This is a genomic window from Micromonospora ureilytica (genome assembly GCF_015751765.1).
GTDB classification, from domain to species: Bacteria; Actinomycetota; Actinomycetes; order Mycobacteriales; family Micromonosporaceae; genus Micromonospora; species Micromonospora ureilytica.
Map to the genome: position 1 here is coordinate 5,665,950 of NZ_JADOTX010000001.1, position 57,671 is coordinate 5,723,620.

General features: G+C 68.7%; 45 protein-coding genes and 3 tRNA genes (2 of these 48 cut by a window edge). 28 read left to right on the forward strand and 20 right to left on the reverse strand.

What is annotated here, in order from left to right:
• A protein-coding gene (locus IW248_RS25930; protein WP_196929032.1) for a ricin-type beta-trefoil lectin domain protein crosses the window boundary here: on the reverse strand, positions 1-1,541 show its 5' portion. The gene continues 61 nt to the left of window position 1, outside the view; 1,541 of the gene's 1,602 nt are visible here — the first part of the coding sequence; it begins with the start codon at positions 1,539-1,541; its stop codon lies beyond the left edge, outside the window.
• Positions 1,542-1,731: 190 nt separating this feature from the next.
• Positions 1,732-3,933 (reverse strand): glycosyltransferase family 39 protein, encoded by a 2,202-nt coding sequence (locus IW248_RS25935; RefSeq protein WP_196929033.1) that lies wholly within the window; start codon positions 3,931-3,933, stop codon positions 1,732-1,734.
• A gap of 123 nt (positions 3,934-4,056) precedes the next feature.
• Between IW248_RS25935 and IW248_RS25940 the strand changes: the two genes are divergently transcribed.
• The gene (locus tag IW248_RS25940) at positions 4,057-4,764 is read left to right on the forward strand and encodes a glycosyltransferase family 2 protein (RefSeq protein ID WP_124822471.1); all 708 of its coding nucleotides are present in this window, start codon (positions 4,057-4,059) and stop codon (positions 4,762-4,764) included.
• Here IW248_RS25940 and IW248_RS25945 read toward each other — a convergent pair.
• Both IW248_RS25945 and IW248_RS25950 read right to left on the reverse strand, forming a co-directional pair.
• A complete protein-coding gene (locus tag IW248_RS25945) occupies positions 4,750-5,643 on the reverse strand; it encodes a transketolase family protein (RefSeq protein ID WP_196929034.1) in 894 nt (297 codons plus the stop codon). The two genes, IW248_RS25940 and IW248_RS25945, sit on opposite strands and share 15 nt — an antisense overlap.
• 5 nt (positions 5,644-5,648) lie before the next feature.
• Positions 5,649-6,344 carry a thiamine pyrophosphate-binding protein gene (locus IW248_RS25950; RefSeq protein WP_124822469.1) on the reverse strand — a complete coding sequence of 232 codons (696 nt, stop codon included), beginning with the start codon at positions 6,342-6,344 and terminating at the stop codon, positions 5,649-5,651.
• Between the two features lie 47 nt (positions 6,345-6,391).
• Between IW248_RS25950 and soxR the strand changes: the two genes are divergently transcribed.
• On the forward strand, positions 6,392-6,865 hold the full coding sequence (gene soxR, locus IW248_RS25955; protein WP_124822468.1) for a redox-sensitive transcriptional activator SoxR: 474 nt from the start codon (positions 6,392-6,394) through the stop codon (positions 6,863-6,865).
• A 21-nt stretch (positions 6,866-6,886) separates the two neighbouring features.
• Here the strand turns inward: soxR and IW248_RS25960 are convergent, their stop codons facing one another.
• The gene (locus tag IW248_RS25960) at positions 6,887-7,885 is read right to left on the reverse strand and encodes an NAD(P)H-quinone oxidoreductase (protein ID WP_196929035.1); all 999 of its coding nucleotides are present in this window, start codon (positions 7,883-7,885) and stop codon (positions 6,887-6,889) included.
• A gap of 161 nt (positions 7,886-8,046) precedes the next feature.
• Between IW248_RS25960 and IW248_RS25965 the strand changes: the two genes are divergently transcribed.
• A tRNA-Ser gene (locus IW248_RS25965) sits at positions 8,047-8,133 on the forward strand.
• A 682-nt stretch (positions 8,134-8,815) separates the two neighbouring features.
• On the opposite strand, the gene IW248_RS25970 is transcribed toward IW248_RS25965, so the two are convergent.
• Together IW248_RS25970 and IW248_RS25975 are read right to left on the reverse strand one after the other, a co-directional pair.
• Positions 8,816-9,937, reverse strand: coding sequence for a hypothetical protein (locus IW248_RS25970; RefSeq protein WP_196929036.1), 1,122 nt, complete (start codon positions 9,935-9,937; stop codon positions 8,816-8,818).
• A gap of 606 nt (positions 9,938-10,543) precedes the next feature.
• A complete protein-coding gene (locus IW248_RS25975; RefSeq protein ID WP_196929037.1) occupies positions 10,544-11,326 on the reverse strand; it encodes a hypothetical protein in 783 nt (260 codons plus the stop codon).
• 458 nt (positions 11,327-11,784) lie between these two features.
• Here IW248_RS25975 and IW248_RS25980 point away from each other — a divergent pair, with 458 nt between their 5' ends.
• Both IW248_RS25980 and IW248_RS25985 read left to right on the forward strand, forming a co-directional pair.
• Positions 11,785-12,996 carry a helix-turn-helix domain-containing protein gene (locus IW248_RS25980; RefSeq protein WP_196929038.1) on the forward strand — a complete coding sequence of 404 codons (1,212 nt, stop codon included), beginning with the start codon at positions 11,785-11,787 and terminating at the stop codon, positions 12,994-12,996.
• Between the two features lie 393 nt (positions 12,997-13,389).
• Entirely contained in the window at positions 13,390-13,629 is a 240-nt protein-coding gene (locus tag IW248_RS25985) for a hypothetical protein (protein WP_196929039.1), read from the forward strand.
• A 9-nt stretch (positions 13,630-13,638) separates the two neighbouring features.
• Here the strand turns inward: IW248_RS25985 and IW248_RS25990 are convergent, their stop codons facing one another.
• Both IW248_RS25990 and IW248_RS25995 read right to left on the reverse strand, forming a co-directional pair.
• Positions 13,639-14,841, reverse strand: coding sequence for a low temperature requirement protein A (locus IW248_RS25990; protein WP_196929040.1), 1,203 nt, complete (start codon positions 14,839-14,841; stop codon positions 13,639-13,641).
• Positions 14,842-14,892: 51 nt separating this feature from the next.
• Positions 14,893-15,048, reverse strand: a complete 156-nt coding sequence (locus IW248_RS25995) for a hypothetical protein (RefSeq protein WP_196929041.1) — start codon at positions 15,046-15,048, stop codon at positions 14,893-14,895.
• A gap of 143 nt (positions 15,049-15,191) precedes the next feature.
• Here IW248_RS25995 and IW248_RS26000 point away from each other — a divergent pair, with 143 nt between their 5' ends.
• Positions 15,192-15,734, forward strand: a complete 543-nt coding sequence (locus tag IW248_RS26000) for a YbhB/YbcL family Raf kinase inhibitor-like protein (protein WP_196929042.1) — start codon at positions 15,192-15,194, stop codon at positions 15,732-15,734.
• 60 nt (positions 15,735-15,794) lie between these two features.
• Here IW248_RS26000 and IW248_RS26005 read toward each other — a convergent pair whose 3' ends face one another.
• Positions 15,795-16,505, reverse strand: coding sequence for a class I SAM-dependent methyltransferase (locus IW248_RS26005; RefSeq protein ID WP_196929043.1), 711 nt, complete (start codon positions 16,503-16,505; stop codon positions 15,795-15,797).
• A gap of 213 nt (positions 16,506-16,718) precedes the next feature.
• Here IW248_RS26005 and IW248_RS26010 point away from each other — a divergent pair, with 213 nt between their 5' ends.
• A complete protein-coding gene (locus tag IW248_RS26010) occupies positions 16,719-18,554 on the forward strand; it encodes a DUF6311 domain-containing protein (protein WP_196929044.1) in 1,836 nt (611 codons plus the stop codon).
• Between the two features lie 25 nt (positions 18,555-18,579).
• On the opposite strand, the gene IW248_RS26015 is transcribed toward IW248_RS26010, so the two are convergent.
• Positions 18,580-19,356 (reverse strand): IucA/IucC family C-terminal-domain containing protein, encoded by a 777-nt coding sequence (locus IW248_RS26015; RefSeq protein ID WP_124822460.1) that lies wholly within the window; start codon positions 19,354-19,356, stop codon positions 18,580-18,582.
• A gap of 343 nt (positions 19,357-19,699) precedes the next feature.
• On the opposite strand from IW248_RS26015, the gene IW248_RS26020 reads away from it, so the two are divergent.
• On the forward strand, positions 19,700-21,229 hold the full coding sequence (locus tag IW248_RS26020) for a peptide deformylase (RefSeq protein ID WP_196929045.1): 1,530 nt from the start codon (positions 19,700-19,702) through the stop codon (positions 21,227-21,229).
• Between the two features lie 68 nt (positions 21,230-21,297).
• Here IW248_RS26020 and IW248_RS26025 read toward each other — a convergent pair whose 3' ends face one another.
• On the reverse strand, positions 21,298-22,413 hold the full coding sequence (locus tag IW248_RS26025) for a globin domain-containing protein (RefSeq protein WP_196929046.1): 1,116 nt from the start codon (positions 22,411-22,413) through the stop codon (positions 21,298-21,300).
• A gap of 144 nt (positions 22,414-22,557) precedes the next feature.
• Here IW248_RS26025 and IW248_RS26030 point away from each other — a divergent pair, with 144 nt between their 5' ends.
• Positions 22,558-23,328: a CPBP family intramembrane glutamic endopeptidase gene (locus IW248_RS26030; RefSeq protein WP_196929047.1), complete on the forward strand. Its 771-nt coding sequence runs from the start codon at positions 22,558-22,560 to the stop codon at positions 23,326-23,328.
• 67 nt (positions 23,329-23,395) lie between these two features.
• On the opposite strand, the gene IW248_RS33260 is transcribed toward IW248_RS26030, so the two are convergent.
• A complete protein-coding gene (locus tag IW248_RS33260; RefSeq protein WP_231396444.1) occupies positions 23,396-23,593 on the reverse strand; it encodes a hypothetical protein in 198 nt (65 codons plus the stop codon).
• A gap of 468 nt (positions 23,594-24,061) precedes the next feature.
• On the opposite strand from IW248_RS33260, the gene IW248_RS26040 reads away from it, so the two are divergent.
• Positions 24,062-24,409 carry a hypothetical protein gene (locus IW248_RS26040; protein WP_196929048.1) on the forward strand — a complete coding sequence of 116 codons (348 nt, stop codon included), beginning with the start codon at positions 24,062-24,064 and terminating at the stop codon, positions 24,407-24,409.
• Positions 24,410-24,519: 110 nt separating this feature from the next.
• On the opposite strand, the gene IW248_RS26045 is transcribed toward IW248_RS26040, so the two are convergent.
• Positions 24,520-25,782 (reverse strand): hypothetical protein, encoded by a 1,263-nt coding sequence (locus tag IW248_RS26045; RefSeq protein ID WP_231396445.1) that lies wholly within the window; start codon positions 25,780-25,782, stop codon positions 24,520-24,522.
• 263 nt (positions 25,783-26,045) lie between these two features.
• On the opposite strand from IW248_RS26045, the gene IW248_RS26050 reads away from it, so the two are divergent.
• Positions 26,046-26,136, forward strand: a tRNA-Ser gene (locus IW248_RS26050).
• Between the two features lie 35 nt (positions 26,137-26,171).
• Positions 26,172-26,244, forward strand: a tRNA-Arg gene (locus tag IW248_RS26055).
• Positions 26,245-26,577: 333 nt separating this feature from the next.
• On the opposite strand, the gene IW248_RS33915 is transcribed toward IW248_RS26055, so the two are convergent.
• Positions 26,578-26,859, reverse strand: coding sequence for a helix-turn-helix domain-containing protein (locus tag IW248_RS33915; protein WP_196929049.1), 282 nt, complete (start codon positions 26,857-26,859; stop codon positions 26,578-26,580).
• 98 nt (positions 26,860-26,957) lie between these two features.
• On the opposite strand from IW248_RS33915, the gene IW248_RS26065 reads away from it, so the two are divergent.
• From IW248_RS26065 to IW248_RS26085, 5 genes are all read left to right on the forward strand, one after another.
• Positions 26,958-27,926, forward strand: a complete 969-nt coding sequence (locus IW248_RS26065) for an AAA family ATPase (RefSeq protein WP_196929050.1) — start codon at positions 26,958-26,960, stop codon at positions 27,924-27,926.
• 13 nt (positions 27,927-27,939) lie between these two features.
• Positions 27,940-30,450, forward strand: a complete 2,511-nt coding sequence (locus IW248_RS26070; RefSeq protein ID WP_196929052.1) for a S8 family peptidase — start codon at positions 27,940-27,942, stop codon at positions 30,448-30,450.
• Positions 30,451-31,475: 1,025 nt separating this feature from the next.
• Positions 31,476-33,578: a heavy metal translocating P-type ATPase gene (locus IW248_RS26075; RefSeq protein WP_196929053.1), complete on the forward strand. Its 2,103-nt coding sequence runs from the start codon at positions 31,476-31,478 to the stop codon at positions 33,576-33,578.
• Positions 33,579-33,829: 251 nt separating this feature from the next.
• Positions 33,830-34,762, forward strand: coding sequence for a GNAT family N-acetyltransferase (locus IW248_RS33785; RefSeq protein WP_307788237.1), 933 nt, complete (start codon positions 33,830-33,832; stop codon positions 34,760-34,762).
• A gap of 304 nt (positions 34,763-35,066) precedes the next feature.
• Complete coding sequence (locus IW248_RS26085; RefSeq protein ID WP_196929054.1) at positions 35,067-35,600, forward strand: hypothetical protein; 534 nt, start codon at positions 35,067-35,069, stop codon at positions 35,598-35,600.
• Between the two features lie 30 nt (positions 35,601-35,630).
• Here IW248_RS26085 and IW248_RS26090 read toward each other — a convergent pair whose 3' ends face one another.
• Complete coding sequence (locus IW248_RS26090) at positions 35,631-36,416, reverse strand: glucose 1-dehydrogenase (protein WP_196929055.1); 786 nt, start codon at positions 36,414-36,416, stop codon at positions 35,631-35,633.
• A gap of 121 nt (positions 36,417-36,537) precedes the next feature.
• Here IW248_RS26090 and IW248_RS26095 point away from each other — a divergent pair, with 121 nt between their 5' ends.
• Both IW248_RS26095 and IW248_RS26100 read left to right on the forward strand, forming a co-directional pair.
• On the forward strand, positions 36,538-37,158 hold the full coding sequence (locus tag IW248_RS26095; protein ID WP_196929056.1) for a TetR/AcrR family transcriptional regulator: 621 nt from the start codon (positions 36,538-36,540) through the stop codon (positions 37,156-37,158).
• An 84-nt stretch (positions 37,159-37,242) separates the two neighbouring features.
• The gene (locus tag IW248_RS26100; protein ID WP_196929057.1) at positions 37,243-37,980 is read left to right on the forward strand and encodes a maleylpyruvate isomerase family mycothiol-dependent enzyme; all 738 of its coding nucleotides are present in this window, start codon (positions 37,243-37,245) and stop codon (positions 37,978-37,980) included.
• A gap of 144 nt (positions 37,981-38,124) precedes the next feature.
• Here the strand turns inward: IW248_RS26100 and IW248_RS26105 are convergent, their stop codons facing one another.
• Positions 38,125-39,654 carry a hypothetical protein gene (locus tag IW248_RS26105; protein WP_196929058.1) on the reverse strand — a complete coding sequence of 510 codons (1,530 nt, stop codon included), beginning with the start codon at positions 39,652-39,654 and terminating at the stop codon, positions 38,125-38,127.
• A 358-nt stretch (positions 39,655-40,012) separates the two neighbouring features.
• Here IW248_RS26105 and IW248_RS26110 point away from each other — a divergent pair, with 358 nt between their 5' ends.
• The 3 genes from IW248_RS26110 (at position 40,013) to IW248_RS26120 (ending at position 44,999) form a co-directional block, all read left to right on the forward strand.
• Positions 40,013-41,125, forward strand: coding sequence for a ricin-type beta-trefoil lectin domain protein (locus IW248_RS26110; RefSeq protein ID WP_196929059.1), 1,113 nt, complete (start codon positions 40,013-40,015; stop codon positions 41,123-41,125).
• A gap of 222 nt (positions 41,126-41,347) precedes the next feature.
• Entirely contained in the window at positions 41,348-42,967 is a 1,620-nt protein-coding gene (locus IW248_RS26115) for a serine/threonine protein kinase (RefSeq protein ID WP_196929060.1), read from the forward strand.
• A 496-nt stretch (positions 42,968-43,463) separates the two neighbouring features.
• Entirely contained in the window at positions 43,464-44,999 is a 1,536-nt protein-coding gene (locus IW248_RS26120; protein WP_196929061.1) for a non-reducing end alpha-L-arabinofuranosidase family hydrolase, read from the forward strand.
• Between the two features lie 96 nt (positions 45,000-45,095).
• Here IW248_RS26120 and IW248_RS26125 read toward each other — a convergent pair whose 3' ends face one another.
• Positions 45,096-45,695, reverse strand: coding sequence for a class I SAM-dependent methyltransferase (locus IW248_RS26125; protein ID WP_307788239.1), 600 nt, complete (start codon positions 45,693-45,695; stop codon positions 45,096-45,098).
• A 145-nt stretch (positions 45,696-45,840) separates the two neighbouring features.
• Complete coding sequence (locus tag IW248_RS26130; protein ID WP_196929063.1) at positions 45,841-49,071, reverse strand: S8 family peptidase; 3,231 nt, start codon at positions 49,069-49,071, stop codon at positions 45,841-45,843.
• Positions 49,072-49,252: 181 nt separating this feature from the next.
• Here IW248_RS26130 and IW248_RS26135 point away from each other — a divergent pair, with 181 nt between their 5' ends.
• From IW248_RS26135 to IW248_RS33270, 3 genes are all read left to right on the forward strand, one after another.
• Entirely contained in the window at positions 49,253-49,753 is a 501-nt protein-coding gene (locus IW248_RS26135; RefSeq protein ID WP_124822440.1) for a sigma-70 family RNA polymerase sigma factor, read from the forward strand.
• Positions 49,746-50,441, forward strand: a complete 696-nt coding sequence (locus IW248_RS26140) for a hypothetical protein (protein WP_196929064.1) — start codon at positions 49,746-49,748, stop codon at positions 50,439-50,441. The genes IW248_RS26135 and IW248_RS26140 overlap by 8 nt, the downstream gene beginning before the upstream one ends.
• 240 nt (positions 50,442-50,681) lie before the next feature.
• Positions 50,682-52,376, forward strand: a complete 1,695-nt coding sequence (locus tag IW248_RS33270; RefSeq protein WP_307788241.1) for a glucuronyl esterase domain-containing protein — start codon at positions 50,682-50,684, stop codon at positions 52,374-52,376.
• Positions 52,377-52,434: 58 nt separating this feature from the next.
• Here IW248_RS33270 and IW248_RS26150 read toward each other — a convergent pair whose 3' ends face one another.
• Entirely contained in the window at positions 52,435-53,097 is a 663-nt protein-coding gene (locus tag IW248_RS26150) for a type 1 periplasmic-binding domain-containing protein (protein WP_196929065.1), read from the reverse strand.
• Positions 53,098-53,437: 340 nt separating this feature from the next.
• Between IW248_RS26150 and IW248_RS26155 the strand changes: the two genes are divergently transcribed.
• The 3 genes from IW248_RS26155 to IW248_RS26165 form a co-directional block, all read left to right on the forward strand.
• A complete protein-coding gene (locus tag IW248_RS26155; protein WP_307788242.1) occupies positions 53,438-54,496 on the forward strand; it encodes a HupE/UreJ family protein in 1,059 nt (352 codons plus the stop codon).
• Between the two features lie 144 nt (positions 54,497-54,640).
• A complete protein-coding gene (locus tag IW248_RS26160) occupies positions 54,641-56,614 on the forward strand; it encodes a purple acid phosphatase family protein (RefSeq protein WP_196929067.1) in 1,974 nt (657 codons plus the stop codon).
• Between the two features lie 89 nt (positions 56,615-56,703).
• A protein-coding gene (locus IW248_RS26165; RefSeq protein ID WP_196929068.1) for a COG1361 family protein crosses the window boundary here: on the forward strand, positions 56,704-57,671 show its 5' portion. It continues 112 nt past the right edge of the window; 968 of the gene's 1,080 nt are visible here — the first part of the coding sequence; it begins with the start codon at positions 56,704-56,706; its stop codon lies off the right edge, out of view.

The window sequence follows — 57,671 nt, forward strand, 5'->3', positions numbered from 1 at the left end:
CGAGCCTCGAACGACCACTGCTGCCGGGTGCTGCTGGAGCAGTTCGCCAACCGCAGGCGAGAGCTGCCCAGCAACGGGTTGTCGAACGCCACGCAGAGGTTGTTGGCGCTCGCCGGCCTGATCTGGTTACCCGCGAAGACGAACTGCTGCGCGCCGGTGCCGTTGCAGTCGTAGATGTTGACAGCGGTGCCGGCGGTCATCGAGCTGTTGGCGACGTCCAGGCACCGGTCGTGGGACAGCTCCGAGTGCAGCGACCGCCGAGCCGAGTCGTACCAGAAGCCCTGGTTGCGCCCACCGTGGCAGGAGTACGGCTGCTGCGCGGTGCCGTTGCGGGAGTCGTACCCCTTGCCGTCGACGCAGGTGCCGGTGGCGAGGTTGCGCAGTTGCTTGAACTCCAGCAGCCCCGGGTAGAGCACGCCACCGCCGGTGCTGGCCGGGTCGACGCAGCTGGCCCGCGTCTGCCCGGAGTTCCAGAACTGGGTGATGCACTGGGCGAACATGCCGTGCCCACGGGCGTTGGGGTGGAACGACTGGCGGGCGGCGTTCTCGTTCCAGATGCCGACCTCGATGTAGAGGCCGCGGACCGAGGTGTTGTCGGTGCACACCTCGTGGCCGTGGAAGAGGCGGCTGGCGTCCAGGTAGCGGGTGCCGGTGTTCGCCGCAGCCGACCGCAGCGCCGACTCGAACATCGGCACCGCCTTGTTCCGGGCGAAGGCCGCGTCGGCCAGGTAGAGCAGACAACCGCCGGAGTACCAGCCGGGGAAGTTGGGGTTGTCCTCCACGTCGGGGCTGCCGGGGCTCGGGTACGACATCAGCACCAACTCGTAGTCCGACAGCAGGTAGCCGGCGTTGGTCATGGTCTGCCGGATGTCGGTGAGCGCCGACTCCACTGCCTGCCGGCTGCCGTCGGTCCGGATCGTCCACTGGTCGGTGTAGGTGGGGTAGCAGGCGCCCTGGAAGGTGACCCGGCGGATGGCGCAGTCGGTGGCGACCGGACCGAACTGGATGGTGCCGTCACCGTTCGCTCCGACCACCACCCAGATCAGCTTCACGTGCGTGTTGCGCGCCTTGATGCCCAGGTAGTCGCCCTGGTTCAGCTCGTTGTGCTGGGTCGGGCCGCCGGCGATCAGGTTCCAGGGGGTGGCGCCGGAGCAGGCGATGTTGTACTGCGCGTCCGACGTGATGCCGGTGCGGAACACCGCCTGGTCGTACGAGCGGTCGCACCAGTTGCCGTCCTGGTGGGTGCCGGGGACGTAGTTGCCGACCCCCTCACCGGAGATCTCGCTGTCACCCATGGTGATCAACGCGGTGCGACGCTGTTCGATCGGGCGGATCGTCGGGCTGCCGTAGAGGGCTGTCGCCTCGGCGGCACGGACGGCTTCGAGGTTGGCGGGGAGCGGTTGGACTGTGGGTCGGTCGGCGGCGCTGGCGGGGGTGGCTGGTCCGGCGAGCATCGGTAGGACGAGAGCGGCAACGGCGACGACGACGGTGGTGGCCCGTCGTCGGGTCGCGCGTTCGGGCCTGGCGGGGATTGCAGGCATCGACGCACTCCTTTCGGCTCAATCGCGGGACGTCGATTGAGTTACCAGACGGTAACGTGCGGATCAACAGATGTGAATGCGCCTCAGGTCCTTACGCGCGGGCTGCAGAACCGCCCGGATCGGACTATCCGGGCCTGCGGTTCGCTGAACCGGCGGCGATGGGCCGCCGGCCCGGCGGCGGCGTTCTGGCTCAGCGGCCCGGCGGCAGGGCGTAGCCGACGTAGCCGCGGAACTCCAGCCGCCAGCCGGCCGGGACGAGTTTGGCGCAGGCCGCCCTGGTGCCGGTGCAGACGATCGCGTCGACCGAGGAGGGGTCGGCCGGCGGTCGTTCCGGCAGCACCGACTGCAACGCCACCAGGTCGGGTGAGCCGCCGTCGGGCTGCCGCAGCAGCAGCCACCACGGGTACTCCCAGTTGTCGTTCTGCTGCACCAGCCCGATCCGTCGCGCACCGCTGTCCTGGACCGCGGTCGCCGCCCAGCGGAACTCGTCGGCCCACTGCGGGCGGCGCAGGAACCGGGTGTCCCAGTCCGAGGTGGTGAAGACCGAGCCGGAGCCGACCAGCCGGCGCGGGAAGCCGTACGACAGCGCGAGCACTCCGGCCAGCGCCGAGGCGGCCAGCACGGTGACGGCCAGCACTGTGGCAACCGAACGACGCCCACCCGCGCGGTTGCGCAGGAGTGCGTCCAGCCAGAGGCCGGCGAGGGGCACGGCGAGCACCACGGCGTAGAGCAGCAGCCGGTTGCCCCACGGCTGCCACTTGATCATCGCGGTGTGCAGCAGCACGGCGGTCAGCACCACCACGGCGTACGCCCGCAGTGATCCGGCCCGCTCGGGGGCGATCCGCCGTGGTCGGGCGAGCGCGATCACCGCCCCGATCACCGCCAACGCCCCGGCCAGCGGAAACGCCACCCGGTCCTCGTCCGGATACCAGGCCGGCTCCGGGAAGAGTTCGCGGCCGAAGGTGATCGCGCGGTCCTGCGGGTCGACTCCGATCGCCTCGGCGCCGCTGATGATCACGTCGGCCCCGGCCCGACGCAGGGGCGCCAGCGGTGTGTCGAACGCGGTGTGCCCGATCCGCAGCGCGTTGACCACTATCGACGCCGGGTCGTGCCGCTCCATCGGGATGGACTCGCGCAGCCGGGGCGGCCCCAGCGGGTGCCCGAACTCGGCGGTCACCCGGGCCAGGAACGGGCCGACCACCACTGCCGCGACCACCAGGATCAGCACCGAACCGCCGACCGTGCGGGCCAGCCCGCCGACCGGCCAGGACCGCCGCCCCCCGCCGGCCGCTGCCGGACCAGTAGGTGCCGATCGATCCGTCCGGGCCAGCCTCAGCTGGGCCAGCCCCCAGAGCACCAGCAGCGGGCCGACCGCGATCAGGCCGCTGGTCTTGGTCACCGCGGTCAGCCCGGTCGCCGCTCCCAGCCCGAGCAGCGTGCCCCAGCCGGTCCGTCGGCGCAGCCCGTCCAGCGCCAGGGTCGCCGCGCAGGCCACCCACGCCGCGCAGATCAGGTCGGTCTGCGTGCTGGTCGCCTGCAGCACCACCATCGGGGTGGTCGCCAGCACGAACGCGGTGAGCAACTGGGCCCGCCGGCCACCGCCGAGCTGCGCGGTGATGCGTGCGGCCACCAGGAGGCAGACCACTCCGGCCGCCCACTGCACCAGGTTGTGCAGGTGGTCGCCGCCGGTGAGCAGACGCAGGTGCAGCAGCAGGTACTCGGCTCCGGGCGGGATGGTCACCTGCCGGTGGATGGCGGTGGGCCAGAAGTCCAGGTCGCCCTGGGCCACCCAGTGCTCCACCTTCGGCAGGTGATAGGTCTGCGAGTCGAAGTTGTTCGGCTCGGCCAGCAGCGCGACCAGCAACTCCACCAGGACCAGCCCGCCGACAGTGCCGGCGAGGAGCCGCTCGCCCGGTCGGGCCGTACGCCAGGTGTCGACCGCCGCGGCGAGCAGGCCGGCCGGCCCTCGGCCGGCCCGGGCCGGCGCGGGGTCGGGCTCACCGTGCTCGACGGTTTGGGGGGAAACGTCGGGGCTGCCGCCGGACACCACAGCGCCGACCGGCACCGGCGCGGCCTCGACCGGCACCGGTACCGCTGCGGCGGCGGGCGCCGGCCCGAGGCGGGCCGCCCGTCGCCACCGCAGACCGGCCGCCGTCGCGGCCGCGGCCAGGAAGAGCAGCCAGGCGACGGTGAACGCCTGTCGGGTCAGCGCGTGCGACGCACCGAGCACCTCGACGACGAGCACCGCGTACGCCCCACTGAGTAGGACGGCGCGCACCACGGCGAGCCGCAGCGGTGTCACCGCGCCAACCTCGCGTGGCCTCGTCGCGACGGTGAGCAGGAGCACCGCGGCGGCAGGAACCGCCGCGAGCAGGGAGCCGGCAGCCGACATGGCGGAAGTAAACACCATTGATCTGAGCCCGCCGCGCCGGCTGCCCCGCAGTGGCGGTACGTGGTTAACAAACCAGCCAGGCTAGGCTATGTCCGACGTGTTGCCGCCACCGTGGAGATCCCCGTGAAGCTCTCGATCCTCATGCCGGTTTATAACGAGGAAGAACGCATCGCGGATGCCCTGAAGCAGGCACTGGCGGTGGACTACCCCTGCGAGATCGAGTTGGTCGTCGTCGACGACGGCAGCCGGGACGGCACCGGCGAGGTCCTCGATCGCGCAGACGACGCCCGCCTGCGGGTCATCACCCACCAGCGCAACGCCGGCAAGGGTGCCGCCATCAAGACGGCTGTCGACAGCGCCGAGGGCGACTACATGGTCATCCTCGACGCCGACCTGGAGTACGACCCGCAGGACATCCCGAAGCTGCTCGACCCGGTGCTCGACGGGCGGGCCACGGTGGTCTACGGCAATCGCACGTTCGGCAGCCACAGCGCCTACAGCTTCTGGTACGTGATGGGCAACAAGGGCGTCACCATGGCGGCCAACGTGCTGTTCAACTCGTACATCGGTGACCTGGAGACCTGCTTCAAGCTGATGCCGGTGGCGCTCTACCGGTCGCTTGACGTGCGTTCGCGCGGCTTCGGCATGGAGGCCGAGGTGACCGGCAAGCTGCTGCGCCAGCGGATCCGCCCGTACGAGGTGCCGATCAGCTACCGGGCGCGCGGCCGGGAAGAGGGCAAGAAGATCACCTGGAAGGACGGCGTCGAGGCGATCTGGATCCTCGGGCGCGAGCGCGCTCGCCGCCGCCCCGCCGTCTCAGCCGCCAAGTGACCCCAGGAACGCGCTGATCGACCGCCGCAGGCCGTCGGCGTCCAGACCATGCCACCGGGCGTGGTCGGCCGGATCGCCGTACCGTCGCAGGTCGGTCTGACCCACCCCGAGGGCGAGCAGCCGGTGCGGTACGTCCGCCAGCGTCCGGCTGACGACCGCGCTCGACGTCCCCGCCAGGTACGGCTCGACCAGCACCACGTCGGTGGCGGCGAGCGCCCGGAGCCCGCGCGTGTCGAACGGCCGCGGTGTGTGGGTGTACGCCACAGTCACGTCCATCCCCTCGGTAGCCGCCACCGTGGGGTCGAGCATCGGTCCGACCGCCACCACGAGCGGCGCGTTCGCCCCGCCCCGCCGCAGCACCCGTAGCCGGGCCGCATCCGGGTACGCGTCGGTGTTGCGCTGCTCGGAGAGCCGCAGGTAGATCGGATCGTCGCTGGTCGCGGCGTCGCGGAGCAGTGTCCTCACCTCGTCCGGGTGGCCGGGCACCCGGACCGTCCATCCGTCGCCGAGAGAGTCGAAGAGCGCCACGTCACCGGGCGACTGGTGGGTGCGGCCCTCCGCCGACCCGTCGTACGACGCGCCGATGCTGACCAGGACGGCGCCCACGCCCTGGTGCTCCAGATCCAACTTGATCTGCTCGTACGCCCGGTCCACCAGGAACGTCGCGTACGAGTGCGCGATCGGACGCAGCCCGGTCAGGGCGAGCCCGCCGGCCACACCGATCATCAGTTGCTCCCGGATGCCCACGTTGAGCACCCGGTCCGGGTGTCGGCGTCCTACCGGGGCGAACTGGCTCGCCGAGATGTCGGCGAGCACCAGTGCGGTACGCGGATCCTCGTCGAGGAGCGCTGTGGTGGTGTCGATGAAGGCGGTACGCATGTCGGTCATCCCTTGCTCTCGGTGCGGGCAACCACCAGGTGTGGGTGTCGTGGCCGGTGTCCGGTCAGCGCCGCGTACAGGGCGTCGTGGTCCCGACCGTTCACGGTGTCGGCGGTCCAGCCGTTGACTGTGAACCGGCTGGCGATACCACCGGCCCACCCGTAGCTGGCCGAGGAGTTGTCGACCACGACCGCGGTGAGGCTGTCCAGGCCGGTCGCTCCCGCGTACGCGATCGCCTCGTGGTTGGATCCCTCGTCCAGTTCGGCGTCGCCGAGCAGCACGTACACCCGGGGTTTGTGCAGTCCCTGGGCGCGCAGGCCGAGCGCGGTGCCGACGGCCAGCCCGAGCCCGTGCCCGAGGGAGCCGGAGCTGATCTCGACGCCGGGCACCAGGCGTCGGTCCGGGTGGTGGCCGAGGCGGCTCTCCGGCCCGGCCAGGTCGTCGAGCCAGGCGTCCGGGATGAAGCCGTGCGCGGCGAGCACCGCGTAGTAGGCGGCCGGCCCGTGGCCCTTGGAGAGCAGGAAGCGGTCCCGTTCCGGGTCGTCGACGCTGTCGGGGGTGACCCGCAGCACCCGGTCGTAGAGCACCTGGAGCACGTCGATGGTGGAGTGCGCGCTCGGCGCGTGTTTCTCGTCGCCGGTCAGTCGCCGGATCAGCCCGGGCAGTCGGGCGCTGCTGTCGGTGGTCAGTGTGGTGGTCATGCCACTACTGTGTGAGTTGAAGTGCACTTCAACTCAAGGACCTGGGGATGCCGGATCTATTGACGATCGGTGAGTTGTCCGCCCGCTCCGGGGTGGCACCGTCGGCGCTGCGCTACTACGAGCGACTCGGGCTGATCCGGGCCGACCGTACCGGCGGCAACCAACGGCGGTACGCCCGCGCCGAGTTGCGGCGGGTCGCGTTCATCCGGATCTCCCAGCAGGTCGGCGTCTCGCTCGACGAGATCCGGGAGGCACTCGACTCGCTCCCCGAGGCCCGCACCCCCAGCCCACAGGACTGGGCTCGGCTCTCGGCGAGCTGGCGAAGCCGGCTGGACGAGCGCATCCGGCTGCTCACCAAGCTCCGCGACGACCTGGACGGCTGCATCGGCTGCGGCTGCCTGTCCCTGCAGCGCTGCATGCTCAACAACCCGGGGGACACCCTGGCCGGCGAGGGCCCGGGCGCCCGGCTGGTGCTGCCCCGACCGACCGACGACCCGACGCTGGCAAGCTCGCTCAACTGACGGCTGACCCGGTTGGCGTGCTCAGCTGACGGCGGAGCCCCCGCCCGCCGGGCGGGTGAGCAGCACCTTGCCGAAGTGATCGTGCGACTCGACGCGCCGGTGCGCCTCCGCCGCCTCGGTCATCGGCAGCCGCTGGTCCACGATCGGCCGGATCCGGCCCGCCTCGACCAACGGCCACACCTCGTCCCGTACGCCCTGGACGATCTCCGCCTTCTCGGCGAGCGGTCGGGACCGTAGCGACGTCGCGGTGAGGCTCGCCCGCTTTGCCAGCAGCGCGCCGAGATCCAACTCGGCCTTGCGCCCACCCTGCATCCCGATCACCACGAGCCGACCACCGTTGGCCAGCGCGGACACGTTCCGCCCGAGGTAGGACCCACCCATGATGTCGAGGACGACGTCCACGCCGCGCCCGTCGGTGACTCGCCGAACCTCCTCGACGAAGTCCTGCTCCCGGTAGTCGATCATGTGCGCCGCGCCCAGCTCACGCAGCCGGGCGTGCTTGGCTTCCCGCGCGGTGGTCAGCACCGTCACACCGACAGCCGCCCCGAACTGCACGGCGAACGTGCCGATCCCGCTGCCACCGCCGTGCACCAGCAACGTCTCGCCCGCGCCCAGCCGGGCCACCTGGACCAGGTTCGACCAGACCGTACAGGCCACCTCGGGCAGCGCCGCCGCGTCGACCGGGTCACACGCCGGCACCGGCAACAACTGCCCGGCGGGCACCGCCACCCGCTCCGCGTACCCGCCGCCGGCCAGCAGCGCGCAGACCTGCTGCCCGACCGCCCAACCGGCGACCTCCGCGCCAACCACTGTGATCACCCCAGAACATTCCAACCCGGGGTACGCGGGCGCGCCCGGCGGCGGCGGATAGTGCCCCTGCCGTTGCAGCAGGTCAGCGCGGTTGACCCCGGCGGCCCGCACATCCACGATCACCTCGTCCGGGCCCGGCTCCGGATCGGGCACCTCAGCCCAGACCAGCGCGTCGGGACCACCGGGCTCCGGAATCGTGATCGCTCGCATGAGCCCAGTCTTCCCGATCTCACCGGGTGCCGCAGGCGCACCCTCCAGCCCACAGTGGACCCAACAGACCTGCTGGCCGGCGCACCGGGGAGGGACGCCGGGCCGCCCGAAGCGAGCCGTGGCAGACTATGCGTGGCCGTACGCCCACGGGTGGCGGCCCAGGAGGGTTCGCCTAGTGGCCGATGGCGCTGGTCTTGAAAACCGGTAAGGCAGCGATGTCTTCGTGGGTTCGAATCCCACACCCTCCGCCCCTCTGGACAGCAAAAACACCCCCTGACCAGCGCGAACGCTGGCCGGGGGGCTTCCGTGAATGGCGAGTCAGTCTCACTAAGTCCCGTTCGGGGACCGCCGCGTCTCACTGGTCGTGTCGACTACGTGTCGGCGTCACCCGGCGCTCTCTCGGCCTGGTCGTCGGTGCCCAACGCTCTCTCGATTCACTTGCGCGCGACCTCGTCCTGTCCCGTCAATTCACGAGGCGTAGACCTTGAGCAGGACGTGCATGCTGTGTCAGCCCATTGGGCGAACTGGGTAGCCGGCACTCGGGCGTTGAGGCAGAGCGACACGGTGGCATGCCGCAGGTCGTATGGCCGGTGTGCCAGCGGGGAGCGCTGCTGAGCCGGTGTCAACGCTGCCTTTGCGTGCCTGCCGCCGGGCACGCAAATAGGTGCTCTCCGACACCGGGGCCGGTCGCGCAGCAGCGGCGTTGGACATCCGCCTATTGGTGTCTCGGCAGTGCTGCCCGACACGATGCCGCAGGATTCGGACCAACTCCGGGCAGGCCGCCGGAGTGCGAGAGATCGGCTACGCGAATCGACCCGCCAAGGTGGAGACGTTTCAGGCTGTCGGGGCAGAGGTGGTGATTGCGGATATGAGTGAGATAGCCAGCGCCCTAATTGAGCACATTGATTGCCAACTCTGCTGCGATGGAAGTTATCTGTGATGGACGCGCTGCAAGACCTTCGTACGTGGCTTGCTGTTTCCGCGCCTGTTCAAGCTCGGCTTACTCCTGCGAGGCCGAGGCATCTGCTGGAGAGCGATCATCCCGAAGTAAAGGCCCATAGCTGCAGAAGGAATTCCCGCGTAAAGAGTTAATTTCTCCAAGGTCTTTGGGCTGTTGGCGTCGATGGTCCCAACCACAACTCCCAGGAGTGTGGACAGGGCAAGCAAACTCCCAAACTTTTCGATGGTCTTCGCTTTGGGATTAAGTTTTCCGGTCAGAAGCAAAAAGCATCCGAAGAGGTACCGCACCAGAAGGAGAGCGTCCCCAGCTTGTGCGTTGCCTGCTCCGGCAGCTTCCTCCGCTTCGATCACCCATCCGGCCGGATCCTCGACGAGGCTAGGGGCTTCTTTGGCAAGGACCTCGGCTACCCCGCGCGAGGCGGATGCTTTGGCGGCGGTAATGATGCCACGCCAGGCTTCGAAACTGGCCGTGCCTGCGCTGCCGATCTGTGCGAGCAATGTGCCCGTGTTGGCATCGCCGAGTTGTTTGGTCATGGCGGCGTTGATGGCGCTGGTCAGTTTTGGGTTGTACGTCCAGCGGGTGAGGTCGGCTAGTTGGTGGAGGGGCATTGCGCCGAGTTGTTTGGTCATGGCGGCGTTGATGGCGCTGGTCAGTTTTGGGTTGTACGTCCAGCGGGTGAGGTCGGCTAGTTGGTGGAGGGGCATTGCGCCGAGTTGTTTGGTCATGGCGGCGTTGATGGCGCTGGTCAGTTTTGGGTTGTACGTCCAGCGGGTGAGGTCGGCTAGTTGGTGGAGGGGCATTGCGCCGAGTTGTTTGGTCATGGCGGCGTTGATGGCGCTGGTCAGTTTTGGGTTGTACGTCCAGCGGGTGAGGTCGGCTAGTTGGTGGAGGGGCATTGCGCCGAGTTGTTTGGTCATGGCGGCGTTGATGGCGCTGGTCAGTTTTGGGTTGTACGTCCAGCGGGTGAGGTCGGCTAGTTGGTGGAGGGGCATTGCGCCGAGCTGTTTGATCATGGCGGCGTTGGCGGCACCGTCCAGCTTCGACCCTGGTGCGCGCCAGGGAAACGCCTCACTTAGTGACACCACACCCATCAACCCCCAAAGACCGACTCGCACAAGGGTACGACAGCATGCCGCAACGCTCCGCGTGCCGTGTCGTGAGAGAGGCGACGGATCGCGTAGCAGCAGGTTGACGGCTTGGGGTAAGTGGTTCTGAAAACCGATAGGGCAGCGATGTCTTCGTGGGTTCGAATCCCACACCCTCCGCCCATCTGGACAGTAAAAAAACGCCCCTGACCAGCGCGAACGCTGGTCAGGGGACGCGTCCTTCAATGATGATTAGTTCTCGCTTGGTTCCGCTCAGGGTCGCCGCCTCTCACTCGTCGCGGCAAATGGGCGGCAAAGTTGGGGCAGGCGAGGCTGGCCGGGCGACCGCTATGGCTGCTGCTCTGGGGAAGTTGCCGCTTCGCGCTCGCGGACTCGGCTGTTTCCTCGTCGGGCCGCAATTCGAGCCACGGCTTTGCGAAGTACTCGATCAACAAGGTGGTGAAAGCAGCACCCCGGCGGACACCCAAACGCTGGCCCATAGCACGCCTTGACTGTTGATCTCGATGTCCTCCCTTCCCAAGGGACCGCTAAATCAGTGACGCTGGCTCGTCGCCAGACCACTTAGACCTTCTCGGCCATTAGTCCGGTTTCCTACTGTCTCGCTGTACGGGCTAGCGCCCGGGCAAGAAGACCGTTGTCGCGAGCGTCATTCCAGGTCACAGCTTCGATGGGACGATCGTCGGGCGATCGAGAGGCGTTGTACTGCTCCACCTCGCCTGACAAGGGCGCGTTCGTTACGACCAGCACCCCGCCGACCCTTGCTCTTTGTGTCGCATAGTCAGCTCTCTCAAGGTCCTTCAAGCCGAGAGGGCCGTGCTCTCTGTACTTGACGACCACCGCTGCCGATCCGCTCGCTGTCTGAGCCAACATGTCAAACCATTGATCTACTCTCAGGCGCGCGACTCTTGCACCTAGACCGGTCAGTGCTGTGGCGAGGTAATCCTCGTACATCAGAGCCTGGTATTCGGGCAGCTCTTCGATTTCGGGCTCGGCTATCCGAGCACCTTCAATGATCCCATATGCGGCATCGACGTTTCCTTCCTTTTCCGCTCGCTCGACCGCTCTCTTGAGGCGTTGTCTGCGACGTTCCAGCTCTAAGCTGTTTGAGCCAGCCCCGATACGGATGAGCGGCGTACCCTGAACCGCGACAAAGAGGAAGGCTGCCCCCACGAGGGCGAGCGCCGCAGAGCCAGCCTGGTTGTCGGTTATGAAGACTGCCGCTCCACCCGCACCTCCAGCCGCAAGGCCAGCCACGCCGGCTGCGATTCGCTCCCAAGCGATCATCGGATCAGGTGGGTTGTCACCGGGAGGCTCGGCATGTGGAGGCATCTCGGCCTCTTGCTCGTTCGCGTTCGTAGCGTCTTCTTGAGTCACGGCAGGGACACTACAAGCTATTCGCAAGGGGGAGGAGTTCCCCGCAGCGCGCCGAAAGCCTGCAACTCATCCCGCTGCATTAGGCCACGTGTCGTATCTGTGTTGCAATGACGGGGCGGGTGGCTTTTGTGCTGGTTAGGGGTTTCGAGTTGTGCGTTTTACAAGGCCGGTAGGGCGGGAGGTCTTCGTGGGTTAAATCCTGCCTCACCCCGATCAGGACACACCACTTGATCTATTCGATTTCCCGGAAGTCCGGGTGTCCCCATGCTCAGGGGTATCCGGGATAACTGGACCCAAGTCGATCATTTGAGTGGAGATGCCGCCGCTATCAGCCGCCGGTTCGACCGGAGAGGCCCATCTGTGGCCGAGGCGCTCGGCGGACGGCACGGGCATCGACCGCAGCCTCATTGGGGCGTACGGTCGGGGTACACGATGTACCCGAGCCGGCGAGGTGCCTTATGGCGGATCAGCAACCCACTCCTGGCCAGCGCGTCGAGCGGCTTCGTCGAGCCGCCGGCCTCTCCCGCGAACAACTCGCCGGCCTTGCCGGCCTGTCGCCGACCACGATCAAGTTTGTGGAGAACGGGCGTCGGAGCTTGACGTTGCGAGCCGCCCAGCAGATCGCCCCGCACCTCGGCGTGCGTGACCTCGGTGATCTGTTCGGGCCGCAGGTGACCCTGTCTCTGGACGGGCGTCCCAGTCACCCCGCCATCGGAGATGTCCGTCGTGCCCTCACCGCCTGGCATATCTCCGTGTCTGGCGAACCGGAGTCACCCGACTACCTGCGCGGCGCTGTCGACTCCGCGTGGCAGACCTGGCACACCTCCCGCCACCAACGCACGGAGGTGAGCGTCATCCTTCCCGGGCTGCTCGCAGCCACTCAGCGAGCTACCCGGCTACACACCGGCGAGGACCGCCGTGCCAGCCTCGCCCTGCTCGCCCAGGCGCATCACCTCGCGCAGGCTTACCTCGCTTGGCACGGTGACCGCGAGCTGTGCTGGCTGACCGTCGACCGCGGCATGGCTGCGGCCCTCGATGCCGACGACCCCCTCGCCATTGCCCAATCCACCTGGTATGCGGCGCACCTGCTGCGGGCGGTCGGTCGCGGTGACGAGGCGTTGGAGCGGTTGCAGGAGGCTCGCGGTCTGATCGAGCCCCAAGTCGCCGATGGTGGCAGTGAGTGGGCCGAGATGCTGGCCGACCTGCACCTGTGTACCGCGTTGACGCGGGCACGTACCGGCGACCAGGGCGCCTGGTCCGACTGGGATGCCGCTCGCCGGGTGGTCGAGCAGGCCCTGCCGGCAGGATTCGTCGGCCTTCGTACTCGGGTGTCGCGGCCGTTGGTCGACGTGTACGCGGTGATGTGCGCGGTCGACCTGGGCGACCCCGACGAGGCACAGCGGCGGGCGCATTCGCTCGACCCGGCGTCGATCCCGTCGACCGAACGGCGGGGCCGGCACTACGTCGAGCTTGCTCGCTCTGCCGATCTGGAGGGGGCGAGGGAGGCGACGCTCCACCTGTTGGGCCTGGCGGAGTCCACTTCTCCGGAGACGGTCCGATACTCACCTGCGGCTCAGGAATTGGCGGGCCGGTTGGCCCGGGAGGCACCGGCGGCCATCCGCGCCGAGGCGATCCAGTTGGAGAGTCGGATCGCGGTGCCGGAGCTGTAGGGGTACCTCCTGTCGCTGGGTACGCTGCGTACCCTTTGCGCCCATCGTTGCTGTTTAGCGTGTTCTCACGATTGCAGTGGGTGCGCAGCCTTGCCCGGGTTTGAGGCGATGCCGCCACCCCTGAGACGGGAGGGCACCCGCGATGATGTGGCCGTTCAACCTGCTCCGTCGGCGTGCCAGGCGTCTGGCGGTTCCTGCGCCGTTGCGCGCCATCGGTCCGGCGATTCAACAGGCAGAGCAGGAGGCCGCCCGAGCCCGCTTGCTGGCTCAAGCCCGCCGGCGATCCACCGAATATCGCAACGGCGGTGTTGGCCGGTGATGGGTGAGGTCCCCACCACCGCCAGGGCGGCCGTGCGAGCCCGAGCGGCACAGGGTCAGCGGGCAGCCGCTGTCTTGCCGAGCCGCCTCGCCGACCAACACATCCCGCGACGGCCGGAGTGGACCTGCCGTACCTGCGAGCAGGACACCCCGTGGCCCTGCGCTCCGGCGCGAGTACGCCTGTCCGAGGCGTACGGCCGGGACCGGATCGGGCTGTCGATGTACCTGGGCAGTCTGCACGCGGTGGTGGTCGCGGAGCTGCCTGCCGTCGCCGCTGGCGAGTTGTTCGAGCGGTTCGTTGGGTGGGCGCGTTGATCAGCCCGGTCACTCCGGTGAACTCTGTGGCTGGTCGTTCCTAGCGGATTGCCTGGTCCGCGCCTCGTAGCTGAGCAGCACGGCGAGGAACGCGGTGAGCAGGCCGAGAGCGGCCAGGCCGGGCAGGTAACGGCCGACGGGGAGCAGCAACAGCGCCACGACGGGAGCGACGAACTGCCCCGGTCGTACGCAGCGGACGCTGAGACTCAGGAACGCCGCCCGGCCCGCGAGGAAGAGGGCGGTCCCGCCGAACAACGCGACGGCGGGCATCCAGTCCGAGATGCCGTGGGGCTCCTCATGTGCCAGGCCGGCCAACACCTGCTCGACTCCCAGCGCCACGTAGATGGTCCCGGCGAGTACCGGGAAGTGGGCAACGCTGTAGGCGTTGGCGCCGACGTGTGCCCGCCGCAGCCCGGACTCCGTCGTCAGCGCGTGCCTGGAGGTTGCCGCGCTCGCGGAGTAGAGCCAGTACAGGCACACGGTGACGGCCAGGGTGAGGAGTGCGGCCAGCAGGATTGGTCCACGGATCCGCTGGATCCCGACGCCGGCGGCGACCGAGATCAGGGATTCTCCGAGCGCAATGATCACCACGAGGCTGTGCCGCTCGGCGAAGTGGCCGGGGCTGCGTACGGGCCACCCGCTCAGCATCGAGGAGACCACCCCGCCGCCCATGTCGATGGTGAGGGCCAGCGCCCAGAGCAGGATCTGTGCGGTGCCGCCGAACACGGCGCCGAGGATGAGTGGAATCCAGGACAACGTGGTGGAGAGGGCGTAGAGGCGAATGGTCCTGCGCACCTGCCGGTTGCCGGCCGCCACCCAGCGGAAGAGGACCAGGTCGACAACTCGAAGCGCGATGTACGCCAGCACCAGGATCAGCCGGGACCCCGTCGTACCCGGTCCGGTCCTCCAGGCGTCGGGGATGACGAGAGCGACGAGGAAGACGGCCGCCATCGCTACGGTGACGCCGGCACGGATCAACCCGACATCGATCCGTACGTGGTTGCCCAACCAGGAGTAGACCAGCCAGGAGATCCAGAGCAGCAGGAGTACGAGGAATCCCTGCATCAAGGTCACCGGCGCGGGCCGCTGGCTCATGAACGTGGTGACCCGGATCAGGCCGAAGACGAAGACCAGGTCAAAGAAGATCTCGAACAGGATGGGTCGGTGTGTCTCCGGGGTCGCCATCGGTCGTGCCCCGAAAGTCCGCCCCATCAGGTCATCTTGACGGTCAGCGGCGAAGCGGTCCGGTGCCCCGCGTTCCGGTCACTCCGGCGGGTCGGTTGCCCGGCGCTCCCGGCGGATCGTCTCCTCGGCCAGTCGCTCGACAGCGCGTCGGCGGTCGTCGGCGACGGCTTGCTCGTCCCGGCGGCGGAACGCGGTGATGACGGCTACCACGAAGTCCCGCCAGATGCCGGCCACGATGTCCCCCTGAGGAACGTTGCCCGACCTCAAACGTAGCTCTGCGAAACCACAGTCTGTCAGCGCGTGCTTCGGGTCGTCGGGAGGGCCGTGGCGGGGTAAGAAGAGGCTGGTATCTCCGCACATCGGAAGGACGCGTCCCCATGACCCTGGAACGACCGATCGCCCCGGACCCGTACGAGCTGCTGCCGACGCTGCCCTCGTTCACGCTGGCGAGTGACGACGTGCAGAACGGCGAGCCGATGGACGCCCGGCACGCGCATGGCAGCACCGGGGGCGACAACGTCTCGCCGCAGCTGACCTGGTCGGACTTCCCCGCCGAGACGAAGAGCTTCACGGTGACCTGCTACGACCCGGACGCGCCGACCGGCAGCGGTTTCTGGCACTGGGTGCTGGTGAACGTGCCGGTCAACGTCACCCAGTTGCCCACCGGGGCTGGCGGCGCGGCGGGCACCGACCTCGGCGGGGCGTTCTCGGTCCGCAACGACTACGGCGACCAGGGTTACGGCGGGGCGGCCCCGCCGCCCGGTGACCGCCCGCACCGGTACGTCTTCGCGGTGCACGCCCTGGACGTCGACCGCCTGGACCTGACCCCGGACGCCACTCCCGCCTACGTCGGCTTCAACCTCACGTTCCACACCCTGGCCCGGGCGGTGATCCGCCCCACGTACCAGATCAAGGAGTGATCCGTACCCCGCGATCTTGCTCGTGACCGTGAGGCACGGTGCAAGATCGCGGGATTGGGGTCAGGCTGGGACGCGGGCCACGGCGAAGACGGACTGGCCGAACGGCGGGAGTACGAGCTGCTCGGCGGCCTTGGTGGCGGGCAGGACGAGTGTGTCGTACACCTTGACCATGGGGCCTTCCTTCGGCATCAGCCGGAAGACCTTGGTGGCCATGAAGTAGCCGATCAGCCCGAGCGCGTTGGCGTAGTGCATCTTCTCGATGGTCAGGCCGGCGTCGGTCATCGCCGCCCCGAGGGTCTTCTTCGTGTAGCGGCGGACGTGACCGGTGGCGACGTCGGCCGGGCTCATCGCGAACTGGAACGCGGGCACGATGATGATCACGGCGCCGCCGGGTCGGACCAGGTCGCGCATGCTCTGCAGCGCGCCCACGTGGTCCTCGATGTGCTCCAGGACGTTGTACGAGACCGCGGCGCTGTAGTCGCCCCGGTCGCTGTGCGGCAGCAGCATCTGCCGGACGTCGATGTTCGGGCGGCCGGCGAGGCGCTCCTTGAGCTGCACCAGCCGGTCCGGGTCGGCCTCGGTGGCGGTGAACCGGGGCAGCAGCTCTGACCATTCAAGCGCGTAGTCACCAAGGCCGCTGCCGATCTCGATCGGGTCGTCGCCGAGGTACGGCACGGCCAGTTCGATGAACCAGCGACGGTGGTTGACAGCTGTCGCAAGGCCTTCCAGCACCTCGGACTGAACGCGCTGATCCCCAGTGATTTCTGCCATGCGTCGATTCCTCACGATATGAACTCGACCCGTGCCTGGACCGACAGAGTGAATCATCCGCTGGGACGGCGAAAGAATCGAGGCATCGGGGTGGCCGAATTGTGGTCGGGGGGGTGGGTTCGTGATCGGCGGTCGGCGAACCCGGCACATAGTACGGCAGTACCCCGAAACATGTCACGGCGGTCCCATACGCTGACTACCCTATGAATTGTCATGACTACTCCTGAACCGGACGTGCCCAGCGACAGTGGCGGCCCGGCCGCCGCGTCGTCGGCGGAGGGGGCCTCCGGTGTCGCTCGGCCTGCCCGCGGGGGGAGGTGGGCCGATCTGACCGCCGTGCTGAGCTTCGTGGTGCTCGGCCTGTGGGTCACCGGCCGACTCTGGTTGGACCCGGGCAGCGATGTGCGGGACAACCAGTCCGATCAGTCGCAGTTTGAATGGATGATGGCCCACGGAGCGCGAGTCGTCACGCACTTTGCGTATCCATTCCATTCCAATCAGATGAACGTCCCCGACGGCGTGAATCTGATGGCCAATACGTCCGTATTATCCATTTCATTGCCAATGACGCCTGTCACCCTGTTGTTCGGACCGCGGGCATCATTTCTGATCTTTCTCACCGTCGGCATGATCGCCACCGCCGCGGCCTGGTATTTCGTGCTCTCCCGGGTGCTGATCGGCAGCCGGGGGCCGGCGTGGCTGGGCGCCGGCTTCTGCGCGTTCGCGCCGGCCATGGTGTCGCACGCCAATGGGCACCCGAACATCGTGTCGCAGTTCGTCGTCCCGTTGATCATCTGGCGCACGCTGCGACTCGGCGAACCGGGCCGCTGGCTGCGCAACGGGGTCCTCCTCGCGCTCGTCATCGTCTGGCAGGCATTCCTCAACCTGGAGATCCTGCTGATGACCGCGATCGGGCTCGGCGTGATCATCGCGGTGCTCGCCGTGGGCCGCGCGGATCTGCGTTCGCGGGCCCGAACCTTCCTCGCCGGCCTGGCCGTCGCCGCCGGGGTCGCCGGGCTCCTGCTGGCGTACCCCCTCTACGTCCAGTTCTTCGGACCGGACGCGTACTCCGGGCTGTCCCGCCTGATCCGGGGCTACTCCAGCGACCTGGCCTCGTTCGTCGCGTACTCCCGGGAATCACTCGCCGGTAGCGCGCGCACCGCCGCGGGCCTGGCCAAGAACCCGACCGAGGAGAACAGCTTCTTCGGCTGGGCGCTGCTGGTGCTGGTGATCGCCCTGGTCTGGTGGCTGCGCCGCTCGATAGTGGTGCTCGCCCTGGCCGCGCTCGGGTTGCTCTTCGCGGTGCTCTCGCTGGGTCGAGAGGTCCGCTTCAACAACCGGGGTACGGGTGTGCCAGGCCCCTGGGCGGCGCTGGAGAACCTGCCCATCCTGCACTCGGTGGTGCCGACGCGCTGGGCGTTGGCGATCACCCCGATCATCGGGTTGCTGCTCGCCTACGGTGCCGAGCGGGCCCGCGAATTGGCCGGCGCGCACCCGGCCGCCCGGGGGCAGATCCGCTTCGTCACCGCCACCGTGCTCACGATGGCCCTGTTGCCGATCGTCCCCACCCCGCTGCCCGTGGCTCACCTCGACCCGGTTCCCAGCTTCGTGACCAGTGGGGCGTGGCGTCCGTACGTGGCCGGTGGGCGCAGTGTGGTGACCCTGCCGTTGCCGGACACCACGTACGCGGAGCCGCTGCGCTGGTCGGCGGCGACCCGGTTGGACATGCCGCTGGCCCGGGGCTACTTCCTCGGCCCGGACACCCGGCCGAACGCCGACCCGCCGAAGGTCGCGCTGTTCGGTGCGACTCCTCGCCCCACCAGCAGTTTCTTCGCCACCATCCGACGTACCGGGGCGGTGCCGCCGATCACCCCACAGAGTCGGGTCCGGGCGGTCGACGACCTGCGCTACTGGCGGGCGGGGGTGGTCATCCTCGGGCCACACGAGCACGAGGCCGCGCTGCGGCGGGGGATGACCGAGCTGACCGGGATCCAACCGGTCTTCACCGGCGGCGTGTGGGTGTGGGACGTCCGGTCGTTGACCGACTGAGCCGAGCCGTGCGGCCCAGCGCGGTCTAGCGGACGCAGCAGCCCTGGCAGACCTTCGGCCGGGGCAGGGTGAAGGCGAGGCAGCAGGTGCGCCGCTGCACGGTCGGCTCCCCGGCCGGCCCGGGCACCAGCTCGATCAGGTCGGTCAGGTCGAGTGCGCCGAGCAGGGTGTCGATGCTCTGCACCGTGGAGCCGGGCAGACCGTCCGCGGCCCGCAGGATGCCGTGCGCGATGCCGGAGGCGACCGACCCGAGCAGCGTCCGGGTGCCCACCCGGACCTCGGACTGGATAGCCGTGATGAGCGGCGCCAGGTGGGCGTCGAGCAGGGACGCGCGCAGTGCGGCCAGCAGCTCCGCCTCGTCGGCGACGACCCGCACCTCCGGAAGGCCGGCGAGCGCCAGCGGGTCGTTCGGCAGCACCGCCACGGTGGTGCCCCGGCGCAGGCCCATGGTGAGCAGCTGCCGGTGGTCCTCGAAGTGGATCAGCAGGTCGGTCGGATCGAGCAGCGGCACCCGGCGAGCGGAGGCCCAGCCGAGCACGACCGGCAACGCGGCCCAGTAGCTGTACGACTTCCAGGCCAGCGCGGCGCAGGCGTGCGGGGTGCCGCCCCAGCGGACGGCGGCGCCGTTCAGCAGCTCCGGCAGGCGGCTGCCGTCGATCAGGGTGGTGGCGGGCGCCCAGCCGAGCTCGTCGTCGACCAGCAGGCCCCGGGCGAGGCCGGGGAGGTCGTCGGTGCCGAACATGGCCCGGAGCGCTGCGGTGACGGGGGCCAGCGGCGTGGTGGCGGCCTCGCGCCGTGGCATCACCGCTGTCACCTGAGTCGTCCCCTGTCCGTGTGACCGACTGTCTGTGTGACCGAGGAGTGCGCCCCGGCGGACGAACCAGTGCCGTCCTGAGCTAAGGCTAGCCTAACCAGCCCCTGGGCGTAAGGGAAGGCTCACCTTGGTCAAATCCCTGACGCCCAGGTCACCATCCGCACCCGACGGGAGTAGCGCTCCGCGTACTACCCGGAGTCAGTGCTGGAAAACGCTGCCGCACGATCGACGGTCATCGGTGAATTGTCAAGCGGTGTGTCGAAAACATGCCACATGCGTGTGTGTTCGCGTACGGAACGTGAAACTTGTATCCCCGGCCCCGAGGAAGCTGATGACGACCTCACCCCTCGAACGGGCTGCCGACTCCTTCGCGGCCGAACTCGCCCGACAACGGACCGGGCGCGGGCTGTCCAAGAAGCAACTGGCCGTCCTGATGGGGTTCGACCCGTCCTACGTGAGCCACGTCGAGGGGCGCCGGCACCGCCCGACCGAGGACTTCGCCCGCCGCGCGGAGGCCGTCCTGGAGGCCAGCGGCGCGATCTGGCAGCGCTTCCGGGAGTACGACGACCTACGGCACGCCCGGGCAGGTCAGCCGCACCGCGAGCCGTACCTGCCGGGGCAGTGGCTGCCACCGGGCACCGGCCTGGTCGTGGAACGGGAAGTGGCCACCCTCACCCACGCCGACGACGGCTACCGGTGCGTCATCCACCGGGAGCTGTACAACGCCGGCACCGAGCCGGTCACCCGCTACCTGGTCCGGGTCGCCGTCGACCGCTACCCGAACGACCCCGGCCGCTCCAACCGGCACCACCGGGAGCATCCCCTCACATTCGCCGAGCTGCAGATACAGGCCCGTCGAGACGACGGCGGCGGCGACCCGGAGCCGATGCACTGGCGAGCCAAACACGATCGGGACGCGTTCAAGGAAATCTGGCTGCTCTTCGAGAACGGGGAGCGGCGCTTCCCCCTCTACCCGGGTGACCGGGCCACCATCGAGTACGCGTACAGCGTCGGGCACGACAAGTGGGGCCCCTGGTTCCAACGAGCCGTCCGGCTGCCCACCCGGCAGCTCGCCGTACGCCTGGACCTGCCGGCGGCACTCGACCCGCAGGTCTGGGGCGTGGAGACCTCGCTCAGCGCGGAGGAGGGCCCGCTGCGGACGGCGCCGCAGCGTCACGACGAGGGCGACCGGGCGGTCTACGACTGGCAGACCGACGACCCGCCGTTGAACGCCCGCTACCGGATGCAGTGGCGGTTCCGCGCCCGCCCGGACACCGAACCGGACACCGGCCCCGGCGGCGCCCGGGTCCGACCCAGCGACCGGATGCGCGGCCTCGGCATCGTGCAACGCGGGGCCGACCTGCTCCGCCAGCGCGCCCGCCCGTTCGACCTGCCCGCGGAGGAACACGTCGCCCGGGACGTGGTCGACCGGCTCACCATGGCCCTGGCCCGGCTCGACGAGCTGCACCCGTTCAGCAAGGGGGTGGGTGTCGCCGCCCCGCAGTTCGGCATCGACCGGGCGGCGGCCGTGGTGCGACCCCCCGACCGGTCGGCCGAGCCGGTAGTGCTGCTCAACCCCCGGGTGGTCGACGCCGACCTGGAGACCGACGAGCAGTACGAGGGCTGCCTCTCCTTCTTCGACCACCGAGGTCTGGTGCCCCGGCCCCTGCGTCTGGACGTGGAGCACGCCCAGTGGGACGGCAGCCGGGTCATCACCTCGTTCGAGTTCGGCATGGCCCGACTGGTCGCACACGAGGTCGACCACCTGGAGGGCCGGCTCTACGTCGACCGGATGGCACCCGGCGTGCCGTTGGTGCCGGTGGAGGAATACCGCGAGTCCGGGCACCCCTGGCGCTACTGACCAAGAAGGGACCGGGGCGCGTGCCCCAGGGGGCGGGGGCACGCGCCCCGGTGTGGGGGGAGGAACGTCTAGAGGTCACCGAAGGTGTCGTAGCGGATGTGCGGCGGTGGCACGTCGTCCGCGGCGAGCACCCGCAGGGTGGACCGGACCATCCGGGCGGCGCCGGAGACGTAGCAGTCGTGGGTGGTCCACGGCCCGTACCGGGCCACCACCTCCGGGACGTCGCCCTGCTCGCCGTCGAAGTCCGGGTCCTCACTGCACGCCGGTGTGACCGACAACCACGGGTGTACGGCCACCAACTCCTGCAACCCGGCCAGGCCGTACAGGTCGCCCGCCTGTCGGGCGCCGTAGAAGACGTGCACCCACCGGGTCCGGTTGAAGGTGGCCAACTCCTCCACCAACGCCTTGATCGGCGCCAGCCCGACGCCGCCGGCCACGCAGAGGATGTCCCGTTCCGAGGCGCGGTCCAGCGTCATCGACCCCATCGGAGCCGCCAGGCGCAGCAGGTCACCCGGCCGCACCCGACGCACCAACGCCCCGGACACCCAGCCGGCCCCCGGAGAGCGCACGTGGAACTCCAGCACGTTGTCGTCGTTCGGGGCGTTCGCCACTGAATAGTTGCGCCAGACCCGGGGGTGGTAGCGCGGCACCTCCAGGCTCACGTACTGCCCCGCCTGCCAACGCAGCGGATGCTGCAACGCCCGGCAGGTCAGCACGGCGGTGTCCGGGCCGTACCGTTCGTGGGTCAACACCTCGGCGTGCCAGAACGGCGGGTCGTCGTCCGAGGCGGCACCGGCCACCATCAGGCCGGCGATCGCCGCGTACGCCTCCCGCCACGCCTGGTCGTACTCCAGGTTCCAGCCGTCGCCGGCGGTGCTGCGCAGGGCGTCCAGCAGCGCGACGCCCATCGTGGCGTAGTGCCGCTCGTCGACGTGGTACTTACGGTGGTCGCGGCCCAGCGCCCGGAGGAACTCGTCGAAGCTCTCCGGGTCGTCGACCGTGTGGATCGCCGTGATGATCGCTTCGAGTAGGCGGTCGCCCTGGCCGGTCATCTGCACCGGGAAAAGTTGCCGCAGGGCGGGGTCGAGCAGGAACAGCCGAGCGTAGAAGTGACCGCTCAGCCGGACCCGGTCGTCCTCGACCAGGGTCCAACTCTCCTTCAGCAACCGGGCGAGGTTGTCCACGGACGCTCCTTCTCCAGACGGCAACGGATCGGGCGCCCATAGAATCTCCACGGAGAGTGTCGACTGGTCGCACAGAATGTGCGATCGACTCATGCTGGCCGGTCGGTCATGTCACCGGCACCCCACGTCGGGCAGAGTGGTGCGGTGACCGTTGAGCTGACCCGCCCGGTGTCCCGCCGACTGCTGGGCACCGAGACGCTGCTGGTCCTCGGCCTCTCCCTCGGCCAGTCCGCGATCTACGCGATGGTGTCGATCATCGCGAAGTTGACCGCAGACGGTCCGCTCTCCAAGCAGACCGCCTCGCTGAACACCTCGGCGTCGGCCCGCCCCTGGCTGGACCTCACCTACCAGTTGCTCGGCATCGTGTTCGCGCTGCTGCCAGTGCTGCTCGCCGTACACCTGCTCAGCCGTGACCCCGGCGACCCGGGGCGGACCCTCGGCCTGGACGCCCGGCGGCCCGGCCAGGACCTGGCGCGCGGAGCCGGCCTGGCGGCGCTGATCGGGCTACCCGGGCTGGCGCTGTTCTGGGTGGCGGCCCACCTGGGCCTCAACGCCACGCTGGTGCCGGCCGCGCTGCCGCCGGTCTGGTGGGCGGTCCCGGTGCTGATCCTCGCCGCCGTGCAGAACGCCGTGCTGGAAGAGGTGATCGTGGTCGGCTACCTGGTCACCCGGCTGCGCCAACTCCAGTGGCGGCTGGCCGCGATCATCGCGGCCAGCGCGCTGCTCCGCGGCTCGTACCACCTCTACCAGGGCTTCGGCGCGTTCGTCGGCAACGCGATCATGGGCGTCGTGTTCAGCCTCTTCTACCTGCGCACCCGGCGGGTGATGCCGCTGGTCATCGCGCACACAGTGCTCGACGTGTTCGCCTTCGTCGGCTACGCGCTGCTGCCCCGGGAGTGGTTCGACTGGCTGTGACTGGTCAACGCCGGGCGGCGGCGGAAAGCGGGAGTACCGAATCCGGGTAGGCAGAAAACGGCGGGATTCAGCAGACGCGCGTCCGCCAACTCACCTTCGTCACGGTCATGGGAACGTAGAAGAATCCGTCACCAGGAGGAGCACAGTCAGTGCCGGTGAGAGTCATTCCCTGGGTGGTGAACGACCAGCTGATCTCGGCGTTCCGGTTCGTGTAGTTGTAGTAGTTGAAACCCGTGATGTTGCCGCTCCACTCCGTGGTGGTCACCAGGGACGGAGTCGCCGTAGGAACCCCGTTCGGGTGATCCCAGTGGGGCCAGACGCAGAATGTGCCCGGCTGGCAGTTCCCGGGCGGGTAGACGCCCGCCCCCGACTGGGGTGCCGCCGAGGCAGGAGGGGCAACAGCCAGCACACCTGCGATGACCCCGGCGATGGCGAAGGGTTTCAACAGCACGGCTACCTACTTCCATTGATGGGTATGAATTAACTCACGCTACCGCGGGAAATTTGCACCGTCAAGGACCTGCGGCCGCCGGCCGATTCGGCCACCTCCGAACGCCCCCGCGACTCGGGTAGCAGGCGACCAGCTCGCAGCCAGCTCTGCGTTCGGGCCGCTCAGCGACAGCGGTCAGCGGCGGGTTGCTTGACACGGGGAACATAATCGATGCAAGTAAATCTATCCCTGGGCTGAACGAGCTCCGGTCCCGTCCCTGAACACCGTTAGGAAGGGAAGCTCATGCGCAGATTTACCAGCCGAATCGCTGCGGGTCTCGCCGCCGCCTTGATCGCCACACTGGCCGTGACGATACCGGCGTCGCCCGCAGCCGCTGTCGAGACGCTCAAGGTTCCCGACACCGGCCTCGTCTTCTACCAGGCATACACGCAGATCATCGTGGGCAGGCAGGCCACGCCCGACGGTATCTGCCGCCCGGTCCCGGCCGAGGCGATCTGGGCGATCGGCTGGAACGGCTTCGGTTCCGTCTCTGGCTACCGGACCTCCGACTGCACCGGCGCTGCGTCCGAGCTCAACAACTTCCACAGCTGGCCGTACGAGGGCTACTACCTCTCCTACCGGGCCGGTTGACCAGCGTTCCCGGTGGTCGATCGCTGACGGCCACCGGGAAAGCACCGATCCGGAACTGCCCGGATCACCCCGCGCGGAGAGTTGAGTCCGGTAATGGTGGCGGCGGCCGATTAAGCGGGCCGCCGGTCGGGTCGGTAGACGGCCACCGTTCGGGCCGCGAGCCGGTCCGCCGCCGCCGCGTCACCCAACGCCGCCGCGAGCACCGCCGCACCCGGCAGCAACCGGGCCACCAGCCGCAACGCCACCCAACCGCCGGCCTGCGCCGTGAGTGGCGCGGCCAACCGCCACGCCGCCTCTGCCGCGCGCGGCCACGCCCCCTCGACCGGGTCACCCGCCGTCTCGGCGGCGGCCAGGGCCGCCGCCGCGCTCGCCCGATCCGGGTGCACCTGTGTCAGCACCAGCAGGTCGACGACCCGGTCGGGATGCGTCGGATCCTTGCCGTACGCCGCAGCCAGGTGCAGCACCAACTCCGAGTGCGTCCACAGCACAGCCGCCAACTCGGCCAACGGCGCGAAGAAGCCCGCCAACGCGGCGGTCGCCCCACCCGCACCCGCCGAGCGGACGAACCGCCGGGTCGCCAACCGGGCCAGGCCGTCCGCGGAGGCGTCCGGATACCGGGTGCGCAACCCCGCGGCCCACCCGGCCGCGCCGGGCCCCAGCGCCCGCACCGCGGCCAGAGCCAACAGCTCCGGCGCGAAGCCCGGGTGGTCGAGCACGCGCGCGGCGATCGCGCGCAGCTCCGATTCCGGGGTACGCCCCAGAGCCGGCTCAACCTGCCGCACGGCAGGTGTCGTCTGGTTCGTGTCGCGTGCTGTCTGCTGCGCGGCGGCTGTCGTCTGTTGCGCGGCGGCTGTCGGCTGCTGGTCGGCAGGTGTCGTCTGCTGGGCGGCCACGGGTTCGGGGATGGGCTTGGCGCTCTTGCGTGGGGTGGCCGCGCGCTTGGTGATCTTCGCGGCTTTGACCGGGGTCGCTGGTGTGGTGGCGCTTGCCTCTTCGGTGGTGCTCGCGGCTGTCGTTTTTGCGGCTTTGGTGGTTTTTGCGGCGGGCCTGCGTGGTGTCGGCGTGGCCGGGGTCACCTCGGCAGGCGTCTCGACTGCCTTTCGGGGGGCAGCCTTGCGAACAGGGGCGGTCCGGGCCTTCGGCGGTGTCGATGCGATGCCTGACACGGGGGCCGGTTGGTCGCCGTTCGGCTTTTCGAGCTGCTCCGCGCTCGCGTCGGCGGTCAGCTCGGCCGGTGCGGGCCGGGGCTGTCGGGGCAGGGGGCGGTCCGGCTCCGGAGGCTGGAACAGCACCGCCGGGGCAGCCTTGGCCCGTCGAGGACGCTGGCTCGCCGGGGCGGCTGCCGGCGTCGCCGCCGACTCTGCGGGCTCCACCGGCTCGGTTAGCTCCTCGGCGACGGTCGGCGGCCGGAAGGTGGCCCGTGGAGAGCGCCCACGCGCTCGTTCAGCAGGCTCTCGACGGGTCGACTCGCTGGGCGGCTGCTCCTGCATATCGATGGAGCGTAGTCCCGATCACGCCGTCGCACAGCGGGGAATCACCGGAGCGGGCGGGTCCTGGTGGCCGTACCCCGGAAGTCGTTTTGCCCCCGGTGGGTGACGACCTGTATCCTCGGGCGCGGTGGTCTGAGGATCACCAGGGAGACTTCGCCTAGTCTGGTCTATGGCGCCGCACTGCTAATGCGGTTGGGGTCTTAAAGCCCCTCCCGGGTTCGAATCCCGGAGTCTCCGCGCGAAAGCCGGGTGTGTAGACTGGCTGAGCACAAGCGCCCGTAGCTCAATGGATAGAGCATCTGACTACGGATCAGAAGGTTAGGGGTTCGAGTCCCTTCGGGCGCACAGGGTTTGACCTGCTAAAACGCCTCTCAGGCGATCGAGAATGATCGACCTGGGGGGCGTTTCTCGTGCCCCCCAGGGGGTCACGCGAGCCGTCGGAACTCACCTGATCCTTGCGGAGTGTCATCAGAGGCTTCCCCTGCTGTGTTGGTTGTCCGCATTCCCTCGTTCAGGTGCGAGGCTCGATTGCTACGGCACGCGAACCGCTCCCGCGCGACGAACTTGAGGTGTGGGCGAACGGGACAATCCCCGCGTCAGGACCCGGTGCGTCGCGGTCGGGCGCTCATGCTCGTCCTCACTTTGCCCCCTCTTCTCGATCCGGGCACGGCAGGGTCCCTACGCGCCGAGTTGACCGATTGAGGGCGAGTCGTGCGACCAGGAAAGTTCACGAAGCTCTATGCCTAGAGCGTTGGCGAGGGACACCATTGTGAAATAGCCGGGCTCGATCACCCTCCCCGACTCGATCTTTCTCAGGGTTGAGACAGCGACCTGGGCGCGTCCTGCGAGCTGCTCCTGGGTCAGCCCTCGCTCTGTGCGCAGCGTTCGCAGCCGGGTGGCGAGTATCTCGGCTTGATCCCGGAATCGGCTGTCTTCGCGTCGAGCGCGCCCTGCTGGCACACGTCAGATCGTAGTGGTAAATTTTGACCGGTCCAACTTTATCGCTACAGATGATCGAGCCACTTGGGTAAGTTGAGGTTGGTGGAAGGGGGCGGTCTGTGACGGCGTCAGGCGAGCACATCAAGGCGCTCGTGCGCAATCACGCCGCCGGTGATGATGCCGCCTTCTACGCTGTCGCCCTTCAGGTCGCGGCAAAGGCGGCCCGCCAGGGCCACGGAACGCTGGCTAACGAGCTCAAGCGGGTAATCGAAGGCGCTCGGAGCCAGCCGGTCGCAAGCAAGGTCACAGCTATCGCCCGCCCGCGCGGGGACCTGGCCGATCTGGTTACAGCGGCATTCCCGAACGTGTCTCTCCGCGACCTGGTCGGTCCGCCGCAGTTGAAGGACGCTATCGCTCGCGTGCTTCATGAACAACGGCAACGGCAGGCTCTCTCGGAGCACGGGTTCGCACCGGCCCATCGACTCCTACTGGAGGGGCCCCCAGGCACGGGCAAGACAATGACTGCAGCGGTGATCGCTCACGAGCTAGCTCTGCCACTGTTGACGATCCGCCTGGATAGCCTGCTCAGCAAGTACCTTGGCGAGACGGCGAGCAAGCTGCGCGCAGTGTTCGACGCTGCGGCGTCCCAGCGGGCGGTCTACTTGTTCGATGAGTTTGACGCCCTTGGCGGCCATCGAAGCGGCAATGACGTCGGAGAAGCTCGCCGAATTCTGAACTCGTTTTTGATCTTCCTTGAGCAGGCTAACGCCGAAAGCATTGTCGTGGCTGCTACGAACCATCGGTCGATCCTTGACCATGCGCTGTTCCGTCGCTTCGATGTTGCGATCAGATACGAGCTGCCGGACGGCGCGCAGGCATCGGAGGTCATGAAGACCCGGCTTGGGCCGATGGGGCGGGGCATTAGATGGGCGGCGGTCCAAGCCCAGGCATCCGGGCTGAGTCATGCCGAGTTGGTCAAGGCCGCCGAAACTGCCGCGAAGCAGGCCATCCTGCGCGGCGAAAAGCAGGTCACGGTCGCTGACCTAACCGAGGCATTGCAGGAACGCCGAGCGGCGGGCAGTGAGTAGCCCGGCCCGGCCGTTGGCGCATCTGACCGTCACTGGTCGCGCCGAGGACCGTAGCTTCAACCGCAGTGGCGGGGGCAACCCGCGAATCCGGGATGTGGAACGGCGAGCCCATGGGACCAAGCTGCGCGGAGACCTCGAACGCTCCCTGCATCAAGCAGATGTTGAACGCGCCGCGGTAGCCGACGACCTCACGCTGGAGGAACTCAAGGCGCTCGGCATCATCCTGGTGCTCGATGCAGCGGATCCGGCTTTCCCACTGAAGCTGGACTCGCTCGAGCGTATGTCGTCCCATCGCGTGAAGCGTCCGCAGTGGCTGCTGTTGGCTGTCAACCCGGCCATCGGAGATCGGCCCGAAAGCGCCGTGGTCTGGGTGAGTGATGCGTACCGCGGGACCTTCCTGAAGATCTTCGAGGATTTTCTTGAGCGGAACACACCCACCGGGGAGCCGCAGAAGCGTGCGCTTGTCGCGAACATCGCCTCGATCCGGCGGGCTGTGCTCCTCGACCTCTGGCAGTCCGCCGATGACCCGCCGACAGGGCTGGCCTGGTGGGAGATCTGGCTGACCCGGACTGACACCGGAGTGGAACTCCTCCGCGCGTTCGCAGCTGCGAACCGTTTCCGGATGTCTCAGCGGCGCATGGACCTCGTTGACCGCACGGTGGTCTGGCTACAGGCCCGCTGGGACGACCTGCACGCTTTGCCGTTCACCGCTGTCCCCGTCGCCGAAATCCGGCGCCCTGAATTCGTCGACACGGTCGAGGACTACTCCCGGGATGACCAGGACGAGCTGACAACAGACCTGGTGGAACGCACCAAGTTCGCCCCGGCCGGGGTGCCCGTCGTGTGTCACCTCGACAGCGGTGCGCGTCGTTCCCACGTGCTGCTGTCAGAGTCGATCGACCCCAGCGACGTGCATTCGGTGGTCGGCGACAGCGGCGAGGACCGGCGGGGTCATGGCACCTTGATGGCTGGGCTCGCTCTCTACGGTCCTCTCGACCATCTGCTGTGGGGAAAAGGGCTGGTTACGCTGACGCATCGGCTTGAGTCGGTCAAGATGTTGCCCGACGAGCCGGCCACGAACGACCCAGCGGCTTATGGATTGATCACGGCGCAGGCGGCAGCGGCTGCGGAGGCCTCAGCACCGGGCCGACAACGTGCCTTTTGCATGCCGATTACTGCACCACCTGAGGCGCGAGCCGGCGAGCCTTCGCTGTGGTCGGCGGCGATCGATGCGCTGAGCATCGGCACCGACATCGGTCAGTCCGACTCGGGGATTGCGCTCCTCGGTCAGCCCGATTTCAGCGCCGCCCGCTTGTTCCTGATCTCGGCTGGCAACGTGCGTGACCGGCCGCGGGGGCTTGACCACCGAGAACTGTGCGATATATCGGAGATTGAGGACCCGGCGCATGCTTGGAACGCGCTCACCGTGGGCGCATACACCGACCTGACCGCGCCTCCGACGGACCCAACCTTCGACAACTGGACGGCGCTCGCCAGCGAAGGCGAACTCTCCCCGCATAGCCGCACGTCGGTGTCCTTCGCCAGCCGGGCCTGGCCGATCAAACCGGACATCTGTATGGAAGGTGGCAACGTCCTCAGTGACGGCGTCGACTTTCACGACGGACATCCGCTCGTGTGTGTCCGTACCACCTCAGCCCGGGACGACCTCGCCCTCGCCTCAGCGAACGCCACGAGTGCCGCTACGGCGCAAGCGGCCCGACTCGCGGCGAAGGCCATGGCGGCATATCCGTCCTACTGGCCGGAGACTATTCGAGGGCTGCTGGTCCATGCGGCCGAGTGGACGCCGGCAATGAAAGCCGATGTGCAGGGCGCAACAACGAAGGCTGTCCGGCAGACGATGCTGCGCCGCTACGGTTGGGGCGTACCGACCGAAAATTCGGTCCTCGCCTCCAACACCAACGCTGTCACCCTCGTGACCCAGGACGAATTCGTTCCGTTCGACGGCCGAGACCACGCTGCCCGACGCTTTCGGCTGCACCGGCTGCCCTGGCCGGCTGAGACGCTTCGCGAACTCGCCGAGGCAACCGTCCAACTCCGCGTCACCTTGTCCTACTTCATCGAACCGACTGCATCCCGACGAGGCTGGCGCCGGCGCTACGCCTATGCCTCACACGGCTTAAGGTTCGAGCTGAATGCACCCCTTGAGCCCGTCGACGCCTTCGTCGCGCGCATCAATCGCGAAGCGCAGGACGAGGAAGCAGGCGCCCGCCCACCCAGCGGATCGGAACGCTGGCTTGTCGGGGGTAACCAGCGCAACCTTGGCTCACTCCACCAAGACATCTGGGAAGGATATGGCGCAGCTCTCGCCGACTGCAGCCTCATCGCCGTACATCCGGTCGGAGGCTGGTGGAAGAACAACAAACGCGGCGACCGAGCGAACCTACCCCTGCGCTACAGCCTCATCGTCTCGCTTCGCACAGCCACGCAGGACGTCGACCTGTATTCACCGATCGCCGTACAACTCACCGTGCCAGTCGTAGCCGAAATCGAGGGGCTTAGCTGATCCTCGGCGGGCGGGGTGTCTCGTACCCTCAGGGGGACGTCCGCCGCTGACGCTGGTCGACGGTAACGAAGAGCGACCAGAGGTAGCCTTTAGTGAGGATCCGCCCAGGCGACGGCTCGGCTCGGTCGGATCCATACCGGGCGGGATGCTCCACCGGATGATGAAGACCTCGGCGGGCAGGTGGCGAGACCGCAGCGCAGGCGTGCGGCAGGTATCCGTCTGATGGCAGAGCGAGTGGTGATCGGGCAACGCGCATCCCGCCGACGGCATGTGGGTGGCCAAGGAAGCCGACCGCCGCGGCGCCAACCCGTCGGTGGTGATCGAGGACCTGGCGAGTCAAACACGCCGAGCGGCGGATAGCCCGCCAGCAGATCAAGATGCGGGCGCCGGACCGCAGGAACCGTGCCCCCCGGGGGGCACCTTGGGGGACGGAACTGCGGTCTGGCGTCACGTTCCGTCGACAATGCAACATAGTGAATCCGGGCAAACTGACATAAGTGCAGGTCAGGGTCACCCTCCACTTCTGGCTACGGATCAGAAGGTTAGGGGTTCGAGTCCCTTCGGGCGCACAGACAGCCCTCTGCCAGGCATAACAGCCGGCAGGGGGCTTCTTCTTGTCTAGCCAGGACTGTGAACACCTTCTTACTCTCCGTGCATGGCCAAGATCAACTCGCTCCACCTCAACGCCTACGAGCGTGACCTCAAGATCCGCATCTTCCATGCCCTGGAGACGCGGAGCGCTAGTGCCTGGGGGCGATACCGGGCTCTCCGGGCCTTCTGCAACTGGGCCGTCCGGGCGCGAGGCTGGCGGCGACGTATAGACCGTGTCGCACCGACGCTCTTGGTCGGCGATCACGTCTGGCGCGATGCCGGCCGCTGCTCCTTTGGTGGCGAAGTCGCCAACTGCGCTCCCCTGTCCCGCGTCGCTGACAAATGCTGGCCTGGCGTGGGTGACGTGCGGAACATCGACACACCTGGACCGATATACCCCCCGGGGGTATCTTGAGGGTGAGGAGGCGATGAGGATGTCGCACGAGGACGAGCACCACCGGATGCGGACCCTGGGTGAGACCGTGGACCGGCACGGCGGCCATGGCGGGCATGACAAGCACGCCGGGCACGACCCGGAGATGTTCCGTCGCAAGTTCTGGCTAAGTCTGGTCTTGACGGTGCCGATCGTGGTGACCAGTCCCATGGTGATGGACTGGTTCGGCTATCGGCTGGACTTTCCGGGTGTCGACTGGGTGGGCCCGGTGCTGGGCACGGTGGTGTTCGTCTACGGCGGGTGGCCGTTCCTGCAAGGCGCGGTGCGGGAGGTCCGTGACCGGGCGCCGGGGATGATGCTGCTGATCGCGATGGCCATCACCGTCGCGTACGTGGCCTCGGCGGCGACCGCGTTGGGCGCGTTCGACCTGGACTTCTGGTGGGAGCTGGCGGCTCTGGTCACCATCATGCTGCTCGGGCACTGGCAGGAGATGAAGGCCATCGGGCAGGCCCAGGGCGCCCTGTCGGCCCTGGCCGCGCTGCTGCCCGACGACGCCGAACGCCTCGACGGTGACGGTCAGCCCGAACGAGTGCGGGTCAACGACCTGCACGTCGGCGATGTGGTCCTGGTGCGCCCCGGTGGGCGGGTGCCGGCCGACGGGCGTATCACCGACGGCCGCGCGGAGCTGGACGAGTCGATGATCACCGGCGAGTCCCGGCCGGTCGGCCGCGAGCGCGGCGACCGGGTGGTGGCTGGCACGGTGGCCACCGACGCGGCCATCCGGGTGCGCGTCGAAGCTGCTGGCGAGGACACCGCGCTGGCCGGCATCCAACGCCTGGTCGCGCAGGCCCAGCAGTCCAGCGGCAGGGCGCAGGTCCTCGCTGACCGGTTCGCGGCCTGGCTGTTCTACATCGCCACCGTCACCGCCGCCGCGACGCTGCTGATCTGGACACTGATCGGCAACCTCGACGAGGCCGTCGTCCGCACCGTCACGGTGCTGGTGATCGCCTGCCCGCACGCGCTGGGCCTGGCCATCCCGCTGGTGATCGCCCTGTCGACCGCTGTGGCCGCGAAGGGCGGCATCCTGGTCAAGGACCGTCTGGCCCTGGAGCGGATGCGCAGCATCGACACGGTGCTGTTCGACAAGACCGGCACCCTGACCCGCGGCGAGCACGTCGTCGCCGGTGTCGCCGCCACCGCCGGCGTCAGCGAGACCGACGTACTGGCCGTCGCGGCGGCGGTGGAGGCCGACAGCGAACACCCCCTCGCACGGGCCATCGTCACCGCCGCCGCCCAGCAGGGCACCCGACGTACCGCGACCGGTTTCCGGTCGCTGACCGGTCGCGGGGTGCGCGCCGACGTCGACGGCATCAGTTACGCCGTCGGCGGACCGGCTCTGTTGCGCGAACTCGACGCCACGGCGCCCGGCGACCTCGACGAGCACCGGGCCGAGTGGTCCCGGCGGGGAGCGGCGGTACTGCACCTGCTGCGGCTCGACGGCGAGCAGGCACGCGTCATCGGCGCCCTCGCCCTCGAAGACCAGATCCGCCCCGAGGCGCGCCAAGCCATCGCCGACCTACGTCAGCAGGGCATCCGCAAGATCGTAATGATCACCGGGGACGCGCGGCCGGTGGCCGAGGCGGTCGCCGCCGACCTGGGCTTCCGGCCTGGTGAGGACGAGGTGTTCGCCGAGGTGCTGCCCGCCGACAAGGACGAGGCGGTCGGCGAGCTGCAACGCCGGGGCCTGCGGGTGGCGATGGTCGGTGACGGCGTGAACGACGCTCCCGCGCTGGCCCGCGCCGACGTCGGCATCGCCATCGGCGCCGGCACCGACGTCGCGATCGAATCCGCGGGCGTCGTGCTCGCCTCCTCCGACCCGCGCGGGGTCACCGGAGTCATCCGGCTCTCGCGCGCCTCCTACCGCAAGATGATCCAAAATCTGGCCTGGGCCGCCGGCTACAACGTCGTCGCCCTGCCCTTGGCTGCCGGGGCTCTGGCCTGGGCCGGAGTGAGCCTGAGCCCTGCGGTCGCCGCGGTGCTGATGTCCGCCTCCACCATCGTGGTCGCGCTCAACGCCCAACTGCTGCGCCGTGTGCAGCTACGCCACCCGGACGATTCGGGCCTGGCCGCGGTGAACGGCTGACCGGCCGATGCCTCGTACTGCCGGCCGACGTCGGGCGGTCGCTGACACGCGGCCGAGGTTCCCTCCTGAGGCTAGCGACGTCGACAATCAGGACCGACAACTTCCAGAAGCGCAAGAAGTACGACCGGAGTTCCGTGAGGGAGCCGGTCCGAATCGTCGAGGAGGCGGGGGCGCATCAGCTCGAACACAGCGGTACGACCGATGGACAGCGCCTCCGCAGCCTCGGTGCTGGGCTTCGCTAGCCTCAGCACGTGATCTCCTACCGCGCTACCGCCCCCGCGGACCTCGACCGCGTGACCCCGTGGATCGTGACCGAGCCCGTTGGGTGGATCCCCGCCGACCGTTACCTGGCCGAACTGGCCGAGGACATGTACCGGCCGGAATGGACATGGATCGCCGAGCACGACGGCCAGGTCGTGGGACGGGCATTGTGGTGGGGGCCGAAGGGCAGCCCGCATCCGGTCGCGCTCGACTGCCTCGACGTGGATCCAGCAGTGGGCGACCGTGCCGCCGTCGCCGCCGAGCTCATCAGGGCCGCGCTGGCCGGGTTCCCGGAGCCGGTGGAGTACATGATCAAGGTCACCGGTGGCTGGCGTGACGATCCGGTCATCTTGGAGGCCGTGCAGTGGCGGCGGGCGGCGGCGCATGCGGCGGGCCTCACCCGCGAGGTGGAGCGGCTGCAGTTCGAGTGGGCACCCGCCGACGGGGTGCCCCCCGCGGCCGGCAGGCTGCGGTTCACCGAGGCCTCCGACGAGGAGTTCCTCGCGGTGTTCAGGAGAATCGCCGAGGGCAGCCTGGATGCCCAGACCCGTGCGAGCCTGGCCGCCAAGGGTGTGGACGCGACCGCGCGCGAGGAGATGGACTTCTATCTCGGGGCGCCGGGCAAGCGGGAGTGGTGGCGGATCGCCTACACGCGCGAGGGTGAGGTGGCGGGCATGGCGATTCCCTCCGCGACTCCGTACAACGTGAACGTCGGCTATCTCGGGGTGGTGCCGGAGTTCCGCGGGCGCGGTTACGTGGACGAGGTGCTCGCCGAGATCACCCGCCTTCACGCGACCAACGGGGAGTCGCGCATCACCGCCACCACCGACATGGGCAACGCGCCCATGGCGGCCGCTTTCGGTCGCGCCGGATACCGCAACACGGAGATCCGGATCAACCTTTCCAACGACGTCCAGCCCTAGTACCACCGTTGCCGGATTTGACGAGGTGGGTGATCCGGCAGGTCAGTTCGGGAACGGCCCGTTCGTCGTAGCAAGGTGGCGCGAACGGGTGCGCGTCTGGGCCAGGTCCGCACTCGTCCTGCCAGACGGTCAGGGCCCGCGATGCGGTGCCGTGCTCGGCGCAGATCCGCGACACCGTCTCCGCGTCTCGGCGGCCTGCTTGGTGTACGACGGCGACAACGCTCCCCCGCTACGTGAAATGTCCGACTAGGTTCACTGGTGGTGCACCGCTTGAGGTTGGTGAGCCGTAAGGAGCTTGATCGAGATGCGGGAAGTCAACGAGGAGTTCCTGGTCGGCCTCGCAGAAATCGCAGCCACGCTTTTCGGCACGTTTCTCGTGGGCGTGTTCTTTTATCTGGACTCAGGGCAGCGTCGCGCTCGCCAGTCCGGGGCTGACCGGTACGTGCGCTCGGGGGTGCGGGGCGTTTTCCTGTTGACCGGGCTGCCGCTCGTCGTGCCACTGGCGCTCGCCAATCTTGATCCGATCTGGGGTACGCTGGCGTTCGTTGTGCTCGGCGCCCTGCTGGTCGCTGCGTCTGCCGATTCCTTATTTCGAATTCTACGGAGCCGCAGCTCGCGCTTGTCGATCGCGCTCGCGGTAAATGAGGCCGTGTCGAGCGTAGCTGTGCTCTTTATCATCGCAACACCCTGGGTCCTCGGCGGGTGGCTCCCGCCGCCATCCGCGTTTGTCCCTTCGCTGGTGCTAGCGCTTGGAAGCGCATTCCTCAGCACAGTTGCGCTCGTCATGACTCTTTTCGATCCGCCGCCGAGCGAGTTCGTTTCCGAAGTAGTGAAATGAGCTCCAGTGCCCGCCGTATGGGGTCAATGATCAGGCGACGCCGATCGGCAGCGCCGGGCCCAGCAGCAAGCCGCCGTCGAGCACCAGTTCGGTCCCGGTCGCGAACGACGCCTCCGGCGACGTGAGGTAGAGCAGCGCCGCGCTGATGTCGGCAGGGTCGCCCAGGCGCGGAATCGCGAACGGCTCCGGGTCGTAGAAGTCCGAGATCGGCCGCTCGCCGGGTGCGGCCGGCTCGTGGATCAGTTTGGTCGAGACGACCCCGGGGTGGATGGCGTTCACCCGGATGTTGTCCCGGCCCAGCTCGAGCGCGGCGCTCAGCGTCAAGCCCCGGATCGCCCACTTGCTCGCGACATATGAGGCGTAGAGGGCAGTGCCGCCGTACCCCATCGTCGAGCCGATGTTCACGATCACGCCACCGCCGGCCCGCCGCATCGCCGGGGTGACGGTCTTGATGCCGAGGAACTGCCCGGTCACGTTGATCGCGAGGGTGCGGTCCCAGAGGGCCACGTCGGTGGACTCGATCGTGGTGGCGGGATTCTGGACGCCCGCGTTGTTCACCAGGATCGTCACCCTGCCGAAGGTCCGCTCTGCCGCGGCGACGGCGGCCGCCCAGTCGTCCTCGTGGGCGACGTCCAGCCGGACCGCGAGGGCGCGTTCGCCCAGTTCCGCGGCCAGTTCCGTGGCCTTGCTCAGGCCTCCCGCCGTGCTGCCGATGACGACCTTCGCGCCCTCGGCGTGGTACGCCCGGACGTGGCTCTCGCCGAGTCCTCCGGTGCCGCCGGTGATCAGGGCGGTCTGGTTGGTGAAGCGTGGCATGGCGCGTCCTTTGAAGAGGGGGTCCTTGGTGAGCTGACCGACTCACCTCGCCATCGAAGACTACGGGCCAGGGTAGAGGTGGGTCAAGTGACTCACCTCGCCACCGGGCATACTGGAGCCCATGAGCACCGAACCCTCGGCGTACCACCGGCGTGTGGCCGAAGAGAAGCGCGCGGCCATCCTCAAGGCCGCCACCGGCCTGTTTCTGGCCTCCGGCTACGACGGAACCTCGCTCGCCAAGATCGCCGAAGTAGCCGGGGTTTCGAAGGCCACCCTCTTCAAGCAGTTCCCGACGAAGGGCGCGCTCTTCGACGCGATCGTGACCGAGTCATGGCAGGTCGAGGACTCCGGTGGCCCGGAGCCGTCGGTCGAGGATCTGAAGACCGGCTTGACCACGATCGGTCACCGGTACGTGGAACTGCTCACCCGCCCTGGGATGACCGCGCTGTTCCGCATCGTCATCGCGGAACTGCCCCGTTTTCCCGAGCTCGGGGAAGCTCAATTCAGCCAGGGAAAAATGCCCTACTTCGAGTCGGTCAGCCGTTATCTGGCCGCCGCGCACAGCGCCGGATCCGCGAAGGTCGACGCCCCCGACCTCGCCGCCACTCAGTTCCTCGGAATGATCTCCAACTTCGTCTTCTGGCCCACGCTTCTGCTCCCCGACTGGGCACCCGGGCAGTCCGCGATCGAGCAGGCTGTGGATGAGGCAGTGAGAACGATGAGCGCCCGGTACGGGATCTGACCGGGCCGTTCCGCCTGATAGGCGATGACCACGCGGGACGCACCGGTCCGGCCGCGCCCTTGGGCAACTCAGTATGGTGGCGTCATGCCCGCCCCCGCCTTCGCGGATTCCCTCAACAGCCTGTTGGCGCGTGTCACCCAGGCCGGCAGCCGGGTGCTGGCGACGGTCGACCGGCTGGATGAGGATGAGCTGCGCGGCCCGTCCCGTCTGCCGGGCTGGAGTCGTGCGCACGTGTTGGCCCACCTCAGCAGAGGTGCTGACTCCCGGGTTCGGCTCCTCGAAGCGGCTCGGACCGGCCGGGCGATCCCCCAGTACCCGGACGAGGCCTACCGGGACCGGGAGATCCAGCAGTGGGCGCGCCGGAGCCTCTCGGAACTCACGGCGGACTTCCGGGCCGCGGACGAGCGACTGCGCGCGGCCATCGCGGACCATCCCGCCGACTGCTGGGGGCGAACCGTCCGTTGGCTCGGCGATGAGCAACGCAGCGTCAACGACGTCGTGCCCAGCCGGCTCCGTGAACTGGAGATCCATCACGTTGACCTCGACGCCGGATACGGGCCGCGAGAGTGGCCGGAATGGTTCGTCCAGGCCGAGTTGCCCGGTGTTGTCGACGACCTGCGGGACCGACCGGAGGTTCCCGACCTCCGACTGGTCGTCCGGGGGGAGGACGAGGACACGGCCCACCAGTTCGGCACCCGACCGACCAGGACGGTCCGGGGTGAGGCGAGTGTTCTCCTGGCGTGGCTGATTGGGCGCGGGAACGGCGACGGTCTCACTGTCGAGCCGGCTGGCCCTCTGCCGCAGTTGCCCGACTGGAAGTAGGAACCGAACGCGACACCGCCACCGCGATCACGGTGACGCTGGTGGACGGCATCCGGTCCCGCCGCAGGTCCGATCTTCTTGATCGAACCTGTGCGGGACCGGATGCCTACCTCTTGCTACCCGAGTGCCGGGGCGATCGGATGATCAGCCGAAGCAGTTGGGCACCGGGGGCGAACTGGGTGTGCAGTTCGTGGGCCGGTTGCCGCTGATGGCCGTCTTCTGGTCCACGGTGACCTGGCCGCCATCGTTGAAGATCCCGCCGGGTGCCAGGATGGAGATGTTGTCGGTGACCTTGCTTTCGGTGAGGGTGAGCGTGCTGTTGTTGTAGATGCCGCCGCCCTGGGAGCTGGAGCCGATGGCCCGGTTCCGGTCGACGTGGCTGCGCCGCAGTACGACGGTGCCGCTGCCGTTGTAAAGGCCGCCGCCGTGTTCGATGGTGCTGTTCGTACTGGCGATGTTCTCGCTGATCCGGGTCTCTTCGGCCACGAACTGGCCGATCTGGTTGAAGACACCGCCGCCGCGTTGGCCGGCTTCGTTGTGGTGGATCTTGCCGTGCTTGAGCTGGAAGACGCCGTCGGTGAAGATTCCGCCGCCCTCGCTGCCGGCTCGGTTGTCGTTGACTTCGATGTTCTTGGCCTCGGTGGTGGAGTTGATGCCGCCGCGGATACCACCGCCGCGGAAGCCCGCGGTGTTGTTGTCCAGGTGGACCTTGTCGAGGACGGCGACGCTGCTGTTGGACAGCCCGCCACCCGCACCGCCGATAGGCGTGATGCTGAAGACCCCGATCGTGTTGTTGTAGCTCAGCCGGGTGTTCTGCACGGTGAGGTTGCCGTTGTTGTGGACGCCTCCGCCGTCGAACAGGGCGCTGTTGTTGCTGATGTTGCTGCCGCCGTCCTTCTTCTTGTCCTTGTCGTGGTCGTTCCCGCCGAGGATCTTCGTGACGCCGAAGTTGGCGATACCACCGCCCGGGCCGTTGGTGTGGTTGTAGACCACGTCGGTGTTCTCGATGGTGGCCCTGCCGCCGATGTCGACCCGAATGCCACCGCCGCCGGCGCCAACCCCACCGTCGGCTTGGCCGCCCTTGATGGTCGCGTCCCGCAGCGTCAGGTCGCCGCCGGCTCCGACTTCGAGGATCCGGAACGGGGTGGCGTTGGCCGCGCGGACGATTGTGGACCCGTTCCCGTCGATCACGACCTGCTGGGTGATGATCGGCAGGCCGACCGCACCGAAGGGCACCGGTGGCTGGGGTGCGGACCTGGTGAGCGTGTAGGTGCACTTCTCGGCGAGCCGGAGCTTCGCCCCGGAGCCGGCGTTCGCGCGGACGATCGCCGCGATCAGCTCGTCGGCGTTGCAGGGTACGGACCGGAAGTCGTCGCCCCTGCTGTCCCGATGGTCGTTGTCCTTCTTGTGGTCCTTGCCGTCGCGGCCGCCCGGGTCCTGGCCTCCGTGGTCGTCACCGCCGCCCCGGCTGCCGTCGGCGAGGAGCTGCGTACCGGTGTTGCCGTCGCTCTTCCCGGGCGCCCCGCTCACTCCCACCGGGGTGAAGGCGGCCAGGCCGACCACTCCGGCCAACCCGGCCACGCCGGCGACGAGCCAGCGCGCCCGCCGCCTCTTCGGCAGAGGGGCCTGACCTGCCGCTACTTCGCTCATGTTCGGGTGTAGATAGTTGGACATCGAGCTACCTAGCCCTTCTCCGTACACCATGGCTCCGCACGTCACAGTCGGTGCAGAAGGCGACAAATCGGTTGTCGCCACCAAGGCGAACGTAGTCGAGCGTTACTCGCATAAACGGTGTTAGGTGAAAAAAGCCTACATTCGGGGTGCGTGCCACTGCCGTCCCGACGGAATCACCATGCTCATCTGCCCCTACCCGGTCGCTTGACGTAGACCAGACGAGCGACAAGAATTTACAAGAATCGCTGTTAGCGTTAACAATCCGTCCCAGTGCTGCGACGGCATCGTCATGCCGATGTCGCGGCGGTCGCGACGGCTTGACTCCTCGGCCAGCACTACCACCGCAGGGGAGAAATCTATGCGTACGAGGGCAAGATGGCTCGCGGCGACCGCCGCACTCGGTGTCGTTCTCGCCGGGGTGCTGACCTCGACGGGTCCGGCCAACGCGGAATCCAACGGCGGGGTGCGGGTGATGCCTCTCGGCGACTCCATCACCGAGGGCACCCAGGTGCCGGGCGGGTACCGCATCGGGCTCTGGCAGCGCCTCGTCAACGGCCGATACACAGTCGACTTCGTCGGGTCGCAGTTCAACGGGCCTGCCAGCCTGGGTGACCACGACCACCAGGGGCATCCCGGCTGGCGCATCGACCAGATCGACGCCAACATCGTCGGCTGGCTGAACACCCAACGGCCGCAGACCGTCCTGCTGCACATCGGCACCAACGACATCCTGCAGAACTACAACGTGAGCACCGCGCCGAACCGGCTCTCCACCCTGATCGACCGGATCACCACCACAGCGCCGAACGCGGAAGTGTTCGTCGCGCAGATCATCCCGCTCTCCAACAGCAACCAGGAGGCGGCCGCCCGTACCTTCAACGCGGCGATCCCGGGCATCGTGCAGAGCAAGGTGAACGCCGGCAAGCGGGTACGCCTGGTCGACATGCACAGCGCCCTCACCACCGCCGACCTGATCGACGGTGTCCACCCCACGTCCGGCGGCTACGACAAGATGGCTGCCCGCTGGTACAGCGCGTTGCAGTCGGTGCCCGGCAGCATCGGCGACCCGGGCAGCGGTGGTGGGCAGACCAACGCGATCGTGGGCACCCTGTCCGGTCGTTGCGTCGACGTCCCCGGCTCTTCGACGACCAACGGCACCCAGGTGCAGTTGTGGGACTGTCACGGCCGCACCAATCAGCAGTGGACCTACACGAGCGGCAAGGCGCTGACCGTGTACGGCAACAAGTGCCTCGACGCCGCAGGCTATGGCACCTCCCCGGGCACCCTGGTCACCATCTACGACTGCCACGGCGGAACGAACCAGCAGTGGAACGTCAACGCCAACGGCACCATCACCGGTGTGCAGTCCGGCCTCTGCCTGGACCCCTACAACGTGGGCACCGGCAACGGTACGAAGCTCGTTCTCTGGACCTGCACAGGCCAGGCCAACCAGCAGTGGAGCCGCCGATAGCTCGTGCGGTCGCGCCGGGTGGTCGGATCGCAGATGATCCGACCACCGGGCCCGAGCTGGCCGGCAGCGCGGCGTGGTGGAACCTGTCCGAAGCTCCGGTCGTGGCCCCACTCGTGGACGGCATCGACGGGGCTCGGTGAGCAGACGATAGGCTGCGGCCGGCATCGGAGTGACCTAAGGGGAACGGGTGATAGGCGGAACGGTTCGCGCGGTGATCGCGGCGTGAGCGTCAGGTTGCGTCCCGGTGACCCGGCACGCCTCGGTGGGTACGAGGTGCTCGACCGGCTCGGCGATGGCGGCATGGGCACTGTTTTCCTGGCCCGCTCGCCGCAGGGGCGGCGGGTGGCGGTCAAGGTCGTCCGTCCGGAGCTCTCGCACGACGAGGAGTTCCGGGGGCGGTTCCGTAGTGAGGTGAACCGCGCCCGCCAGGTTCCGCCGTTCTGCACGGCCGAGGTCCTGGACGCGGACCCGGACCATGACCCGCCGTACCTGGTGGTGGAGTACGTCGAGGGCCCCAGTCTGGCCCAGGTGGTCCGGGAACAGGGGCCGCTGGGGGCGGCGCAACTGCACAGCATCGCGGTCGGGGTGGCCACCGCGCTCACTGCCATCCACGGGGCCGGGGTGATCCACCGTGATCTGAAGCCGGCGAACGTCCTGGTCGCACCGGGTGGGATCAAGGTCATCGACTTCGGCATCGCCCGCGCGTTCGAGGCGACGAGCCAGCACACCCGGACCAATCACATGGTCGGGACCGTCTCGTACATGGCTCCGGAGCGGTTCGATACGACGTCCGGCCGTCCGGTGGGCCCGGCCGCGGACATTTTCGCCTGGGGTGCCCTGGTCGCCCACGCCGCGACCGGCCGCAGCCCGTTCGGGGGTGATTCCGCTACCGCCACCGCGATGCGGATCCTGACTCAACCGCCGGACCTGACCGGGCTCGGCGGGCCGTTGCGGGAGTTGGTCTCCCGGACGTTGGAGAAGGATCCCGCTGCTCGGCCCACCGCTCGGGAGTTGCTCGACGCGTTGTTGACCGCAGCGACTCCGGGGGCTGCCGGCGGGCCGGCCCAACTCCTGGGCGCAATGCCGACGGCGAGTGCGTCGCCCGCCGCCGGTGGTGATGGCCAGGGCCAGCCGTCGATGTCACCGGGTCTGGCCACGGCCGGTCGGGTGGCCTCCCGCAGGCGGGGATGGCTCACCGCACTGGGGGCGACGGCTGCGGTGATCGCGGTGCTGGTGCCCGCTTTCCTGTTCGGCCCGCAACTGCTGCGCGGGCAGTCCAAACCGGACCCGGCCGGCTCGACGCCGAGTGGTAGCCCGGTGACGAGCGGGCCGCCGGTCACCGCGTCCACGCCCGCATCGGGTAAGCCGACCGCGTCACCGTCGGCAAGCGTGGACCCGACCCAGGGCATGCTGGCCGGTCAGCGGCGATTCCTGCTGCACGTGGTGGAGATCGACGGTGACCTGTCGCTGCCGTCGCACGGTGAAGTCAAGGTCGGGAACGGAACCGGCAAGGATGCCCTCTTCGTGCTCGAACCGGTAGGTGTCGACTACATGATCAAGTCCACCAACCCGGAGATCGCCCACCGACCGTGCCTTGGGGTCAAGGTCGATTCAGAGGGGTACAAGTCGCTGGTGGGAGCCGGCTGTCGGCCCACCAAGGCAACCCTGTTCACGATCTTCCGTGAGGGCAGGGACGACAAGGGGCGCGCCTCCTACTCCATCATCAACGAGGAGCACGGCCCGGTGCAGTGGAGCCCGACCAAGAAGGAGATCTTCGTCGAGTTTCTCGGCGACGCCCCGCTCGACACCACGTTCAGCCTGGTCGACCGAGGCGCGGTCTGACTCGGGCGTACCCCGTCGCCTGAAGGCGACGGAAGTGGTCCGAGGGATCGGCTGTTGACATCGACGGCGCTTCACTCGGTGGACGCGCCGGGCTGAGTTCGTCGGCACCGAGAGCAATGCGCAAACGTCGATGTTAACGCGCGCGCGGTGCCTCCTCAAGGGCGCAACTGTGGTCTGCGCCGGGGATCCGGGGCGATGCCTGCGGGAAGTCGGTTGAAGACGCCCGGCGCCAAGATCCGCGGCCCGTTAGCGACTGATGTTCCCAGCACGTTACGTCTTGACGAACGGCATGTTATCGCTCACAGTCGATGCCTAAGGACGACGACACCTTGGCTTTCCGGGCAAGCCCTGCCTCGTCGATCTCGAATCAGGCGTGCGCTACAGCGCGCCGGCGTCTTGTTAACGCTAACTTTCTGACGCCTGCGCGCTCGGCCACGCGTCGCGGTACGCCCACCCTCGGGCAGGCCGTTCGGCTCTTGGTCACTGGAGGAGGATCATGTCTGCCCTCGATAGGTCTCCATCGATCGCAACGCCGTCGCGACGGCGACGTTGGTGGTTGCCCCGCCTTGTCGCCGCCAGCGCGGCGGCTCTGATGGTCGGTGGCGCCGCCGTAGCGGTGGTGTCGTCACCCGCCGCCGCGGCGTCGGTCGACACGAACGCGTGGTACGTGTTGGTCAACCGCAACAGCGGCAAGGCCCTGGACGTCTACAACCTGGCCACGAATGACGGCGCCCGGATCACCCAGTGGGCCCGCAACAACGGCAACCAGCAGCAGTGGCAGTTCGTCGACTCCGGTGGTGGCTACTACCGGGTGAAGTCGCGGCTGTCCGGCAAGGTGCTGGACGTGTCGGGCTTCTCGACCGCCAACGGCGGCAGCATCGTGCAGTGGAGTGACCTCAACGGCACCAACCAGCAGTTCCGGCTGGCCGACTCGGACAGCGGCTACGTCCGGTTGATCAACCGGAACAGCAACAAGGTGATGGAGGTGCAGGGCGCCTCGACCGCCGACGGCGGAAACATCGTGCAGTACGACGACTGGAACGGCACCAACCAGCAGTGGCAGTTCGTCCGCGTCGACGGAACCACGCCGCCGCCGACGACGACGCCGCCGCCGGGTGGCACGTGTGACCTTCCCTCGACGTACCGGTGGTCCTCCACCGGGGTGTTGGCGAACCCGAAGTCGGGTTGGGTGTCCCTGAAGGACTTCACCGTCGCCCCCTACAACGGCCAGCAACTGGTCTACGCCACCACGCACGACTTCGGGAGCAGCTGGGGCTCGATGAACTTCAGCCTCTTCACGAACTACTCGCAGATGGCCTCGGCCAGCCAGAACACGATGAACTCCGGGACTGTCGCGCCGTCGCTCTTCTACTTCGCGCCGAAGAACATCTGGGTGCTCACCTACCAGTGGGGTGGCACGGCGTTCTCCTACCGGACCTCGACCAACCCCACCAACCCGAACGGCTGGTCCGCGGCGCAGCCGCTGTTCACCGGAAGCATCACCGGCTCCGGTACCGGTCCGATCGATCAGACGGTCATCGGTGACGGTACGAACATGTACCTCTTCTTCGCCGGCGACAACGGCAAGATCTACCGGGCCAGCATGCCGATCGGGAACTTCCCGGGCAACTTCGGCAGCAGCTACACGACCATCATGAGCGACACGACGAACAACCTGTTCGAGGCCGTTCAGGTCTACAAGCTGCAGGGCCTGAACAAGTACCTCATGATCGTCGAGGCGATCGGCTCGACGGGCCGCTACTTCCGTTCGTTCACGGCCACCAGCCTGAACGGTTCGTGGACGCCGCAGGCCGCGTCCCAGAGCAACCCGTTCGCCGGCAAGATCAACAGTGGTGCTACCTGGACCAACGACATCAGCCACGGTGAGCTGCTGCGCACCAACGCCGACCAGACCATGACGGTCGACGCCTGCAACCTGCAGTTGCTGTACCAGGGTCGTTCCCCCAGCTCTGACGGCGTGGACTACGGCCTGCTGCCGTACCGGCCGGGTCTGCTGACCCTGCAGCGCTGACACGATTTGATCAAGCTCGACTGACCCGGAACGGGCGGGCTCGGCGTCACGCCGAGCCCGCCCGGCTCATTTTCGCCGGTGTGGTCACGCCCGAGATCATTCGACAGGCGTGCCGGTGACACAGGTCAGCACCCGGCCCTGACCACGAGTGGCGCTCGATGTGGTCGTGGCGAAACCGTGGGCTTCGAGCAGCAGTTCGGCCGCGGTGAGGTTCGCGGTGGCGTGCGCATCGGTGGGTCGCTCGCCGAAGACGTAGAGCCGCCCTCCCGGCACCAGCAGGCTGCGCATCCGAGCGATCTGCTGCGCCGCGTCGCCCAACCAGAAGAGGCTGACGTTCACCGCGAAGATCTTGGTGAAGTGGTCAGTCGGAAGGTCGGCGGACTCGAACCCGGCGCGCCGGATCTCGGCTCGGCCGGCGTCGATGTGGCTCAGGTTCCGTTGGGTCGCGAGTCGCACCATCGTCGCGGCGCGGTCGATGGCGACGATCCGGCCGGTGGTGAGTTGGTCGGCGACCAGGGAGACAGCAGCTCCCCGACCGCAGCCGATCTCCAGCACCCGGTCGTCGGGCGCGACAGCCATGGTCTCCACCGCCCAGCGCTGCCGATGGGCGGCCGTCGACCGTATCGGTTCGTTCGCCGCGGGCGTCGTGCCAGCGCTGGGCGAACCCGGATCGCCTGTCGAAAAGGTGGACCTCACGACGTCACTCGCCGGTGCCTTCTCTGCTCACACCACTGATTCCACCCTCTCCGCGGAGTCGGTGCACCGTGTCCTCGGTCACCGCGCGGGGACGGGCGTCGGGGCGGCGGCTCCGGCAGCCCGCCGCCCCGACCCGGGTCGGGCGTCAGGCGATCCGATAGGCCCGCTGGATCGTCTGCGTGACCGTGTTGCCGGCGGTGTCGGTGGCCGTCAGTCGCAGCGACACGAATCCGGCCCGCCGCGGGTGAACGATGAGAGCGACGTTCCGGAGCACCGGCAACGCGACCCAGGTCCGGCCGTCGTCGAACGACGCCGACACCCCGAGCGTGCGGTTGGGCGCGGCCTTCGAGCCGGCCTGCCGGTCCAACGCCACCGGGATTGCCATGATCCGGCCGGTCCGTGCCGTGTTGGTGTCGTCGAGCACGGGTGTCGGGCGAGCCGTCGTCAGGGGCAACCGCTGCGGCGACGTCGTGTGCGCGGAGGTGAAGGTCCAGGCCACCGAGACCGACGTCGACAGGGTGTCCGGGGCGCCTCGGGTGGCGGACGCCTCCAGGCGGTAGCTGGCCTTCCCGGCGGGCACCGCGAACTCGGCCCACGCGCTGTCCGAGGTGCCGATCTCCTTACCGTCGCGCAGCAGCCGGAACCGCACCGGCTGGTCGTCGCGGCTCGCGGGGCGACCGGCCGCGTCGCCGAACAGGGGCACCGACGCGATCGAGATGGTGTCGCCGTCGCGGCCCGCGTACCCCAGGGGTGACAGGGTCGGGGCCTGGGTCACGGTGGGCCCGAACGGCGCCGCGTTCCAGGTCTGGGTGTACGTCCGCCCCGACGTAACTGTCGAATCCTGCGTCGTGGAGTTGTCGCCCTCGACGAACGTGGACGTCCAGACGATGCCGCCGTCGGTGTTGTAGTACTCGGTGCCCTTGAACGGCAGGTCGACAGGCGTGTTCGACCCGATCGGGCCCGAGCCTCCGGGCGCCGACGCGCGGTGGAACCGGGTGGCCGTCGTCGTCGTGGACTGGCTGCGGTAGGTCGTCTTGACCGTGGCCAGGTTCTTCGGTGACAGCTTCCTGGTCAGGCCGGTGAACATGTCGCCAGTGCCGACGTACGCCAGGTCATAGGTGTAGGGGCTGTTCCGGAAGGTGCGGTCCTTGCCCGGTCGCGCGAGCCCGACGCCCAGCGTGGCGGTGAACTCGGGTGCCGCGACGGCGGGCCCGATCCGACCGAAGAAGACGTCAGCGAAGGACACGCCGCTGAGTTGGACCCCCGGGTAGCGCATGCCGTCGTCCCAGTTGGCGCTCACGTTGATCGATATCGGCGCAGCGTCGTGCTGCGGCACTGTCAACGCGACAGGCTTGGCGCTACGGGCGTCGACCGCCTCGGTGACCGGGCCGCGGACGTCCAGGACCGGCTGTGCGAGCAGGGTCGACACGCCACCCTCGTGGATGGTGCTGTACAACGCGTACCGACCCTTGGGCAGCCGCAGGACGCCGCCGCCCGGTGTCGCGGCGAGGGTGCTGAACTCGCCGGTGGTCAGGTTCGCCGCCACTGTCGTGTACTCGGTGGCCGGCTTGCCGTCGCGCCCGGTGTGGTTGAGCCGTACGTCGTAGCTCTCGATCTCACGGTTCAGCACGAAGGGCGTCCGTACCCGCAGGTCGCCGGCGCCGGTCGCGGTCAGCGCCCCCTGGTAGACGCCGTCCGGAGTGTCCACCCGGGTGTCCACAGTGATCGTCGCCTCGGCGCGGCCGCCGGCCGGCACCACGAGCGTGGCCGGGCTGACGGTGAGCATGCCGGCCGGGGCCGGGGCGATGGCCAACGTCAGGGTGACCGGCGCGGTGCCCGTGTTGCGGTAGCCGACGACCTGGGTGATCGGGCTGTCGTCGGCGTGCGGCCAACGCTGCACCGGGAAGTCGATGGCGGCGATGTCGGTGGCGACCGGCTGGGCGACCGCGCGGGCGATGTCCACCCGGCCGGCGCCCTGCTCGTAGATGGTGTCCTCGCCGGTCGGCTTGGCCGAGTCCATCAGGGCGGCCTTGAGCTGCGGGCCGGTCCAGTCCGGGTGCTGCCCGGCGAGGATCGCGGCGGTGCCGGCCACGTGCGGGGTCGCCATCGACGTACCCGACATGGTGGCGTAGTCGCCGCCGGGGGCGGCGGCCACGATGTCGACGCCCGGCGCGCTGATCTCGGGCTTGATGTGGTTGTCGCCGACGCGCGGGCCCCGGCTGGAGAAGTAGGCCCGCTGGTCGTCGGCGTCGACGGCGGCGACGGCGAGTGCGTCGTCGGCGGAGGCCGGCGAGGAGACCGACTTCGGCTTCCCCTCGTTGCCGGCCGCGACCACGAAGAGGGTGCCGTACCTGTGGCTCAGCTCCTGGACCGCGGTCTCCAGCGGATCCAGGCTGGGCGCGTCGTCGCCGCCCACGCTCAGGTTGACCACAGGGGCCTGCGGCGCGAGCCACTGCATGCCGGTGATGATGTCCGAGTCCTGGCATTCGGTGGTGGCGCAGACCTTGCCGACGAGCAGCTTCGCCCCCGGCGCGACCCCGCGATACCTGCCACCGGAGGCGGCGCCGCTGCCGACGATCGTCGACGCCACGTGGGTGCCGTGGCCGACCGCGTCGCTCGGGTCGTCGCCACCGGTGAAGTCCCGGACCTCGGTGAGGTGGCCGGCGAAGTCGGGGTGACTGGCGTCGATCCCGGTGTCCAGCACACCGACGGTCACGCCGGTGCCGTCGAAACCGGCCTGCCAGGCCGCCGGGGCACCGATCTGCGGAACGCTGCGATCGAGGGAGACCTTGCGCTTGCCGTCCAGCCAGATGTGGGTGACCCCGGCGGTGAGGGTGCGCGCGGACGGCGTACCCCGGGTGAGCGACGCCCACAGCGTCACCCGGTCGTCGCGGTCCGCCCGGACCGCGAGCGCGTGCGCGGCCGGGAGGTCGGCCCGCACCCGCCCGGCACCCCCGGTGGTCGCGGTCCGCGCCCGCGCCGCCATGTTCTCGGGGTACGCGACAAGCAGCGGCAGCTCGGCCGCCCGGTCGTCGTAGCCGAACTCGCCGAGCGTGGTGAGGTCGAACAGGCGCCGGTCGAGCCGCCCGTCCCGCACCAGTGGCATCGCGTCCACCGGGACGACGTACTGGTGACCGTCCTCCCGGCTGCTCACGAACCGCATGGCGGCCCGACCCGGCCCGCGCTGGATCTGCGGGCGACCCGCCGCGTCCAGCGAGACCCGGTCCCCGGTGATCAGGGTGAACGTTCCGGTGGCGCCGGGAGCGGTGGCCGCCGGGCTCTCCTGCGCGTTCGCCGGTTGGGCGGTCAGGCCCGCCGCAACCAGCGCGGTCGCGAGTACGCCGGCTGTCAGGGCGCGTCGTTGCCGTCGTCGCACATCGTCCTCTCCGCCACGGGCGTCTCCCGGGTCGGCACGATGACGCCTGGCCAGGTCGTCAGGTTGATCACTCCGGTGTGACAGAGGCCACAATCCCGCCCCGCGCCGACGCGACAGGTCCACCCGGGCGAGTTCCATGCGGCGGTGACCAGGGGACGAGGCATGGGAGGGCACCTGTCGGATGCGTGACGCCGAAGAGTTCGACGCCCTCTACGCGGCCTGCGCGGGTCGGGTCGTGGGTCACGTGTACGCGCTCACCGGCAACCGTGCCGAGGCCGAGGACGCCGTCGCCGAGGCGTTCATGCGGGCCTGGCAGCGGTGGCGGACGGTGCGGGAGACGGACAGTCCGGAGGCGTGGGTCCGCCGGGTGGCCTCCCGGATCGCGGTGAGCAGTTGGCGCAAGGCATTCAACCGGGTACGCGCACACCGCCGGGCCGCTGTCGACCAGGGCGTGCCCGGACTGAACGAGGACCACGTCGCACTGTTGCAGGCGCTGCAACGGCTGAGCGCCAACGAGCGGCGGGCCGTCGTGCTGCACCACCTCAACGATCTCAGCGTCGCGGAGGTGGCGGCCGAGATGCAGGCTCCCGTCGGGACCGTGAAGACGTACCTCGCCCGTGGTCGGAGAGCGATGGCCGGGTTGCTGACCGATGCGCACCAGGAGGAGACCTCCCATGGCTGATCCGCGCGACGATCTCACCGCGATCGTGGACGAGGTCCGGCGAGTCGCCACGCTGCCGGGGGCGCAGACGTTGCGGCACCGCAGCGACAGGCGTCGGCGGCGCCGGGCGGCCGTCGGCGCGGCGGGGCTGGCCGTGGTGACCATCGCCGCTGGCACCACCCTGTTGCAGCCGCGGAACACCGTCGAGACGCCGGACGTCGGCCCGGCCACCCAGGTCGCGCCGCCCGTGGTCCCGTCCGCGACCGCCCCGGCGGGACCGCAGGAGATCCTCGGCGGCCGGCGGCAGGTCCAGATCGTGCTGCCCGGCATGCGTGGAGCCACGTTGGCGATCGACAGCGACGGCGACCAGGTGCGGGCCACCACCGAACAGGGCATCGATGACCGGGCGCTGTGGGTGCTGCGCCCCGAGGGCGACAGGTACCGCATCCTCCTGGCGTCCGGTGCCAACGCGATCTGCATGACCGCCGTGCACGACGCCGCGCCGGGCAGCGTACGCGGACGGGCATGTGATGCCGCCGCCTCGACGCAGCTCTTCCGGATCGATCAGGTTCCCGACGGCAGCTACTCGATCTTCCAGGGCAAGCGTTACGTCCAGGTGGTCGACGGCACCAACGCCCTGGTCCCCGACCTGCCCGAGGGACTCACCACCACGTACGAGTTCCAGGATCGCGGGCCTGCCCCGCGTTGATTGTCGAAACCTTTCCGATACCTGGTGCGGGGCGACCCGTGCTCCCACCCGCGCTCCTGCAGGCGGAGATGCCCGGCGGCGGGGGTCGAAGACTCGCCTGAGGGGGCGGGAGGTGTCGAAAGTTTCGGCAAAATATTGACACCTGACGATCGAAGCGCCCAAGCTTTACCTGGCTGGCATTCGTGATCTTCGATTACGTCTCGTTCCTTCCTTTCCATTACCACTCGGAAGGAGAGCCCCGTGATCATCAGCTCGGGCCGCTCTAGGACCCGTTCGGTGGTCGTCGCGCTTGCGGTAGCAGCGCTCACGGTCGCCGGATCGGTATCGGTAGCAACACGAACCATTAACGCCCAAGCCGCCGTGGGCCCGCTGGCCGCGGCAGTGGAGGACGAAGGCGCCGACTGCGTGGTGTCCGGTCTGCCGGACCTGGGCTCGCTGCCCACCAACGCCAAGCTTCCCGACCCCTTCAAGAAGCTGAACGGCCAAACCATCACCTCGAAGTCCGACTGGCGCTGTCGCCGGGCCGAGATCAAGGAGTTGGCGGAGAAGTTCGTCTTCGGCGACAAGCCCGCCAAGCCCGCGACCGTCACGGGGACGGTGTCCAACAGCAACGTCACAGTCAACGTGTCACACAGCGGCAGGAGTTCCAGCTTCTCGGCGCGGGTCGAGCTGCCCAGCGGCACCGGTCCCTTCCCGGCCGTCGTGGTCGTCGGCGGGTTCGGCGCGGACACGGCCACCATCAAGGCCGCCGGCGCTGCCGTGATCAGCTACGACCCGTTGGCTGTCGGGCGCGAGGGCACTCCTCGGAACAACAAGCAGGGCGCGTTCTACAGCATCTACGGCTCGTCGAGCAGCACGGGACTGCTCGCTGCCTGGGGCTGGGGCGTGAGCCGGATCATCGACGTCATCGAGCAGTCCGACGGCAGGATCCTCAAGGCGGACGCGATGGGCGTCACCGGTTGCTCCCGTTACGGCAAGGGCGCCTTCGCGATCGGTGTGTTCGACCAGCGCATCGCCCTGACCATGCCGATCGAGTCGGGCAGCGCGGGCGTCCCCATCTTCCGCGGCATTCCCGGCGAGGGCGCGCAGAGCCTGAGCAGCGCGTACGGGGAGCAGCCCTGGTTGGGCGACGCGTTCGGCTCCTTCACCAGCAGCCCGAACCGGCTCCCGGTGGACACGCACGAGATGGTCGCCATGGTGGCGCCACGCGGACTGTTCATCATGGACAACCCGCACATCGCCAACCTCGGACCCCGATCGGCGAGCGTGGCGGCCCTGGGCGGTGCGGAGGTCTACAAGGCGCTCGGCGCCGGTGACAACATCACCTACTGGTCCGACGTGCAGGACGGGAGCCACTGCGCCAACCGCTCGGAGTGGCGTACCCCGTTGCAGAACAACATCCGGAAGTTCCTGCTGAAGACGGGCAACGAGCCGGGTGTGATCCGGATTTCCAGCAGGGCGCTCGGCCGGTTGGCCGACTGGCGGGACTGGCCGACGCCGGTCCTGTCTGACGGCCCGACCACGCCGCCGCCCACCACGCCGCCGCCCACCACGCCGCCGCCCACCACGCCGCCCCCGACCACGCCGCCCCCGACCACGCCGCCTCCGACCACGCCCCCGCCCACCACCCCGCCACCGGGCGGTGCTGGCTGTGCGGCGGCGGTGTCGGTCAACCAGTGGACGGGTGGCTTCGTCGCCACGGTGCGGGTGACCGCCGGCGCCGCACCGGTGACTGGCTGGACGGTCACCATGACACTGCCGGCGGGTGCCGGCATCACAAGCGTCTGGAGCGCCAACCGGAGCGGCGACACCGGCACGGTCCGGTTCACCAACGTGGCCTACAACGGCGCCGTCGCAGCCGGGCAGTCGACCGAGTTCGGCTACCAGGGCACCGGCACCGGTGCGGGGATGGTCCCCACCTGCTCGGCCGCGTGACTCTCCGGCCCGGTGCGGAGGTCGCAAGCCTCCGCGCCGGGCCGTGCGGGCCTGCGCGTCAGAGCCAGACCACGATCCCGGTCAGGTCGTTGAGGACGGCGGCCACGCCCGCCCGGACGGCCGCCGCGCAGCGGTCCGCGGTGAACGAGTTCGGGTCGTACGTCGAGGACATGCCGAGCCCCTCACCGCGGAACGACGCGCCGTCCCAGTCGACAGCTGTCACGTTGTGGGTGGGCTCCGCCAGTTCCGCGCCCACCACGAGGAACTTCTCGTCCAGGTGGTTGGGCGTGACCAGCGCGAGCCCGTCGATGAGGTCGTTGCCCGCGCTGACGATGAGGTCCGGGCCCATCTCCATCGCCTTGGCGATGCTGGGAACGGCGTCGTGCGCGTTGCCGACGACGATCGTCCTGAGGTCGACGTGCTCGTCGTCGGCCCACTCCTTGACCGCCGTCACGAGGGCCTTGGTCGGGTTGTCCGCACCGCTGGTCAGCAGGACGACCCGGTAGTCCTTCGGCGGGTGGACGTCGGCCCACGAGCCCGGCTGCGGCGTGATGGTCGCCTCGGGCGCGGGCTTCGTGGAGGGGTCGACGAACCCCGGGCCGAGCGTGCCGATGGCGCTGGGCGCCGGACGTGGCTCGGACCAGTCGTCGCTGGAGTTGCAGGCGGTGACCAGCGCGGCGGTCGCGGCCAGCAGGGCAACGGCCCGAAGCGGGGGGCGCAAGGTGATCGTCCTCCGGATGGTGGCGGAAAGTGCGCGTACTTCTTCGTATTCCTATCTCAGTTCCAGTCACCGGTAATCGGTGGGCGGCCGTTCGAGGACTTTGTTCTCCGGCGGTTCGCCGGTGTGCGGGTTGGTGTTCACCCACGCCATGCAACGTGCACTGGCCAACCAAGGGAGTCGAATGTCAGGCCGCATCCGCCGTACCGTTATCGTCGCCGCTGTCGGTTTCGCCGCAGCGGTTGTTCCGTTTCTGGGTTCCGAGGCGGCCTCCGCGCACGGCTTCTCGTCGACTGTGTACACGAAAATTGCAGCGGGAGATGAGGGTCACATTCGGACCGGGGTGGAGCTCGAATACGACCTCCTCGTCGTTTCCGCCGCGGATGCCGGTGACGACGACCCGCTCTTCCAGGCGGGAACCGCCGCGTTCGAGGCGGGCGACACCGCTGCCCAGGCCGCCGCACTGAAGAGTCACGCGGCGGCGGTCCTCGGGTACGTCTCCGACCGGTTCTCGGTGAGTTCCCGGGGTGCGGCCTGCCGGCCGACCCAGGTGGGTGACGCGACGATCGGCGAGCGCGAGGGCGTGCCGTACGCGGACCTGCTGCTCGACTGGACCTGCCCCGAGCGGGCCGACGAGCACGTGGTGCGCAGCGGCCTCTTCCCGGACGGCGAGGGGTACGTCAAGGGCACGAAGACGATCGTCACCTACGAGATCGACGGCCGTTCGGGCAGCGCGGCGCTCGACGCCGCCAACCCGTCCTTCTCGACCGCGCAGGCCTGGTACGAGCGGTTCGGCGAGTTCTTTCTCCTGGGTGCCGAGCATCTGCTGACCGGGATCGACCACATCCTGTTCCTGCTGGCGCTCATCGCCGGGTCGCGGCGGCTTCGGGAAATCGTGCTCGCGGCCACCAGCTTCACCCTGGCGCACTCGGTGACGTTCATGCTCGCCGCGCTCGGCCTGGTCGAGGTGCCCGGGGCGATCGTGGAACCGATCATCGCGTTGTCGATCGCGGTGGTCGCCGGCTGGCACCTGTGGGGGATCTGGCGGCGCGGCGAGCACGCGACCGACCTGGAGACGGCCGGGCGCGGGCACTTCAGCCTCGACCGGGCCGGCTGGATCCGCCTCGGTGTGGTGTTCTGCTTCGGCCTCGTGCACGGCCTGGGCTTCGCGGGCGCGCTGGGCATCGACGAGGCGTGGTCGTGGACCCTGCTGTGGTCGCTGCTGGTGTTCAACATCGGCATCGAGGTCGTTCAGTTGACGGTTATCGCGATCATCTTCCCGCTGCTGTTCGTGCTGCGCCGTCGTGCGCCGAAAGCCGGCCTCTGGGCGACCGGGGCTGTTTCTGCGGGCGTGTCCATTATGGGGTTGATCTGGTTTGTGCAGCGCATTTCCGGATCATGAGTAGGGCTAAGTAGTTCGTGAAGTGCAGTCTTTCGCAAGATCACGTTCACGGTTGGTTCATCGGGCGGCGAAAGCGTGGAATTGCTTCCCCAGCGTCGGGTGAAGGCACAATCCATTTCTCTATTTGAAAAGGGAACAATGTCGATGACATTGAGCACCTCGACACGGGCCTCCGCGCTCGTGCGGCGGCGCCTGGTCGCCGGGGTCGCAGCCGGGTTCCTCGGTTTGGGCGCGGCCCTCGGCAGCGGCCTGATGGCCACCGCGAGCGCGGCCGAGTCCACCACGATCACCGGTGTGGTCCTCGGCGTCGGCGCCAACGAGACCCAGCGCATCGTGAGCTGGTACTCCTCCGCCGACACCGCGCAGAAGATCCAGCTCGCCCCGACCGCCGAGATCGTCAACGGCGAGTTCCCGGCCGGCGCCGTCAGCTTCGACGCCGTTGGTGCGGCGAACACCTCCACCACCGGGTTCAACCGGCACGCCACGATCAGCAACCTGCGCGAGAACACGGCGTACTCGTACCGGGTCGGCGCCGAGGGCAGCTGGTCCCCGGCGTACGCCTTCAAGACGCAGGACTTCGAGGGCGACTACGACTTCCTGTTCTTCGGCGACCCGCAGATCGGCTCCTCCGGTGACCGGCTGAAGGACCAGGCCGGCTGGGAGGACACCCTGAAGGTCGCCACCGCGGCCAACCCGAACGCCGAGCTGCTGGTGTCCGCCGGCGACCACGTCGAGAGCGCCAACGACGAGGGTCAGTGGACCTCGTTCCTGGCCCCCGACCAGCTGCGTCAGGTCCCCCTCGTCGCCACCATCGGTAACCACGACGTCGGCGGCAAGTCCTACGAGCAGCACCACTTCACCCCGAACACCGACCGCTCGGCCCAGTACTACAACGGGGACCAGGCGACCCGGTCCGGCGGCGACTACTGGTTCATCCACAAGGATGTGCTGTTCATCGACCTGAACAGCAACAGCTACGCCAACCCGGCGGACGGCTCCGCCGGCGGCGACGCGGCGCACGTCGCGTACGTCACCGACGTCATCAACAAGCACGGCTCCGAGGCCAAGTGGAAGGTGCTTGTCTACCACCACTCGATCTACTCGCCGGCCAGCCACGCGACCGACACCGACAACAAGCAGCGGCGGGAGGACTTCACCACCGCGTTCTCCAACCTCGGCGTCGACATGGTGCTGCAGGGGCACGACCACAGCTACTCCCGTAGCTACTCGATCAAGAACGGTCAGAAGGAGAACCCGGCCGAGCAGCCGGGTGCCGCCGAGGTTTTCCCCGGCCCGGGCGGCGTCATCTACGTGACTGCCAACTCGGCCTCCGGCTCGAAGTACTACGACATCAAGAAGCCGGACAGCACCGGGACGGGCATCCGCGGCAACGGCCCGGACCCGCTCGACCCGAACAAGTACTGGTACAACTCGTCGCAGAACCAGGAGCACGTCCGCAGCTACGTCAAGGTGCAGGTGCGCGGCGACAAGCTGGTCCTGGCCAACGTTCGCAGCGGCACCTGCGCGGCGCCGAACGCGGCCGTCGAGAAGGGCCTCTCCTGCGTCAACACCCCGGATGGTCAGCCGGTCGGCTCAATCACCGACAAGGTGACGGTGCACCCGTTCCACGGTGACGGTCAGGCCATCCAGGTCAACGTGCCGAACCCGGCTCCGGGCGAGTTCGGCTGGACGATCGACGGCTACAACGGTCTGGTCGACCTGGGTACCGCGCAGGAGCGCAACGGCACCTACTTCCAGGCCAACGGCAAGATCAACCCGATCCTCGTGTCGGACAGCCGCCGGTCGCTCGCCCCGTGGTCGATCTCGGCCAACGTCGGCGACTTCCAGGACGCCGACAAGAAGTTCTCCGGCTCCTACCTCGGCTGGAACCCGTACGTGCTCGACGCCGGCGCGGGCGCCGAGGCCGGTGCCCCGGTCCTGTCGTCGCTCGACGACCAGGGCAAGGGCCTCTCGGTCTCCAGCGCGCTCGCCGCGGCCGCGCAGGGTCACCCGCGCGGCGGCGCCAAGCTCGGCGCTGACCTGGACCTGAAGATCCCGGACAGCATCGCGAAGGGTAGCTACCGCACCACCCTCACGATCACTGCTCTGAGCAGCTGACCGGACTGTTCCATTGGGCGGGGTAGGCACCTTCGGGGCCTACCCCGCCACCGGTTCACCCACTATCAAGATCACCACAAGGACTTGAGATGCAACCGTCCGTAACTCGCTGGAAGACCACGACCGCCGCACGCCTCCGTGCGACAGAACTGTCACTGCTCGCCGTCGTCGCGGCCGTCGGCGTCGGTGCCGGTCCCGCCCTGGCCGCGGACGGTAACGTCGCCTGGACGGTCCGGACGGCCTCCAACGGCTACGGCGAAGCCCGGTCCAGCTACAGCTACAACGTCAACCCGGGTGGCGCTGTCGAGGACGCCATGGTCGTGGCCAACCGCGGCCCGGCGCCGCTGACCCTCTCCGTGTACGCGGCCGACGGCTTCACCACCGACGCCGGCCAGCTCGACCTGCTCACCAAGGACAAGAAGTCCGTCGCGATCGGCGCCTGGGTGAAGCCGAACGCCGGCAGCGTCGTGATCCAGCCCGGAAAGACCGCCCCGGTTCCGTTCAAGGTCAGCGTCCCGGAGAACGCCACGCCCGGGGACTACGTCGGTGGCATCCTGACCACGCTGACCCAGGCCGACCAGGCTGAGGGGATCAACGTCGACCGGCGCCTCGGCATCCGGATCAAGTTGCGGGTGGGCGGCGAGCTGAAGCCGAACCTCGCGATCGAGAACCTGCACGTGACGTACGCCGGACCGACCAACCCGTTCAGCAAGGGTGACGCCACCATCACCTACAAGGTCCACAACGTCGGCAACGCGGCCCTGTCCGGTAAGCAGGCGGTGACCGTCTCGGGCCCGTTCGGCCTGCTGCGGGTGCGGGCGGAGGACGTCGCCGCGCCGCCGGAGCTGCTTCCGGGCGAGAGCTGGAACGTGACGGTGCCCGTACGCGGGGTGGCTCCCGCCATCTCGCTGGCCGCGATCGCGACAGTGACACCCCTGCTCACCGACGCCTCGGGCTCCACCACCTCGCTCAAGCCGGTCCAGGTCACCGCGCACGGCTGGGCCCTGCCCTGGATGCTGGTGCTGGTGATCGTCGTGCTGATCGCCGTGCTCGTCGG

Excerpts from the sequence above, each read along its gene's own strand:
- IW248_RS25935 (WP_196929033.1), bottom strand. The coding sequence starts at position 3,933 with ATGTCGGCTGCCGGCTCCCTGCTCGCGGCGGTTCCTGCCGCCGCGGTG.
- IW248_RS25945 (WP_196929034.1), bottom strand. The coding sequence starts at position 5,643 with ATGCGTACCGCCTTCATCGACACCACCACAGCGCTCCTCGACGAGGAT.
- IW248_RS25950 (WP_124822469.1), bottom strand. The coding sequence starts at position 6,344 with ATGACCACCACACTGACCACCGACAGCAGCGCCCGACTGCCCGGGCTG.
- soxR (WP_124822468.1), top strand. The coding sequence starts at position 6,392 with ATGCCGGATCTATTGACGATCGGTGAGTTGTCCGCCCGCTCCGGGGTG.
- IW248_RS25960 (WP_196929035.1), bottom strand. The coding sequence starts at position 7,885 with ATGCGAGCGATCACGATTCCGGAGCCCGGTGGTCCCGACGCGCTGGTC.
- IW248_RS25970 (WP_196929036.1), bottom strand. The coding sequence starts at position 9,937 with ATGGGTGTGGTGTCACTAAGTGAGGCGTTTCCCTGGCGCGCACCAGGG.
- IW248_RS25980 (WP_196929038.1), top strand. The coding sequence starts at position 11,785 with ATGGCGGATCAGCAACCCACTCCTGGCCAGCGCGTCGAGCGGCTTCGT.
- IW248_RS25990 (WP_196929040.1), bottom strand. The coding sequence starts at position 14,841 with ATGGGGCGGACTTTCGGGGCACGACCGATGGCGACCCCGGAGACACAC.
- IW248_RS26000 (WP_196929042.1), top strand. The coding sequence starts at position 15,192 with ATGACCCTGGAACGACCGATCGCCCCGGACCCGTACGAGCTGCTGCCG.
- IW248_RS26005 (WP_196929043.1), bottom strand. The coding sequence starts at position 16,505 with ATGGCAGAAATCACTGGGGATCAGCGCGTTCAGTCCGAGGTGCTGGAA.
- IW248_RS26010 (WP_196929044.1), top strand. The coding sequence starts at position 16,719 with ATGACTACTCCTGAACCGGACGTGCCCAGCGACAGTGGCGGCCCGGCC.
- IW248_RS26015 (WP_124822460.1), bottom strand. The coding sequence starts at position 19,356 with ATGCCACGGCGCGAGGCCGCCACCACGCCGCTGGCCCCCGTCACCGCA.
- IW248_RS26020 (WP_196929045.1), top strand. The coding sequence starts at position 19,700 with ATGACGACCTCACCCCTCGAACGGGCTGCCGACTCCTTCGCGGCCGAA.
- IW248_RS26040 (WP_196929048.1), top strand. The coding sequence starts at position 24,062 with ATGCGCAGATTTACCAGCCGAATCGCTGCGGGTCTCGCCGCCGCCTTG.
- IW248_RS26075 (WP_196929053.1), top strand. The coding sequence starts at position 31,476 with ATGTCGCACGAGGACGAGCACCACCGGATGCGGACCCTGGGTGAGACC.
- IW248_RS26085 (WP_196929054.1), top strand. The coding sequence starts at position 35,067 with ATGCGGGAAGTCAACGAGGAGTTCCTGGTCGGCCTCGCAGAAATCGCA.
- IW248_RS26090 (WP_196929055.1), bottom strand. The coding sequence starts at position 36,416 with ATGCCACGCTTCACCAACCAGACCGCCCTGATCACCGGCGGCACCGGA.
- IW248_RS26095 (WP_196929056.1), top strand. The coding sequence starts at position 36,538 with ATGAGCACCGAACCCTCGGCGTACCACCGGCGTGTGGCCGAAGAGAAG.
- IW248_RS26100 (WP_196929057.1), top strand. The coding sequence starts at position 37,243 with ATGCCCGCCCCCGCCTTCGCGGATTCCCTCAACAGCCTGTTGGCGCGT.
- IW248_RS26105 (WP_196929058.1), bottom strand. The coding sequence starts at position 39,654 with ATGTCCAACTATCTACACCCGAACATGAGCGAAGTAGCGGCAGGTCAG.
- IW248_RS26110 (WP_196929059.1), top strand. The coding sequence starts at position 40,013 with ATGCGTACGAGGGCAAGATGGCTCGCGGCGACCGCCGCACTCGGTGTC.
- IW248_RS26120 (WP_196929061.1), top strand. The coding sequence starts at position 43,464 with ATGTCTGCCCTCGATAGGTCTCCATCGATCGCAACGCCGTCGCGACGG.
- IW248_RS26135 (WP_124822440.1), top strand. The coding sequence starts at position 49,253 with ATGCGTGACGCCGAAGAGTTCGACGCCCTCTACGCGGCCTGCGCGGGT.
- IW248_RS26140 (WP_196929064.1), top strand. The coding sequence starts at position 49,746 with ATGGCTGATCCGCGCGACGATCTCACCGCGATCGTGGACGAGGTCCGG.
- IW248_RS26160 (WP_196929067.1), top strand. The coding sequence starts at position 54,641 with ATGACATTGAGCACCTCGACACGGGCCTCCGCGCTCGTGCGGCGGCGC.